Raw genomic sequence first — 57,671 nt, 5'->3', positions numbered from 1 at the left:
TGTTCTGCGAAGCGTTAAACTAAATTCATGATACAGCGCGTCTGAATTTTTTACAAGACTAAAATACTCGGTTGTTCAAAAAAAATATACTTTTACTGTGATTATAATGACTTAAGCCATCTACCACTTGTACACTTTCCGAAATTTGAGGTCAGTGGCCCTAGGATTTTGCCCCAAGTGTCCATAATATAGACACTTTGAGTGGCCCTCGACTGTGAAAGAACCCTCAAACTTGTAAAAATAATGAACTGTCCATCTTTTGAGTACTCTGGATCCTCATTTGAACCGAAATCCTTCGTTAAACGATGAAGGTTTTGGCCATCTGATCCTACTTTAAAGAGGTCAAAGCGATTATCTAACCAGCTTGAGAAAACAATTTCTGAAGCACTTGGGTGAAAACGTGGAGTGGCGTTGTACTTACCTACATAACTAATACGCTTAACATCTTTCTCTAGGCCATTTGGATCCATTGTATAGATCATCGGCTTTCCTGGGCGTCCAGATAGAAATGTTAGGATTGAGCCATCAGCACTAAGTGATGGGTCAACATCAGGTGCGTAGCTTTTCGTTAGGCGTGTAATTGCACGAGTCTTTAAGTTCATGCGATATAATTCGGCATTACCTTGATGTGAAAGAGTTAAAATGATTTCATCACCATTATTAGTAAAGATAGCACCAGAGTTTAGGCCCTTTCTTTTCGATAATATAGTCGACTTCTTTGTGGCCACATCATAGAGCATAAGGTTTACGTTCTTCTTTGCTCCCTTAATAGACTCATCAATAAGGCTGTAAACAATCTTTGAGCCGTCATGTGATACAGCAGGAGAAAGAACAACACCATTATGCCATGTTAGCCTCTTTGGATTTGCACCATCAAAGTCCATGATGAATAGCTCTTTCTTTCCATCAGGCATTTTATAATCAGAAACAAAAACGATCTTATCCTTAAAGATAGAAGGCTTACCAACAATGGCGCGGTAGATTTCATCAGATACTGCGTGAATGGCCTCTCGGTTATTAGCATCATATGGAATTGATTTCGAAATAAGTTCTTGCTCGGCCGCAATATTCCAAAGCTTATATGAAAGAGATGTTTGCGTTGCAGTTCTTACAATTTTAAAGCGAACTAAGAAATTAGTTTCCTTCGTCTTGTAATTCGTAAAGCGCACATTATCAAAAGAAGTCTGCGAGATACGGCGAGGTAGTACATTAAAGTAGTTCTGATAGAATTTAAAATCGTTTCGTACGATATTAATATAATTCTCAGACTGCTCAACCTCATTAGGAGTAAAGACTCCCTCAGAAAAAATCTTTTCTACAAGTAGGCTTTCTTTAACAACTTCGGCGTCCCCTACAGAGACAACAGTTAGTCCACCATCAGCAATAACGTTTAAACATATAAGTAGTAATACTAAATACTTCATAAAAACTCCTATATAGGAAAGGCAAGAACGAGTTCTCCGGCCACTAGCCTATTAGTAATTTCTTTTTTCGGACGAGGAAATGATCCAACAGCGCGAATTGATCCCACCGCTTTGCTATCATACTCCGCGTTCCCACTCGATTTTATAATTTTATATTCTAATAATTTTCCCTGCGAATTGATAAAGACCTGAACGTGACACGACAATTCAAGATTTGCCAGATATGCCGGAAGTCTCCAATGCTTGCGAACAGCTTCCATCACAGAAATAACATAATTATCAAAGTCCCCTTGGGCCTGGGCACTGCCAGTTCCAGTATAAGAAGAGCCTTCACTTAATTTGTTTCCAGCAGCAATAATATTGCTATAGTCAGTTGTGTCCTCAGCAATTTTTTGTTTTTGCTTAGGTTTTGCCTTTCTCTTTGTATCTGTTTTGACATCACGATTAGCAAATTTTGAAAGCATATCCTTTAAAGACTTCTGTTTAGTAGCCTTCTCAAGAATGGCCTTGTCACTTCCACCTGTATCCTTGGCCTTCTTCTTTACCACCTCAACTTGCTCTTGTGGTGGAGGAGTCATTTTCTTAAGCTCTTGATAAGTCATCTTAGGCATGGCCACAACATCAACTTTGATGGCCTTACCAATAACGCGAACCTTATCGAGGTTGGCCCTCTTTGGGTCGAAAGGAGTCCCAAGCTTAAAGATCGATAGAAGATACAGTCCCAAAATTAGGACAGCATGCGCTCCTAATGAAATAGAAATGTATTTGTTAAAACTCTTTTCGATACTACTTATCCTCTAGCTCTGTAACCAGAGCAATATCATTTATATTATTTGATTTTAAATAAGACATTAATTTTGCAACTTTACCGTACTCTAGCTGATAGTCAGCTCTTAGAAATAGAGTCTGCGACTTCGTTTCTTTTAGCTTACTTGAAACAACAGCGATAAGTTCACTTAGGAGGATTTTATCCTTCCCCACATAGAACTCTTCAGAATTAGTGAAACTAAGAACAACTTGCGAAGAGCTTAAGCTCATCACATTGACTTCCTTAGTCTTTGGTAAAGTCAGTTCAATCCCATTTAACATCAAGGGCGCTGTAATCATGAAGATAACAAGTAGAACTAACATAACATCAACAAGTGGTGTTACGTTAATCTCTGATACCGGTCCGTCTCCATTACCACCAGAATTCATACCCATTACTAACCCCTAAATTATGATTTTGAAGAAATATATCTTTCAACTTCATTGATAAATTGATTACCAAAGATATGAAGTTGTTCTCTAAGTTTATTTCTTCTTTGTCCAAATTTATTAAAATACCAAGTTGCAGGAATTGCGGCCACTAGACCTACGGCAGTTGCAACAAGTGCTTCGGCAATCCCAGGAGCAACAGTCTCAAGCGTTGCACCACCACTGGCAAGGCCAGAGAATGAATCAATAATCCCCCAAACTGTTCCAAATAAACCAACGAATGGTGTAATCGAACCAATTGAGGCAAGAGTTGTTAGTCCATTACTCATTTGCTGATCAACTTCTACTGCTTCATTTGATAAGGCACGCTCCATTGATTGATTAGCAATTGAAGAATAATGTTCTTTAATTAGTCCATAGTCTTCACCTAGTGCAATCTCTGTTTTCTTAAGTTCACGGTAACCAGAAAGAAATAATTTCTTTAACGGACTATCTTCAATCGTTTGAGCATCATGATATGCTTCTTCAAGAGAGGCCACACCACTAAAGAAGTTTTTAAACTCGCGATTGGCCTTTTCTGTTTTATTAAAAAGTGATCTCTTTTGGAAAATAATCGTCCATGAAAGCACTGATGCTAAGATTAAAAGAAGTAAGTCTAATTTAACGACAATACTTGAGTCTAAGAGGATTTGGAAAATATCTAAATTATGACCTTCCACTATACTTCTCCTTGCTTTTTTAAAATATATGAATATGCGGATGTAACAATTAATAAACTAATAGCTGGAACCAAAAGGTTTCCTAACTTTGAAAAAAATATTGAGTAATATGTACCCCATAATGGATCGTGACCCAAGAAGGCAAAAAGAGGTACAAAAACAACTGAAATAAAAATCATCCCTTTAAGTACTGAGTAATTAAATAGATAGAGATGAGTATATGCTAAGAAGAATAGAAACATATGACCTATTTCTAAACTCGTATTTCTTGGAAATAAAACAAAAAGAGAAAGATATAAGAGAGAGCCTTCGGTTAAAATATGAAATCCCTTCCCTACACGTCTCGACTTTAAAAAGATTTTTGAATTCAAGAATTCAAAAAAGAAGAATGCAAAAATAAGTACATTGTGAACGATTAGTTGCCAAAAACTAAATTGCACGTTTTCCATATGAGAAGGTCGACTAAAGAAAATAAATACAATGAGTGTACCCAGCGAAATTAAATAAGTTGGGACATTAACACTATTGTACCAATCAAAAGACAGCTGGCCTTTAATATCTCTAAACTTCATATCTGAAAAGAAATAGATTGAAACGAGGTAACCTAAAATTCTTGCGGTAACTAGCACTTGCCAAGAGAAGTCGTATAGCCAATTCTCTACAATGATCAGCTTGTGCCCTAGTCTAAAGTGGAAGAACGTAATAATTGAGACAAGAATAAAGTAAATAATCCAGTATATTATTGTCGATGTGGCGTACTTTGCCAGATAAATAGATTTTTCTTTGGCGAATAACTTCATACTAATTCGTCGTTGGGTTTATCCAATTAAGCTGTAGTTCAGGCGCTGGATAAATCTTTGAATAATTCTTATAAAGTAAATTCCCTTTCGTTAAAGAATCAATCTTCTCTAGTAAGTGATAATAGTTTTTCCAGTACTTTGGATTATTCTTTAAAATAGTATCCATTTTCTTAGTTGTTTTAAACTGATCCTTGAAAGTAAAACCAGTATTAAAAACCACATCACTAAAACGAGTTAAAACCTTATGAAATTCTTCCTTTGGGAATTGTTTCTTATAAAAATTATTATTCATTAATTTTAAAAGTGTTTCATCATCAAATTTTTTAATAAATTGCTGATCCTCTAACCTCAATAAGTCTTCAAATAAAAGAAGTGAGATTTGTAACTTCGATAAGTCCATTGCTCTAATAAATGGAACACTAATCACAAATAGGTAGTGATTAGTCGATAGTGGAAAGCCGAAGTGAGTTACATTTGGTGAGTTCAAATATAAAATATCAAACTTGATACCAAAGTATCCGACTTCTTTTAAAAACTTAGCGTAATATTCACGAACACCAAAATCAGGCTTATGAAAGTCCCATTTTAGTATCCCTACATTCTTAACAAGCCAATACTGAGTCATGATATGCCAGAAATCTTTCCCGGCCGGCGTGTTGTAGAATGCTTTTTTTACAGCATCAACATCAACTTGTTTCTTTTTCGCTTGTTTAGCCTTTTCTTTTGCGGCCTTCTCAAGTCCGTCCTTCTTTAGAACTTTTTGAATTTTATTAAAATTCACAAATTCATTCTCAACCGGAAGGTTTTCTTGAGCATAAGAGCTAAAGATATTAAAGATAAGGAGAAGTGATAAGAAGTACTTCATTACTTACTCTCCCCTTTAATGAGAAGATCCTGTAGTCTTCCCCAATAGTGAATCTCAGTCACACCAATTTCAATTTGGTCAAAGAAGCGACGATACATATCTTGCCAACAACCATCTGGTTTTCTTTGAGAGAGAACATTCGTACTCATAAAACCTTTATAATTTGAGTACTCAACTTGATAGAACTCAGAGATTGGTGAACTTAAGACGTAGAAAGGTTGTCCACATTCAAAGGTAGACAGCACTCGAGAGAATTTTGAAGGGTTTTGGTGTAGCTGAGAATAAACAGACTGCACGTAGTAAATCGTCTTCTTCTGAGCATTACGAGACTGGGCCTTTTGTTGAGCAAAGACCGGTAGAAGAAGAAAAAATACTAGAAATATTCTCATTATACTTTCCATCTAAACTGTATTGTTTCCCACTCGTGACATTGCGGACAACGCCAAAAAATCTCATCAGAGTTGTACCCACATTCACGACAATAGTGCTTTGTAAGAGTTTGGTGCATATTCTCTAGAAGATCTTTCGTTTGTGAAACGGCCTCTTCTTTCTTACCTAACTCAATTAATATTTTAATATACTCAGATTTTAAGGCTTCTGAAGTGGCATTAGAGTTCTTATCCCACTCACTTAGTAATTCGTAAGCTTTGTGCAATTGATGCTGCTGCTTAAAAAGTCTAATCTTTGTAAGAATGATTGATTCGTTAGAAAGTAATTCTTCATCTTTCATTTCTAAGAAGTATTCAATTAAAAGATTTAATCTCTTAAAATACTTCTCTTTTTCTTCTTCACTGCCCTTAAATCCCTCTTCAAGTGATTCAAATGCAAAAGAAGCATACATTGGCTGCTCTTTTAAAAGTTCAACGAGATAGAATTTCGCTTCATCAACATTACCTTCGTGAAGAAGAATTCTAAGTTTTAGAATCTTTGCTGATACAGAAGGTGCAAAACGAAAACCGTCTTCAAGATCTTCAATGGCCTTAGAAAGCTGACCATTTTCAAAGAACTTCTTGGCCTTTTGAACAAGAATATGTGAAATCGTCTCAGACTGATTCTCATGCCCTACTTTTGAAAGCATGATGCGATAATTATAGGCTTGATCCCAATCACCAATATCTTCATAGATACGACAAAGTGATTGAATAACATCATATTCATCACGATTGATTTTTAAGACATCTTTATAAGTTTCAATGGCCTTATCAACAAAACCACCCTTATCGAAATCGATAGCTAACTCTTTAAGAGCACGAATGCGGTGAGATTCTGAAATATTATCTCTTGCAATAAGTGAACGGTGGATACTGATGGCCTTTTCTATTTCACCATTACTTCTGAATAGTCCACCTAGAGCAAAGTATGTATCAATTGTTTCTCTGTTAATATCAACGGCACTTAAGAATTCTTTAATCGCAAGATCACGATTTCCTGAGATTAGGTATTGAGTTGCATTTAAGAATACTTTCGACTGAGCTTCAAAGATCGAGTTACGATATCGTTTAGAAAGTTTTACACCTGTGTCTTTCTCACTGAAGTAGTGATAGATCAGAATTAGTGTAAATACGAATGCTACAACTGCTAGTATATGATCTTGTAGCCAATTTAAGTATATATGCATTATGCCTCTATTATTTGTACATTAAAGTCGTCGAGCTGTTAGCTTTTACAAAATTCTTAACTGCTCCTTTAACATCTTCTAAGTCTTCAATGATTGAGAAGAAGTTCGCCTTCTTCTTAATCTTCATTTCTGAAAGGTTTAAGTCCCCTTCAAGCTCTAGCTTCGCATGAAGCTCGCGAGCACATGGCCAAAGCCCAACAAGTTCATCAACAAGTCCAAGCTTCTTTGCTTGTGCACCTGAAAAGACTTGCCCTTGAGCAACATCGTTAATTGAACCTTTAATCTTCTCACTACGCTCAGCTGCAACATCATCAATAAATTGCTTGTGAACATCTTTTGTCATCTCTTCCATTAGCGCAGCTTCTTCTTTAGTCATTGGACGATTTGGTTGTCCAATGTCTTTATAGCGTCCGGCCTTAATTGTTTGTGGGTTAACCATGGCGAATTTGTATAATTCAGAAAGGTCAACAAATTGCATGATCACACCAATTGAACCTGTAAGTGTTCCTGGAGATGAACAAATCTTCTCTGTTGCCGCACCAATATAGTAACCACCACTTGCAGCGATTGATGAGAATGATGCATAGATTGGCTTTGGATTCTTTGTTACTTCAGTGTAACTTCCCGCCCCTCTAATTCTTAAAATTTCTTGATAAATCTCTTGAGTTGGAGCAACTGCTCCACCTGGTGAGTTAACTCTTAAGATAATTCCCTTAACTGCTTCATCCGCTTCTGCGCGGTGAAGAAGTTGAATTGTTTTCTTAGCGTCCATGATGACACCTTCAACTTCAATTAGGGCAATCTTATCTTTAGACTTCTTACTCGACGAAGCAATATCGTTATTTCCTTTGAAAATTGTCACGGTATAAGCAGAAAATAATATTAGTACAACGAAGAAAACTGCAACCATTGCCATAAGGCCTATGACCGCACGATCTTTTGATTTTGTATTCGACAAAGCATCCTCCCTGAGCTTATAAATCTACCCTTCTATCTTCCCAAAAATATTGGATTTCGTAAACTTTTTAACATGTTACAAACTTGCCGATTAAAGTAAATTTGTCCCTATCCGAAAAGATATAGGAATAAAACCGCAAATGCGAAGTGAGGGATATATGAAAGGTTTCAGCGTTAAAACAATTGCCATAATTACTCTAGTAATTCAGTCTAGCTTTGTTTTTGCTGAGAAGTATGAAGCTCCTTCATTTTATCAAGAAGCGAAAAAACCAATTTCATTTAAAAAGAAAGTAGTCCACCATAAGACTCAAGAATCTTGGGAAGACTCATATCAAGTTGAAGACGACTCTAAGTCAGAGAAGTCAAAGCGTCTTCCATCTTCTAAAAATACAAATGTTAAGTATTGGGATTACGAAAATAAGAAGTAATCTTATTTCCAAAGATTTAGATCTTTTTCTAGCTCACTCTTAAGCTGGCCACAGGCCGCTAAGATATCACTCCCCTTTGTCGTACGAATTGTTGTCGTGATTCCACCATTATCAAGTTGATTCTTAAACCAGTTGATACGGCTAACACTTGGGCGTTTAAAATTCGATTCAGGGTACTCATTAAAAGGAATCAGATTCACTTTAGATACTTTCTTAGGAAGAAGTTTTAAAAGTGCTTCAACATCTTCGGCGCGATCATTGTACTGGTCAATGAGAAGATATTCATAAGTAATATAGCGATGGGCCTTAAGTGGAATTTCCTTAATCGCCGTTAGAAGCCTGTCCAGATCATAGGCCTTATTAATTGGCATAAGTTCTGTACGAATCTCATTGTGAGCAGCATGCAGAGAAATAGCAATATTCACAGATGGGAATTCTTCTAGCTTCTTAATTGCTGGAACTAATCCCGATGTTGAAATCGTTACTCGCCTCTGAGAAAGGCCTAAGGCCTTTTCATCAACCATAAGTTCAGTTGCTGCCTTAACTTGTTCAAAGTTATGAAGAGGTTCTCCTTGGCCCATAAAGACAACATTTGATAGTCGTTCTTCTGGCCCAACTTTTTCTCTTAGAAATTTTGTAACGGCCAGAAATTGGCCTATAATTTCCCCGGCCTCAAGGTGGCGCATCAGCCCCATTGTTCCGGTATGACAGAAAGTACAACCGATTGCACACCCTACTTGCGAAGAAACACAAAGAGTTTTTCGATTTGAGCGAGCAGGAATCATAACCGTTTCAACAGTTTTTCCATCTCTCATGGCAACAAGAAATTTTCTCGTTCCATCTTTTGAAAGGCCATTCCATACAATTTTAGGAAGTGTAAAATCGAAGTTCTCTTCTAATAGCTCTTTGAGACTCTTAGAAATATTTGACCACCCCTCAGGAGTGTACTCGTGTTTTTCATAGACCCATTGAAGAATTTGATTTGCCACAAAAGGCTTCTGGCCATTCTCTACGAGGAATGATTTCAAAGACTTAGGTGAAAGCGAGTAAAAAAGCTGCTTTTGCATATGATTCTCCAATATTAGGTGACATTTATATGGTCAGGGACTAAATATTACAAGCTCCTCTGTAGAATTTTTGCTATTTAGCCTATTCTTTGATCTATTAAACCTAAATTACAACAAAATCTGCTGATGTCAGAATCATTAGGAACAAATATGAGAAAGCTTGGCCTATTAATCACATCCCTACTGCTACTTCAAGGATCTGTCTTGGCCGCAAATAATATGGCCAATCTTATTTACAAAGTTCCCTCTAAAAACAAAATACTTTCCACAAAGGGAGAGCTTAGCTGTCCTGACTGTAGGCTTGGTACACGATTTAGCGTAACAGTATGGAATATGTACAAAGGAAAAGAGCCTTCTTGGGCAAGAGATTATCTAGAGCTAGCAAGCGAGAGTGAAATCATCCTTGGTCAAGAGTTTCTACTTCAAGGAGAAATGCAGGAGATACTTTCAAGCGGCCAGCGAGAAAGTGTACTAGCAACTTCATTTTATAATACAGATGGAAAAGCAACCGGTGTCTTTACTAGCTCGACGGTAAATGCTGTCACAAAGCAGGCATTTCAAAGCAGTGATCGAGAGCCCATTGTAAATACGCCAAAGCTTTCTGTTTTAACTCAATATCCAGCAGATAATGGACAAAATATTACTTTTGTTAATATCCACGCACTCAATTTCGTCGGTATTCAACCTTTTACAATTCAAATAGCAACGCTTCTTAAAGCTGTAAAAAATATCAAAGGCCCAGTTATCTTTGCGGGTGATTTTAATACTAATGCTCCAACAAAAACTCTCATCATGAATATGCTATTTAAAAAAGAGGGTTTCAAACAGGCCCGTTATACTGGAGCAGATGATCGCATGACATTCTTAGGTCAGCCGCTAGACCATATTTGGTATCGTGGACTAAATCTCGTGGAAGCAAGAGTTCTTGGAGAGGTTGAAGGATCTGATCACGCTCCTCTTCAGGCAGAGTTCGAGCTAATTGATTAGGTATTAGCTTTGACAGTTTAGCTTATAAAAAGAAAAATTCAGCTGCATTTCTTTGCACATTCGTTCTCTCTTATAGATAATTAAAGATATTAAAAAATTAGTTTCAAACAAAAGGATTTGTTATGAAAAAGCTTATGATAAGCTTAGCAGTTGTTTTACTGGCAACACCATCTTTTGCACAAGAAAAGCTCATTCACAAAATTCCAAGTTCAGATAAGATCATTCAAGTAAAGCAAGGCCTTTCATGTGATGATTGTCCTTTTCCTAATGAATTCACGATCACTGCGTGGAATATGTACAAAGGAAAGAATGAAACCTGGCGCGAAGACTTTGAAGAACTTATGAATGAGAGCGATATTCTTCTCGGACAAGAGTTTAGTTTTAAAGGAAAAATGAAGGAGCGTCTCTTTACTCCAGAAGATGAAGAAATTATTTTGGCCACTTCATTTATCAGCTGGGGAAAGTACAACACAGGAGTTACTAATATTTCAAAGTATCCTGCAATAGCAATTACGCCTCTTAGGAGTAAGGTAAGAGAACCATTTATCCGCACACCAAAGCTATCTCTAGCAAGTCAGTACAAGCTTGAAGATGGCCGCAGTATTACCTTTATTAATATTCATGCTATTAATTTTGTCAGAAAGAAATCTCTAAAAAAACAAATCACTCAAGTTGTAAACTATATAAGAACAACAAATGGACCAGTTGTTTTTGCTGGTGACTTTAATACGAACTCAAAGTCTAAGATTAAGATGATGAGAGATATTTTAAAGAGAGAAGGCCTTAAGGAAGCAATCTACACAGGCCGTGATGATCGTATGAAATGGCTTGGTAATAAACTTGATTATATTTGGTATCGTGACCTAGAACTAATTGAAGCTAGAGTTCGTGGAGATATCGAAGGATCAGATCACAAGCCTTTACAAGCTAGCTTTAGAATTCCTATCGAATAAAACTCGATAGGAATCCCTTCTTTGTTCTTTCTGGATTTTCTAAGACATTTCCATGCTCAACAAAAGACTCAAGTAAACCACCAATTTTCTTAGTTGTTTCTAAAACCTTATTGAAGCAATCTGGAGAAATTAAGCATACTCTATCTTGCTTTAGACGATCACTTAGATCATAAGCAAATTTTGTCAGCTCTTCTTCATCAAAGAAACCACTTAAATAGCCGTCAGAAGTTATTTCCATTCTTGGACCCAGCTCGACCTCACTAAAGTCAACTGATGACTTTGCCGTGAAGATCGAACGAATAAAGAAGAGACTGTGCTCTTCACTATAGACATAACTTACATATAAAACTTTATCACTTGCACCCATCTCTACTCCGAAATTATCCCAAAATCTAATGAAATACTTCCCTTAGGCATGAAGCTCAATTCAATCTCATGTGGCGTATTATTTATCTCAACATGGTTTTGATCGATCATCTTTTGGAAAACGTATTCCGATGGATATTTAATATTAAGTTTTTGCTTATAACTTGAAGGATTAAAAAAGCTAATGCGCTTTACCTTATCGTATTTAAGATCAGAAGAAGCAATGGCCCTTTCTTGCCACTTATAGCGAACTTCTCCGCTTTGAGAAATATCACAACCAATATAGCCAATACTCTTCGTTACTTTATTCCAGAACGTATTAAGTTCATCGTCACTACACTCTTGAAAATCATTTGAGTTAAAGATAAGCAGTCGCCCCTCACCCATTGTGACAGTATTAATCTCAGTTAGGAAACGGATCTTCTCGACACTTAATTCATTTTCCAAGTAGAAAGACTCAAGTCTTCTTCTTAAATTCTTTTCAAGGTAAGCAATATCGATAAGAACCTTACCGCCACTCATAAAGAGCTTTAGGACCTTACCTAGAAGCTCAGCATTAATCTCTTTTCCATTGAAGTAGAAGAACTGAAATGGACTTTCAACATAGTCTTCCCAATGAAATTCATTAATATCGCTATAGCTATAATTCCAACTGAATTGACTCTTACAAAAGTCGATAAAACCAGAAAAAGCGATAAGCTCCTTACTTTTAAAGTCCTTCACATTGTGAAAAATATTAACTGCATTTGAAGTTTTAAAAATATAGTCGTTATCCGCGAGAATCGTCTTATCATTATAGAATTCATCTAAACGAGAAGAGTTAATAACCTGCTTCTTTAAATCAGAATAAATCCCATTCTTATTGCGATTAGGAAGAAGAATAGAAGATGGAAGAATTCCATTGTCTAAACTCTTAAGGGCATCATCAATGATCTTTGTGTCACTCACTTGATCAAGCATACGATTCTCAATTGAGTTCATCGAGCCTTCTAAGAAAGAGAAGTTCTTTACACCTTGCCAATTCTTTTCCATCGAATGCTTAACAATATCGATATAGATGCGAGAAATCGTTTCATTATACTCTATAATAAACTCATGCTCTTGCTCGGCCGTAATCTTCTCAAGCTTAAGCTCACCCTTTTTCATTTCAACAAAGCGACTAAAACCACTTTGGAACGCTACCGAACGATCAAAGATATAAGAATGAAAGTGGCCATGAGAGTAGTGACCGCAGTTGGCCCCCCACAAAGGTGCTTTAATTCCACTTTCTTGAAAGTATGAGTTTAGTTCTGAACAAAAACGAGTAAAGCCTTTATAAACTCGAGGATCATAGAAGCTATAGAAATTATGAATTGTTCCATCACTGTCTGCACTTGCACGGTTTAGGCCGTACTGATCACAGCTAGCAGTTCTAGCTAAAAGATATGGAATACCACCATTTGGTAGATATGGTACCGGTGAAACAGGTAAGAGAAAGATAATCTCCTTATCCAACTCTTTACAAATATCATATAGGCGCTTGAAGTCCGTCTCAGGTTTTTGCTTTGCAAAATCAATCTTATCGCCGGTATCCGTATGGAAGCTCCAATTTATCGGTACGATAATCTTATCTGTTAAAGACGTTTGTTCAATTTTAGATTTCCAAAGAGAAGCTGAAGTTTTCCAGTAGAAAAACCAATTCTCCCCTGGAAATACCGTGTCCTCATCCTTGACTACAGGTGTTGTAAGCATCAATCGACTCCTTAAAAAAATTGTAGGTCATGTAAAACACTTTGACAATTTCAAGTACTTACAATTTTTATCTTCTCACTAAATATAGTCTATTGGCTAAAAACATCTGTGGCATTATTGCCATAGGATGTAAGACACGGTAAGTTATTTTGATTAAAAAATGACAGAGGGGACAGAGTATGTGGTATTTCACAGAAGAAGAAAAACAAATCCAAAAAATGTGTCGTGATTTTGCAAGACAAGAGCTTGCTCCTGTAGCGGAAAAGCATGATACAGAAGAAAGTTTCAACATGGATGCTTTCAAAAAAATGGGTGAAATTGGAGTTCTTGGAATTACTGCTGATCCTGAGTATGGTGGTGCTGGAATGGGTGCCCTTGCTGCAACAATCGTTATGGAAGAATTTGGAAAAGCATGTGCTTCTTCAACTCTTTCTTACCTTGCCCACTCTATCCTTTGTGTTAACAATATTGAAAATAACGCTTCTAAAGAACAAAAAGAAAAATACCTACCAAAACTAATTACTGGTGAGCATATCGGTTGTATGGGTATGTCTGAGCCAGAATACGGATCAGATGCAGTTGGTATTCAAACAAAAGCAGAGAAAAAAGACGACCACTACCTTCTAAATGGAACGAAGATGTGGATCACTAATGCACAATACGCAGATATCGCTTACGTCTATACTAGAACAGGAAAAGAGAGAAAGAACCTTTCAACTTTTATCCTTGAAAAAGACAAAGGTCACTTTGACTTTGGTAGCCCAATCCACAAGATGGGTATGCGTGCTTCACCAACTGGTGAGCTTATCTTTGACAACGCAAAAGTAGGTCTTGAGCAACTTGTTGGTAACGAAGGTGACTCAATTTACCATATGATGAAAAACCTTGAGATCGAAAGAATCACAATTGCTGGTATCTCTCTAGGTATCGCGCAAGCTTGTGTTGATCAATGTATTAAGTATGCAAATGAAAGATCACAATTTGGAAAAACAATTGGTGAGTACCAAATGATCCAAAAGATGATCGCTGAAATGGCAACTGAAACAGAAATGATGAGAAACTTCCTTTACAACGTAGCTTACCGTTACGACCAAGGAGAGAAAGGGCCAGTTGTTGCTGCTCAAGTTAAGCTTGCTATTCCAAAAATGGCAACGAAGATCGCTCTCGATGCTATCCAACTACATGGTGGATACGGTTACTCAAGAGAGTTCCCAGTTGAGCGTATGATGAGAGATAATAAACTTAATGAAATTGGTGCTGGAACTAATGAAGTTATGATTATGATTATTGCCAAAAATTTACTAAAGGCAGCTCAAGTCTAAATAGAAATTCAAATTAAGAAATAAAAAAGCAGCTCCTAGAGCTGCTTTTTTTTTATTATGCTACTTTTAAATCTGGTCTCGTTTCGACAGAGCCGTATAAATCCTGGGCCCAGTTATGGACAAGGTTTTCGATCTCAGTCTTCTCATCTTTTTCTTTCGTGATACGAGTACGTACGAACTTAACAAACTCACGCCAGCTATCATCTTTACCAGCAATGATTTTACTCTTTCTCATCTCATCACGCTCAACAGAATCGAACTCAATTTGCATAAGATCACGGGCCTTAGTTCCATCTGGTGCAAAAAGGTCTAAGTAATACATTCTCTCAGACTCTTCCATAGCAAAAAGTAATGAAACTTTCTTTCCAAGGTCGTAATTAGCAAGCGCTTCTTTTAAGAACTTAGAAGGTAGCTCACTTACAAGCTCAGAAGGGAAATTCTTCTGGCTCAGCTCTGTAAACTCTTCAACATTAATATTCTGCTTAAGCGTATTGAAAATACTCTTTTCCACCGCCGCAGAAACATTTGGAAGAATATCGAATAATTTCTCAACGAATGGAAGTTTGGACTTCGATTCAACATATTGAGAAAGGACTTCTTTAATACGTGCTTGGTTATCTCTAACCTCTTGCTCTTTAATGATAACTGAAGACATTAGAATTTGATCAACAGTTTCCGTGTCACAACTTGAAAGAACTTCAGCTACAAAGCTTTCACTTAGAGCATTTAGAACAAGTGAAACAATGTACGGATCTTTTTCATAGATCTGATTAATCATTTCAGCATTAAGCTTAAGAAGTAAATCGTAAGTATTAGGGTCTTCAATGACAGAAGGAAGAATAACACTTTGTACGATTTGATTACTAATATAGTCATTTGCTAAAGATAGCTCACTTGCATTAAGCGGTTTATTAAGGAGATCTCTCCACTTCGCCTTTTCTGGCTCACTTAGCATCTTAAATACATCTGTTAATGCACTATTATCAATTTGTTGAACAAGTGCTCTAAGGGCCGCATGTCCACTCTTTGTATCTTGTGCAATCCATTTCTTAACCAGAAGAATTGCTTCTTGAGGAGTGTTATCTGCAAAAACCTTAAATCTTTCAATACCATTAAGAGAGTGTACGCCACCAAGGCCATCTCCACCGCCACCACCAGCGGCCAACATCTCTCCAGCTCCCCCATCATCGTCTGATTCAGAACTATCACTTTGCATTGTAAAATTACCACCTGCTTGAGCAGCACTATTAAGTTCAAAAAACTTAGAAATAAGACGATTTCCAACAAATCCAATCAGTAGAACACCAAGAACGATTGCAATAATATTTGAAACGCTACTTAATGCCTTTAGGAAATCACTTTTAGAAATCACATCTTCTTTTTGAGGTACATTAATCGTATAAGAAAATTTAAAGTTAGGAGTAATATCATTTACACCAAGCTTGATTGACTTAATCAGTCCTTCAATTCTAACTCTTTCATCCTTAGCAATATCGTTAGGAAGACGAACAGAAATATTAATTTCAGAGATATTTTTGAAAATATCAATAGAAGTATTATACTTCCACATCTGTTCAATCATACTAGGCTTGGCCTTAGATGCATCTCTTAGTTTTTTAATTTGATCAACTAGCTTCTCTTTTTCCTTAGAGAAGTCTTCTTTCATTTTATTAATCTTATCTTTAGAGTTATCCCCCATTGTCAGTAAGATCTTACCAGAAGGAGAAAAGTCATTAAAATCATCGATAAGTGGAGCTTCCATACCTAAACGAGAGAAAACAATACTCTCACCGTAGTCAGTTTCTGGAACATCATTAGTAAATTTAATTTCAGCGTCAGATTTTGTTTTACCATCTTCAGCTGCATTAGCTTGATCAGAATCGTCTGCAAGATCTAATTCCTTACCACCTTTTCCATTAACACCTCCGGCACCACCTTGAGGCGAAGGATTCAATGGAATACTGAAGTTAGGAGTTTCAGGAGTATTCGTTACGATTTCAACATCAACAAAGAAATGCTCATGGCCAAGAATAACTTCCGTCCCTCTTTGTAACTTATCATGAACTTTCATTTCTAGTTCATTCTTTTGCCACTCAAGACTTGGCAGGACATTCATCTTTGGATTTGAAATGGCCGCAGAAGAAAGTAGTAGTAATGAGATAAACGCCAACTTCTTCATTATTTACCTCCTTCATTCTTAGAAACATTAAATTTCTTCTCTAAGTAAATCTTCATTTTATAAGCTTCTCTATTTTTAGGATTAATCCCAAATGCCTTACGATAAAAAGCAAGAGAGTTTTTAAAATCTTTCTTTAAGTATGAAATTGAACCTTTCATTTCATGGATAATTGAGAAATGAGGAAATTTTGCTTCTAGCTTTTCTAGTTTAGCGAAAGCAAGATCAAAGTTCTTCCCTCTCATTAGTCTTAGAACATCGAATAGATCACCTACAAGGAAATCAAAGTCCTGTGCTAATTCAATATCTTTTTCAACTTTTAAGTTCGCGCTAATATCAATATCTGATTTTGCTAGCATTGGAACAGATAAACTATATGGCTCAAAACCAGGCTTAAAGACTTCAATTTGAACTGGCCCATTTGCACCGTAATTGGTCTGCATTGTTTCGACATCAGTTTCATACGGAGTCTTTCCAAGAGAAACTCTTTTACCATTTTTATCAATAACGTATACGTCACAATCACTAGGATCGGACTTAACATTAAACTTAGCAGCAAATACAGATGTAGATAGTAATAATAGTAATAAGTACTTCATTAAAAAATTATTTATAGATATTGGCTAATACCTACAAATACCCCCATTTTAATTCCAGTTGTTTTAATTCCTGTTGCACGACTAACTGCCGCTTCAGCTTTAATTGTTCTATTTTTACCCCAACGCCAACCAGCGCCTAGGTTTACCCCTAAATCAAAGAAAATATCTGAGTATTTAGCAGAATCAGTATTATAAATAACGTAACCAGGGCCTACAAAAGCACCCCAGTAATACTTACTTGTTGGTGTGATCGTTAGATTTTGGCCATTACTTGTGTATGTGTACTTCGTACCAATATCGCCAAAGTACCAATTCATTCCAACAACAGTTGAGTAAACACCCGTCCCCTCTGCTGACATCATTGGAAGAACACCACTAATATAGTAACTTTTCTTTAACTCTGATTTGAATTCCCAATTTACCTGAATTGAAATTGCAGATACCGCAGCAGCTGCTGCATCGGCAGTCTCATCACCTGTTGAAGTACCATCAGTATTTTGAAGAGTACTTTCATTAGGAGTTACAGAGTAATTCATCATCCCTAGTGAGATACTAGCAGAGTTATAAAATGTTTCGTTTGCAAAGAGACTTGAACTTAGTAGCCCAAGAATCAATAGCTTTTTAAAGGCCACCTACAGTCCCTTTTGAAACATGCCATCGAACGCCGTCGATATCATTTACATTCAAAGTTATTTTTAGTTTTGACTGATGATCTGCTCTAAAGTTCTTAACATAGAGAGAAGTATAAAGATCTGGTAAGCGTGACTCCATCACCTTACAAATATCATTCAGACGCATCTTTCTTCCATGCCAACTAATATTTGACTGAAAGTCACCATCCGAGAAGTTAAAGCTAGAGAAAACACCAGTAATTTGTAACCCGTTTTTCCCTCTAGAGAACTCAACTGCACAATGAGACTCTTCTGTCTTCATATTTAAAACACCGTATAGTAGCTCAACAAAGTCTCTTAGTAGCATCTTTGCTTCATTATTATTTGAGTAAAGAATGCAATCATCAGCATATTGAAAATCTGATAATGTCAGATTGTTATTAATCCAGCTAAGTCTCTTACCAAACACTTCATCTTCAATCAGATTATATGCATCTAGCTTTTTTGACTCCATCAGTGCCGTTCTCTTTTGAGAGACCTTATTCATAACATCAACAGGAATTTTGTAAATCCAACCATAGCGGTAACCTGTCGACTCATCCATCGATGTGTGAATGATATAGTCATTTAGAATATCGTTACAATTCTTGAAAAGATTACTTGTATCAGCAAGTCCCTTCTCTTTACGAAATGTTTTCTTAAAGAAAGCATCCCAATTTCCACCTTTAAGGTTTACATTATTAAACATTTTTCTGAATTCAGAATTAACTTTGATTACTTGGTCGTTTTCATCGATCACAACTAGAGCAATACCTGGAAGGTTCTTAAAGACCTTAGTCTTTTTAACTGTTTTATCTAATTCAACCTTTTGGTTTGTGTTATCTGCCACATCAAAGAACTTCATTTAATACCTCACGATTTCTAAACTGTAGAAAATCTTTTTCATCAATATTTTTATATTTAACTTTTAAAACTAAATTCGTTTTCTTAGCGCTACGAGTGAGCCTAATTGCAACAAGATTCTTAAGTCCACGTCTACCAAAGATATCACTTTGCATATTACTTACCGACGTTCTGATATTTCCAATGTCACAAAGCTGAATCGTCATAAAACTAGGTGTTACATAGAGCTTCACCCCAGTAATATCCCCTACAACTCTCTTTAAAAGCTTCATTTCATCAATTAATAACTTTTGAACAAGATATGCATTGATTAACTCTTTCTCTAAACAATTTTGTAAGATCTTAATCTCAACATTCTTGATTTTTAGGGCCTTTAAGCATTGATCCTTAAAAGACTTACTAAAAATTGAAAAATCTTTAACCTGTTGCCTTTGATTATCACCAAAATAAATTAGTGTTTCCTCTTGAATAGGCTTTACCTCAGGTACCGAAGAAGAAAATAGGCTTTCAATTTTGTCCTTAAAATCCATAGTAATTATTCCTAATTATAAACTAGCCTTACGCCAAAGATCTGGTGAGAAGTATCAAAAGCTGACGTTGCCGCTGAAGCGAGATTTACAACTTCAACATATCCACCAAGACCAAAATTTTTATATAAATTCACTGAGAAATCTAACACGTACTTATCACCATCTAATGGCGTTGAATCCCCTGTCGTACTTAAGTCAGAAGAACCAATAAGAGCCTTCTTATAGAAGCCTTCAATAACAGTCTTCTTTGCAAAATGCTCACTGATATACTTAAAACCAAAACCAAACCAAAAGATATTATTAGAGAATCCGGTGATTCCCGTCCCTCTATCTTTAATATTGGCAAAGCTTATGCTTTCATATTCAGCATCAACTGAAGCAAAAAATGAATCACCGATTAGAAGCTTATTATAAGCACCGTAAGCAGACATACGAGGAGAGATTCCATAAGGATTTTCACTAAGAATATTTGAAAATGAACCACCAACAGAGAAGTACTCTTGCCACTCCTCTACCTTGTAATTACTTAGATACGTAATATTCACACTTGTAAGATTGGTTCTTGTATCAACGACTTCACTTGTATTAAGTGTATTTGAAGCTAATGTTGTCTCTTTTAAGTAACCAATTGCATAGAAGCTATCTGGAATTAGCGTAAGTGTTGATGCCTCAACCTTTTCAGGCTTAGCATTCATTCTGAGGTCTAGATCAGGAGATTTGAAGTTACTAATTTTAACTTTCTCTTCTTTCTTTTTGGCCTTCTTCTTTTCTTTTTTCTTTTTATTAATCTTTTTGATATCTCCAGCAACGATAATCTCCTCGACAACAGGAGACTCATCAACAGAAAAAATGCTTACAGCATTCGTATCATTAACTCGTGGAGAATTGAGAGAATTGATTGCTGAAACAATCTCATTCTTTAACTTCTTCTTTGCTTTCTTTTTCTTAGGATCTTCCTTAGATGGCTTCAGGCTTGATGAACCGTCACCATAGAATAGTTCATAAAGTAGCTTTCTTACTTCTAAATGGAATCTCTTCCTAGGAACATTATCTTTAAAAACTTGTGTTACCGTCTTTCCATTTTGAACATCCAAAATTTTAAAGTCCAGAACATATGAATTATTACGGTTTTTCTTAGTCGAAAGATCAAGTGCGAAAGTATTTTGATAAATTGCTGCTGCACTATCTCCCATTAAAATTTCAAATGAAGAAGTTCCAAGCACAATTTCCATTGCTGACTTACGAATTAAGGCAAGATCTCGCCTATCAATTCCCTTTGCCTGCGTCACTTTAATCATCATATAAGGAGTAATCTCCTCTTCCTGAGCAGCGTCCTTACCTTCAACTTGAACGGCCTTAGCGTCCTGTGCAATTGAAGAAAATGAGAGAAAAAATGTAAGAATATAAATGTAAAACGTATTCATCACATAAATATTCTAAGTTAATTAAATACTAAATAATACAGGGCAAAATTCTCTTAAAACACCTGAATTTATTGAGAATTTCATAAAGATTTTGTTAAGATTTAAACAAAAATTAAGTTTGCATTACCTAACTATATATTAGTTGGTAATACAAACTTAATATTATTAGAAATCATCTTGTGAAACACGACATCTAGCTGCACCACTAAAGTCGTCGTAAGCATAAATAATTGTATCGAGTGGGAAGTCTTCCCCTCCAACAATTTTCGATAAGGTATTACAAGTACAATTATCACAGCTCTTAATAAACATAATGCTATCATCTTCATTGTGCATATTTGTTAAATCACAACTAAAGCCAGGAAATAATGGTGCAATATCCTCAGGAGCATCGGCCAACCAGTGTGGGAATGCAAAGAATGGATAATCACTATTTGTGTCGTCTGCATTAATTAAGTAGTAATCGTTTAAGTTAATAAGCTCTTTAGCTCTACTTCTGTTAGCACCACTTTTTCTAATTGTACGAGTTGCACCCTCACAATTTTCAATCGCTTCAGACTTTGTAATGAAAGTTGGCGAGCCAGATCCTTCAGGTAGAGCAAATTTATCGATAATAAACCCTCGCGAGTAATCGTAAATTGCAGTCTCATCAGGAACGACTACTTCTTTCGTCGAGAAACCATTAGGCATCGAAATATACTGCTTACCAGATGAAGTTTCTCTAACTGCAACAACTCTTAAGTAATAGAATCGATTCTGTAGAAGTCCAGTAATCTCAACATTCGGAGTCATTCCCGCTGTTTCAACAAAAGTTAAACCAGTTGAGTTGTAAAGGTCACTTAAACTACTTTCAAACTCACTATAGTAAACACGATAAGAAATGATTGGACCCCAGTCATTATTGATTGGTGCAAAGTCAACCCATTCTAAATAAACTCTTCCCGTATCATCTGTTTCAACATTAAAAATTTCATTTGTCATTGCATTTGAACGATTCGGTTCAATAAATCCTTTGACATAAATTGGCAGTGTTGAAACTGATGCCCTCTTACTATCGTAGTATTTTAAAATGGCGTAGTTTTCACTTTCATCTACGTACTGCCCAAGGTATGTATCATCAAAAGTGAATGTCACTCTCATTGTACAAGTACTCGTTGTATTTGCGTTAAATCCCCATTCCTCTTCAGGAAGGGCACCACCTTCATCATCACCAAAGAAACAAGGTCGATTTAATTCAACCTGAATAAATCCTTGATTGTAAATTGTATGAAAGTCCCCTGCTGGAATCGTTGCACTTTGATTACCTACGAATTCCCTATACTCTTTTAGAAAACTTGCTTTCTCATCACTTGGATTATTTAAATTAATATTCTTAATCAAAGATCCACTTGGATAAGCTGAAAGAATCGGGTGAGCTGGATTCGTGTAAGTTCCAATATCAATAAAGTATGCATTTGGGATAGTTCCACCTGAACCATCACTAATATTATTTGTGATTAAATTCCCGGCAGCTACTTTGGCCGGATCGACTGCTGTAAATTGAATTCTAAATGATTCTGCATAATACTGATCTGTACCAATATCATAAGAAACAATACCATAGCGAGTTGTTATCGGTAATTCCGCGATACTGGCCTTATGTTTTACATCAGCAAAACAAGAAGCGCCGGGAGCTAAGGTTGCTCCACAATTAACAGACTCAAGAGAGTATCCCACACCGGCCCCATTATTATCGTGGATGGCACCTAGAAGTGATGTCTTTAAGTTAAATTTCACATTATTTACAGTAGTCGTTCCTTCATTTGTAAAAACAAGGCGAGTTTTTGCATAAACATTTGAACCTCTAACGGCTTCAACACCAACAGTTGTTGCAGCATCATAACCATTCATCACAAGGTTGTGATTCGTTTGTGCTGGGTCTAGTGTTTCAGTATGAGAAGAAGTTAACTCATCGTATTCAACTGTATACTTTTGAGACTTCAATGAAAGTCTACCTGTATTTGCTGGAACAGCTTCAGCAACCACTAGAATACGTAGTGATTTAATGTTGTCCGTGTAAGCATAAGTATCGCGATCAACTAGAGTTTGAGAACCATCTCTATATTGAACTTCTAATTCAGTCTGAAATGTTCCTTGTGTTGCAGGTGCAAAACTTAATTCAATATTTGCCAGAGATGCTTGCCCAACAGTTCCAGGCATTGTTGTAACAGCAAATTCACTATCACCATTTAACATTTGAACCAACGAAGAAGCTTGTCTTTCTCCAGCATTATAAAGCTGAAATGGAAGAGCTACAGTCTCTCCTGCATAGAAAGTTCCTGCATAATAAACATAATCATAAGTTGTATCACGATATGGAGCAATTCTATTGATAGACTTTGTCGGAGCATAGGAGATTGGCTCAGCTGCCGTTCCCTTTGCAAGATCACGATACATTGCAGGGATAGTATAACTTCCAAAGCTTTGTCCCCATTCTCCTGCTTGTGGTGAATGAGAAGGAATATTAACTTGTTGACGCCATAGAATTGCACTAATCATTGGCTGGGCGCCTTCTGGGACAAGTGCAGCTGATCTTCTAGAATTGATAGCAATCGGATAAGCTTGAGTTGTATAAAATCCACCATGGCCATCTAAGTCAGGAGTGTATCCAGTTGCAGCGTCAGCAATACCATCTCCATCAAAATAGTCAAAAATGAAGAAGTCTTGAATCATCATCCCACTAGTATATTCTCTAAGCGCATGCGAACCATTTAGAGGTGCAGAAAAATGACGTTGCCATCTACGATCATTTGTATTGTAGTAACTATCTTCTCGTTTATCATTTGATAACTTTTCCAATTCAATTGTTAGGCTACAAACTTCTCCAGGAGAAAGAAGTGAAGGAGCATTTGTACCAGCAGGAGTTGAAGCCGGTCCCGTCATTCCACCAAAGTCCATAAAGTCATAACAGTCTTTATCAACACCTGCGACAAGTGCTGAACTTGGGTTATCAACAATTTCACCACCAAATAATGGCATTCCTGGACTAGGTGCAAAAAACGGAACACCTGGATAAAAACCTGGTGCACTAAAATCAATATATGTGATACCACCAGTACCAACATTTTCTAATTTTAAATGGAAATAACGTGTTTCATTGGCCGTAACAGGTGCGAAAGTAATCCCTTCGGTCATTGTAAAATCAGAGAAAGCTAGGAAACCTTTTCTAACAAGAAGGCCGCGCATCTTCATTTCTATTTCACGATCAGTACGAGGAGACATATCATCATTATAAGTTGTCCCATCTTTGTATTTGATTCTGAAAATTTTATAACGTTCTGGATATGCATTAAGTACATCATACATTGCTGAGTTTTCTTCATTCTCTGCCGCTGTACTATCTGGATTTGTTGATACAATTGGGTTTAGATCAAATAAGATATCACATTGCCCATTATATGGATTCAGGAATCCACATCCTGAATTTTTAACATTTTGGTAGTAGTTATTAATATTATAACTTGTTTCAGTAATAACATTTGCAGTAGGTTGTGCACCATCTGTAACACTTACAACTTCTCCAAAAGTTGAACCACTATTATTAACTCTGATTCTAAGTCTTTCTTTGTAGTTTGAGTTTGCAATAAGAGAGATACGTCCTAAGTCATAGTCAAATAAATCATTATCAGCAGTATCTAAATTATTATATACTCCATTTTTATATTCAATTACATCAAAGCTTAGTTTTGCAGCGGCCAAGTAATTAGCATCTTCAACAACGTAATTATTCTCATCTGAGTCTAGGTCATTTTTAATAACGACATTATCTTTCCAAGTCGAATCATAACGAACATTAAAACGATAATTATTAAAATTTCCATCAGCTTCAAACTGAACACTAGGATGAAAAGTAACGTTAAAGAAACAAGAACCACCTGGATCAGCAATCGTTCTACCAGCAACTTGTTTTAATGCTGTATTTGTAATTCTTCCATCTTCACCACGAACATAGTTAAAATCATTTACATCAATAAAACACTTACTAGTATCAAAGAATTTAAAAGGAATTGTTGTCAGCGGTAGATCACTTGCACTACTTGTTAAATCACCTGCAGGATCTCGACAGACAAGATTATCACCACCAGTACTATCATCTCTTAAACAACGTGCAACAAGTGTATTTGAAGCATTTCTTACGTCAACACTTAGAACAATCGATTCTTTATATCCCTTATTTGAAACTTTTAATGTTTGCGTATCGATATTCCCAACAACGAGATCATCGAAACTTAAGTTGGGAAGACCACCGATTTGGATATCACCTTCGATTCGAATTGACTTGGCATCAAAGTAAACGTTAAGAGCATTAATACCACCCTCAGGATCACGGCCATAGTCAAATCTTATATTTGAGTTGTAATCAACATCAACATTTCCATCTGGTGCACCAACACCATAGTTCTTTGCCTCAAATTCAACAACAAGTTCACAAGTTTCATTTTGTAAGAGTACAGTTCCACATGTATTTGAAACGATGCTGATCGCATTTGACGTCGTGTTATCTAGCTTTGTCATTGTAATATTGCGGGCCCTTAACTCACCCGTATTAACAACAACAAGTCTTTGAAAAAATACTTTTGGTTCTGTTCTTTCAACAACACCGAATGAATAATTAATCGTCTCCTCTTCAAATACTAATGATGCAGGAGTACCTGTTAAGAATTTTAGCTGTGTTGATTGAGAGAAATTATCAATAAGGGTCTTATAATTAAATTGAAGATCTTGCGTGTGGATTCCTGAAGTACGTGCTTCATATCTCAACTTATAATAACAAGTTGCTTTAGAGGCAATAATAAGGCCACAATCTCCACCAAAACCAGGGCTTTCTGATTCCCCTGCTTCATCAGGAAAGAATTTAACACCTGCAGATGAAGCTTGATCAATAAGTAATTGAGCATCACTTAGGTTATATCCAGTATTATTCTTAACTCTAATAAGAATTTCGTCACCAAGACCGCCTAGAAGGAATTCACCACGATCGAGATTTCCAACGACTGAAAATTCTACCGTGCCATCGACTCCATCATTTAAGATTTCAGCAGTCTCCTCCGCCTTCTCGACAGGGGTACACGAGATTATTGTAAAAAAGAATAAGATCAACCAAACGTACTTCTTCATTTATTCTACCTTATTTTATTGATAAGACTCATCTTCGATGCGTACTACACATCTAACTGCTGAATACTCAGTTCTCATCTGTTCGTAATCGTTTCTAGCATTAAACTTTGCTGAGTAACGTCCACTACTCTTTGTATTCGATTCTCCAAAATTCAGCATATAGATAGGAGTGTCTCGAGAAAGACTCCATCTTACATAGTCAACCGCCGTTCCATCATTATCAAGAGAAGACTTTAACGCTCCACCGTTAGTACTTGAATATGTGGCATATGTATCAGTTGCCGGATCAACTGATTCAATAAAGTCATAGAAATACTCTCTACTTGCAGGAGAAATATATGCATTACGACTGATTCTAGTTTCAGACATCCCATCTGAGAAAATTTGACTATCACCAACAGGGAAATTTGGAATATCCATTGTCGATGGATCAAGACTAAAGTCCGTTACAAAAGTATCAAGAGAAATCGACATATTATCTAAACTCTCTGAACACAGACTTCCCTGACACTCTAGTGGTAAGCCTAGGATAGGGTTAAAGTAGCGACCACGACGTGGATCTGTTGAGATATCCTGTGCACGATCAATAACGTCCTGGTCCCACTTAAGGGCCATCGTATCGTTAATTGATAGCTTCGGTGCAAAGTTATCTTGCCCAAAGTCTAAGAAGAAACCATCACCATTTCTTAAGTAACTAACACTTCCTGGGTCAATTGAATTTACAGACTCAGCAACACCTGTATTCACATTTCCGAAGATATCAAAGATAGGTGTAAAGGCACCATTTACAAGGTAATTACCACCTCTTGCACCACCTGGTTCAACAAATGAACAACGGCCAGTATCTGTATCAGACATAACCCAAGAAATTAATGTATTAATATAGTAAGCACCATTTGGAGCCTCAACTGAGTTTGAAGCAAGACCTGCTCCAAGCATTAGCTTTTCACTATCAAAACCACAAAAGATTTGTTCTGATGAAATTTCGGCCTTATTTCCAATAATATCTTGGACACCAAAGCGAGATGTACAAGCTTGAGTCGTAAATTGCGTCCCACCGTTATCATAGAAGCTTGAACCAGTAATGAATGGTACACGACGTGGCGTCGTTACAGTCCCTTCATAATTAACTGGCATATTAATCATTAAACGATCTCCTGATCTTTGCTGATTAGTAGCCGCTCCACTAATAACGTCTCTATCATAGACGTTACATGAATTATCAAAATTCACACCACTTGTTACAGGAGCATCATTTCTTGTTCCTGTCTCAACTTCTGCAACGGCCGCTTCATCAAAGTCTTTAGGATAACGACTTGCCGTAATCCCTTCCCCGCGACGCATAAGTCTCTTTTCTCTTACAGGCCCAATTTGCTTAAATTCATTTGCATCGTCATCATATGTTCCAATCTTTACTTCATATGAATTACAAACACGATTGGCCTGAGTTTGGCTAAGCCCCGTAAGAGGAGGAAGCTTTGAATCATTCGAAGAGAAAACACGTGATAATTTTGTATTTCCACGGTAGCGTGGTGATGCATCAACATTAGTATAAGCAGGACTAGGAGTTGCATTAATCCCAGAATCAAATAGCTTATTATTAGTAAGGATATCATTCATCGACATATCTAGAATGTCGACGTCATCTACTCCATGAGAAAGTGTTGAAAGATTATTAACAGCGATCCATCTTGGCTTTAGCTTATCACCGTCAGTTGAATCCGAAACAGGAATATTAATCATACAACGAGATGGCCCAAGATAGTTTTTATTTCTTAGGTTATTACCATCAGCAAGGGCAGCACCACCGGCTCCTCTATAGTAACCATGACTAATACGGTCTTCATAACTCTTAACTGCATTTCTTGAATAGTAAACTGCCGCAAATTCACTTTGCACATTATAAGAAGCATAACTTCCATTTCCAGCATACGGGTTAAAGAAATTTGTCGCAATATTGGCCGGATCAGTACAATCAGTAAAGTCACCACTAAGTCCAGGAGAGATGAAGTTTCTACGGTCAGCAGTATCAGGATCGCCACATGCAGTGCTTGTAATTGCAATTGAAGCAGAATCTTCACCAAAACAATCACCGACACGAAGTTGGCTACGATCAGTATAAGACTCTCCAGTATTAGGGTGATTAGCACCAGAAGTGTACCCCGGAGGGTTTCCATTAAAGCACCCCTTAAATCCAGAGCCTAGATCATTAGAACCTGTAAAATTAGGAATTGTTCCGGAGTAATTACTTCTTTCATAAGCGTAATCCCCTCTTGTGAAATTACAACCTAATTCAAAACGGTCAATTAGCATACTTGGGCCAAAGTCATAAACTGTTGAGCCTTTAATCCATGGAGATGTTAGACCTCTGGCCCCAACTCCATTCCAAGAACAAGTATATTTCTGACTAATATCTTTTGAGTGAACTTTTCCAAGTTCACGACATTGTTGGCGATTGGCCATTAGCCTATGAACAAGGGCCATATTTTCAGGAGGAAGAACAACCTTAATAATATGCTGAGGATTAGTTGTTTCTCTTTCATACTCGAGCTCAACTCCTCTAAAAACAGGAACTACTTTATAGTAGTAAACACGAGCGTGATTAAAGTCATCTCCGGCCTGAATATGCTTTACCGAGTAGTCAGTAAACATAACGGCACGATATGTTTCAAGAACTTCATTAGTACGACTTCTTTCCGTATAATCAGCTGGGTGGATTAAACCTTTATTCGTCAGAGTTTGGTAATCGAAGTCACCACTTGTAATATCTTTCCAAGTGATTTTATTATCATCAGAACGGTATACACGATATCCAATTTTATGATCTTTCTTCTGCATACCAGTCTCATAGGCATCAATGAAAGTTTGCATTGAAAGCGTTCCACTTGTAAAAGTCACATCTTTCCATGCAATACGAATAATACCAGAGTTTGAATATTGATGAAGAGAGTTAGTTGTTACTCCATCTTTAGACCCATAAACACCACTGAATTGTGTACTACCATTTGCAACACCAAATTGATCTTCAAAACCAGTTGTAGGTGAAAGTGTTGAAGGATCAACTTCAACTTCAATTGGTTGACCACTAGCATTTAATGTTTCTAAAATATAATCTTTATTACGATCAGGTCCCGTTGGCGTAACCATACCATTTGCTTTTGGACCAATAGCAAAAATATCAACCCATTCCTCAAATCTTGGCTTAGGTACTTCAATCTTACACTCACCTAGTCCAGTGTTGATATCTGCATAAATCGGAGATGGACCGTCAATATAAGGAAGAACACCAAATTGATAAATTTTTCCAGGAACAAGAGATGGAATTGTATACGTATAAGTTGTCGCAACAATATTATCAACTCGAGTGTAGGCTGGGTCATTTGCTAGGGCATCTGTATACTTAAATACTTTCCCATCTTTTTCCTTATAGAAAACAGCATACTTGTCATAAATACCACCAGTCGGAGCATCCCAACCAACAGTAATATAATCGGCACCCGTATTACATGCATTAATAACACCAGGAAATTGCTCTACTGTTGGAACCTTAACAATTGGTGTAATACATTTTACGATCGCATTTTCAACATCATTTAGAGAAAAGTTATTTCCAGAAACACTAGGAACGGCCGCAAAACAATACTCTTTATCAGCAACAGTATCCCCAGCTCCAAAGAAATTTCCTTGGATTCGCACACTTGTATACGAGCCAAATCCAGCATAATCTCCTGGATTATCATCTAGTCTGATAAGTCCATCACATGAAGCTTTCCCACTTGAATTTGCAACATTAAAGTTTAGAAGTGTCGGACTTGTATCACTTTCACCCTCATAGCAGTAAATATCAAATCCGTTTAAGAAACCAGTTTCAATAACGGGTGGATCAAAATTAATTGTAATTTGATTAAGGTTGTTAATATCTTGTGGACTCTGAATTCCTAAAATACCAGAAAATGCAGCTAGCTTTGGTATGGCACGATAGAAAACTGGCTTTCCAATAATTCTCTCACCATCACCACAAGTTAGAGTACGACAAGCAATTGCAAATGTTAGGTAGTAATCATATTCCTCTAAACTACCTACTCTTTTTGAAAACTCATCGGCATCAGCTGTGCGGTAATCACCAGCTAAGTTTAATGGGTCGATAATTGAAGCATCAATTTCTTCAGGAATTCTTGCTCTTACAAGATCAACATCTTCCTCTGCTTCACCGATTTTATAATTATAAATTCTATAATTTTCAAATGGCCCTACCGCAGGAGTCCAAGTTAAATCGATTGAAGTTAGACCTAAATTTTTGTCTGGAGTGGACGCTCTAAGAGAGAGAGTATCCCAATCAAAAAGTCCACCTGAACCTAAAGTCGTAACAGAAGCAATTTTATTATTTTCTTCAAAACGATAGCCTTGTGTATCTTGATAAACTCCATAACTCTTATGAATTGATCTAACTCTGAAATAATACTGCTTACCTGGCATTAATCCTGTAACTTGTCTTTCTCTTTCAGTTGTGCCACCAGTTGATGCCGTGATATCACCAGGCTTTAGATCTCTTTGAATTGCTGGGTGTGTATTATTGAATAAGTCAGAAATTGTTCCATCATCAGCAGCGATATAAGCAACTTCATATGCAATTGGATCATTTGGCATTGGATTATAAGTTGACCCTAAAGTCACTGCCGGAACCCATTTTACAAGGACAGTATTTTGTCCAGCAGCACCAACAAGTGGTTCGACACTTGATACCCCTGCGAAGTCGGCCGTGTAATTTGAAAATGTTCTGGCCGATAAAGTTGCATCATTCTCACTTTGACTACCAGTACTACCGTCACGTACACCAACAGAGAATGTATATTCAGTATTTACATTTAAATTACGTACCGTAAAACGATACATCCCTTCGTCATTTACAGACAAAGAGTCCGCCTTAACTTCAATAGGAATTGTCGCGTCATTTACTTTAATAAGATATGTTAGCTCTGAAGCCGGCCCAGTAGCAGGAAAGAAGTAAACTTCAACCTTATTATTTGAAATTGGTATAACTTTAGAAATACCTGCAAATTGAAAAGTCTGCCTTCCACTCTCTGCATTTTTTGCATTTTCGAGATTAGCGTCTTCTACTTTTCCAACACAACTGGCAAGTAATAATAAACTAAGTACAATTGATAAAAATTTCATAAATTACTCAACCACCAGTGTTTGAATACTATTGTTAAATTCAGAGTATTTGTCTTCTTGGTACAGATAAGTAAGGGCACCAAAGTAATATGTTCCTGCAGGAATGAAAGGAATCGTAATTCCAAGTGCATTCTCTTCTGCCTCAAATCTTAAGTAGTCATTGTCGCCATTAACAGCATCACTGAAACTGAATGTTCCAGTAGTTGTCTTCATAAAGACAACATATCGGTCGTATACACCCTCTTCAGGTGGAGTCCATGAAATGGCCGCCGAATTATTTGAACTATCAAAGTACAGAGAGCTAATTCCAGTAAAGTCTTCATATGTAGGAGTCATAACTTGTGGAACAATACAACTCACAACTTCAGAGTCACGATTTGGCGTAACAACATCTCCAACGTAAACGAATGGTAAAAGAGCGAAGCAGTACTCTTCCGTCGAGTTAATATCGATCCCTCTAATTGAAACTTCCGTACCATTAGTAAAATCAAGAGTTGATGGATTTAATGACGTAGGGTTATTTCCATCTGGAAAGTTAATGAATGTATCAATAAATGGTTCCCCCGAACTTCTTCCTTTGACCTCAATTAACATTCCATCGATAACACCACTTGCTAGATCAACTGGCTCATAGCTTAAGTAGATTTCATTAAGTGCCCAGTGATAGCGTGGATTATTAATTTCTGTAATCCCAGAAAAGCTTACAAGCGGTGGGCTTGTGCGATAAACATTTGGAGAATTATAAATAATAGACTTACCTGGTGAACATAGAGAGTCTAGACACATAATAAGATATACTTCATATGAAGTATAAGGCTCTAGCTCAACAAGTTTTGACTTGCTATCTTCATATGTAACTTGCTTACAAAAGTAGGCAGGATCAGTCGTTTCCTGGCCATTACAAATATCGTCGCGACTATTCTTGTAAGTCGACCACGCCTCACCTGTTCCATTTTCTTTATAGTAAATTCGATAATGATCAATGGCACCAATACCTGTTGCCCAACTTAAATCAAGAGAAGTTTTACCAGTACTATTACTTGGAGTCGTCACTTCAAAAGAGTCTAGGTCAACTTGAATATCACCGACACTATCACTTAGTGTCGTTGCACTTAAGTAGCTATTATTCTTCTCATAAAAGTAACTTGGATCAGAACTATACTTACTAAAACCGTGGTGAATACCTCTTACTCTTACATAGTAAGTTGTTCCAGGAAGAAGACCGTTAACTTGTTGAGAAATCTTCTTTCCATCAACATAGTTCACAATACGAGTTGGTGCTGTAAATGATGTATCATCAAAAGCAACTGGAGTTGCTGTATCAGAGTTAATTAAGACAACTTCATATTTTGAAACATCTGAGTCTTCAGGAATATAACCACCTGTACGCTCTGCTGCCGGCCACTCAATTAATAATGAGTTCTTAGAAGCTCCACCAGATAGATTTTTAATACTACCAATTCCAGTAAAGTTTGCTGTCTGATTCGAATACGTCGTCACAGATTTAAAGGCATCGTTTACAGACTGTTGCCCCTTATCGTCCTTTGCCTGAACGTTGAAAACATATTGTTCATTGATATTTAGGCCAGTTACTGTATAGCGAAGAAATCCACGATAATCAGGAACAAGAGTTCGCCCTGGAACAGTGATTGGAGCGATAGCACCATCGTAATTGATGATATATGTTACTTTTAACGGGTCTAGATTAGACGGCGGGAAGTAAATTTCAACCTTATCATGTGCTATTGGAAAAGCATCTTGAATCCCAGTGTAGTTAATGACAGTCTCCCCATCATTAATCCCCTTTGTTAATTCAGAATTTGCATCCTCTACCTTACCAACACAGCTAAAAAGTAAAAAACAACTTAAAATCATTAAAAATTTATTCATCTCAATACCAAACATTGTGAAATTATTGCACGTAACTCATAGCGTCACTTCGTTAATAATAGAATAAAAATATAACTATTTTAAGTTCTTAAAATTAAAGGAAAATTATTCCGAACAGTGATTATTGGTAAAATCATTAACTTTTCAATCTTGAGGACCGATGCCAACCATAGTTGCCTCTACATAGACGAGTAAAATGCTCTAAGTACTTTAATATACGATGGGAAAAAAGTGACCATATCGTAGAGAGTTAACCTAAGTAGTTAAAAATAGTAAAATTTTGTTATGAATATTTACAAAGGTGAATAAATGAATATTTTTTCTTTAATTGGACTAATAATATCGGCCGGTGTTCTCTTTGCTGGGCTAAGAATGTCTTCGAGTAACTTAGGCCTCTTCGTTGATGGGCCATCCCTCTTTATTGTTATAGGTGGAACTTTCGCTGCTACTTCCGTAGCTTTCCAACTAAATAAGATTGGTGCTCTTTTTAAAATTTTCCTTAAGCAATTTCTTGGTGGAAAAATGGTCAATTCGGCCGAAGTTATCAAAGAGATCATGCAAATATGTGAAGCTTACCGTTCAGGGGAAGCTGCAGAGAACCTACCAGGTAAAGCAAGTGATGAGTTCCTAAAGGAAGGACTTGAGTTAATCGCAGACGGATTCCTTCAAAAAGAAAAGATTATCGAAATTCTCGAACAACGTGCAGTTAATATGCATGCTATTCGTAGTGAAGATACAAGAAAGATTAAGACTCTTGGTAAATTCCCTCCGGCATTTGGAATGATGGGGACAACAATTGGGATGATCGTACTTCTTGCCAACCTTGGTGGAGCCGATGCCATGAAAATGATTGGGCCGGCCATGGGTGTATGTCTTATTACAACACTATATGGAGTAATCATTGCCAACTTAGGATTCATTCCAATCGCTGAGAACTTAGAAGATATCCAAATTCAAATGGAAACTAAGGACAATATCATCATCGAAGGAATTAAGCATATCCTAGACAAGTCTAACCCTGTTCTTGTGGCAGAAGAGCTAAACTCATTCCTTTTACCAACTGAAAGACTAGACTGGAAATCAGCGAGTTAATAATGGCAGTTAAGAAAAAAGTAGTAAAACAAGATAGCGGGGGCGGTGAAGGCGATTGGATGACATCATATGCAGATATGATGACCCTAATTGCATGTTTCTTCATTCTGATGATGGCCTTTGCTAATTACGATCCAGTGGGGTTTAACAAGAAAGCAAAGGACCTCTCAACTTCCTTTCAAAAGGACAAGTATAAAAGTTCAGAAACAGAATTATCAGAGCTAACAGAAGAAATATCAAAGCACCCTGAACTTGAAAAAAATAGTAAAATATCACTCGTTGATAATGAGCTAATTATTTCATTTTCAAGTAGTATCCTCTTCCCTGAAGGGAGTACTAAGTTAAGTAAGAGCAGTATTCAATCTCTTGATACAATGATTGATATTATCAGAACAAAGAACCCTAACTATCGTATTATGATTGAAGGACATACTGACTCTGATGAAAGAAGTATTGCTCCAGGGATCGAAGGCCCGTGGCAATTAGGAGCAGTTAGAGCTGCAAAAGTTCTTTCTCGCTTTGAGTACTTTGGTTTTCCTCCAACGACACTTGCTGCTACAACAAAGGGTGACTCTGAACCTCTTATTACGAAAGAAGAGCTAGAAAAGTTAAAAGAAAAAAATAAAAAGAAAGTTTTCTTTAACCCAAATAGAAGAGTTATTATTAAAGTTGTAGAACCTAAAGATCCAAAATCTAAAATCAAATTTGGATTCGGGATATATTTTAATGACAAGAAATAAGCTTAAAGACTTTATAAAATTTATCGTTGTATTTGTCGTATTCTTAGGAGTAACGATTCCAACTTATCTTTTTCTAGTTCCTTCAGTGGCACAAGAAAGAATAAATAAGATAGATTACGACAAGTGCATCCAACAAGATAAGCAGACAGAGTATCAGTCGTGCCTTAGACGCGATATCACACAAATTATCTCTGTTGCAAGGCCAATTGACGTTACTACAATTGAAGAGTTTATCTATTCTCTCTACGAGCGTGACTTAAAAAACAGCTCAACTAATGAAGAACAAAGTATCGCTGCTCTACTCTATCTTGAGAATATGGCTATTTACTTTAACAGTATGAGAGAAATTTCGATTGCTAGAAATAATATTACATTCCTGGATGTATTCTTTATTGGCAAGACACGAGAAGATCTTTCGAAACGCTATAAGGAATTTATGAGTACGATCGATGTCATGGACTTCAGGGCCCTACCGAGCGACATTACTTATCGAAAGGATATGGCCATGAATCTTCTTTCAAAATTTGAGAACAATTAGAACTCCATATTATTTGAACGCCACTCATCTGACTCAACAGCACCCTTTTGGTTAGTAAGTACTCTAGCGTTCACCGGCTTATTTCCTTTAAATTGAACAACATGACGTGTAGCACTTGCTGGTGCACGCGTCTTTAGACCAGCACTATCAACTTCGGCCATCATCTTACGTCCCATACGAGTGATCGTTTCAGTACTTGCTCTGTTGTGTGCATCGAGACGTTTTTGGTATTCATTTTCGATTTGTGCAAGTTGAGTCTTGTACTCTAGCTCAGACATCTTTAAGTTCTTAAGCTTATCAATTTCAAGGTTGGCCTTGGCGAGATCAACTTTGCTTTTTGCAATAATGGCATTCAATGAATCCACGTGGGCAACTTTACTTTTTAATGTTTCCTTTGAAATTTCTTGGATCTTCTTGTCTGCCATATATTTCATCGAATTCATCTGAAGATCTGCAATCTCTTTAGTTAAAGAAACATTCGCCTCTTTTAACTGAGCAACTTCAGATGACTTCTTATATTGTCCAACACCCATAAGAACTGCACAGAGTGCAAGTGCTACATTTGTAAGATTCAAAGAAGAGCTCCCCTTTTTGGCCTTCTTCTTATTCTTGCTAGCAACACGAACTTTCTTTGCTTTTCCGTTGCTGATGACATTTTTGTGAGTTGGTCTAAATTCTTGTAGTGTTTTCATATTCAAATTATAAAAGTTATCGGGATAGAAACGAAGAATTTCAGTAGTGAAGTTATAAAATCAGATACTTAGCTTAGAAGTGACTAAGATTTTAGCGACAGAATTCTGTGGCACGACACTTAAAATCCAGCGAAGCTCGCTGCAAATTGCTTTGCTAATGGATACAGAATTAAGTGCATGATAGTGATCACGGCCATTGAGGCAATCAAGAGCATGTAGGGAAACGAATTCGTTAACTCAACTTCTTCTACATTGGCCTTATCAGAATGGGCCAAATTGATATCGTGTCTCATTGTATTCTCCTTGCTAGCGCCTAGGAAGGGAGTTTCACCCTTTGTACTATTGTATCGCACAAATTCATTAAATAAAACCTAGTTAATGGATATACCTTCTAACATACTGTAATTACGTTTAAGAATTCAAGCACCTCACACTGAATTTCATAAAATTTAACCATTTATGATTTATTTGGTACTGTAGGTGGATTTTATAATGAATTAAATGACTTAAAGAACTTACTTAAGAACTCAAAAGGATATAGATATGAATGAGATGCAAAAAGAGATCGTTGAAGGACTAAAGCGTTTTCGCCTTGAAAAAATCGAGCCACATATGGAGCACGATGACTTTGAAGGTAAGTTTCGCATGGAAATCTTCAATGAGCTTGGAGAGCTTGGCTTCACAGGAATGACTGTTTCAGAAGAATATGGAGGTCTAAATCTTCCTGTTCAAGATTATAGTTATGCATTAGAAGAAATTGCAAAATCTTCAGTTGCTTATGCTGTGACAATCTCAGTTTCATCAATGGTTCAATCTATCCTCGATACATTTGGGAACGAAGAACAAAAGCAAAAATACCTTCCTGAATTAACTAGTGGTCAGGCAATTGGTGCTTTCGCACTTTCTGAATCAGGCGCTGGTTCAGATGCAGCAGGACTTAAAACGACTGCAAAGAAAGTTGATGGTGGATATATTCTAAATGGTTCAAAACTTTGGATCACTTCAGGTGGTATTGCTAAAACATATATCGTCATGGCAAGAACTGGTGGCGAAGGAGCAAAAGGTGTTTCTGCATTTATCGTAGAAGATGGAATGGAAGGATTCTCATACGGTAAAAAAGAAAGAAAGATGGGATGGAATATCTCACCTACTCGCGAACTTCTTTTTGAAAACTGCTTTGTTCCAGAGGCGAACCTTCTTCAAAAAGAAGGAGAAGGATTTAAAGTTGCAATGAGTGGCCTTGATAAGGGACGTATTGCCATTGGTTCAATCTCTGTAGGTTGTGCAACTCGTGCACTTGATGAAGCAATTAAATACTCACTAGAGAGACAACAATTTAAGCAACCAATCTTTGACTTCCAAGGACTGCAATTCATGATGGCCGATATGGCCTGTGATGTAGAGGCCGCAAGACTACTTGTTCAAGCTGCTGCTAAGTCAATTGATGATGGAGCCTCTAATCAAAAACTTGCTTCAATGGCAAAGATGCGTGCAAGTGATACAGCAATGAAAGTAACAACAGACGCTGTTCAAATTCTTGGTGGTGTTGGTTATACAAAAGAATATCCTGTTGAAAGATTTATGAGAGATGCAAAAGTTCTTCAAATTGTAGAAGGAACAAATCAAATTCAAAAAGTTGTCATTTCTCGCCTTCTTAAAAAGGAATACGGAGCCTAATGAAAATTTCAATTAACTCCTTTATTCAAGAACAAGACAAGTCAGAGCAAGTCTCAGTGGAAATTGAAAAATTTCAAACGAACCCTCGCTTTGAATTTGTGACAAAATTAAGTGAAGAATATTATCCACAACAATGTGTTGATATATTTAATAAATATAGTGACCGTCGTGACTTTATCCAAGTTGGTATTGGCGGAAGTGCACTTGGCCCAGAGATGCTTGTAAGCGCACTTAAAAAAGATATGAAACGCCGTTTTTATTTCTTTAATAATATTGATCCAGATGACACGAACCAATTATTAGAAAGTATTGATTTAAAAAATTCTCTAATCTATGTGGTTTCAAAGTCTGGAGGAACGGCAGAGACTCTTGCTTCATTTGCAATCCTTGCTAATGAATTGGCTAAGAGTGGAATTAAAGAAGAAGATTTTAAGAACTACTTTGTCTTTGCAAGTGACCCTGAAACCTCTCAACTGAGAGAGCTTGGAGATGAACTTGGTATTACAACACTAGATATTCCAACAAATATTGGTGGCCGTTTTAGTGTCCTGACTCCTGTAGGCCTTCTCCCTGCCCTTTTTGCAGGGATTGATATTCACGCTCTTTGTAAGAGCGGACTTGAATATGGGCATTCACTAAAAGAGTCACAAGAGTTTAAAGAAGTAACCAGCACTTTCTTAAATCATCAAGAGCAAGGCTACGATCAAACAGTCATCATGCCTTACTCGAGTAAGATGAAGAACTTTGCATATTGGTTCGTCCAACTATGGGCCGAGAGTCTTGGTAAGAAGAAAGAAGATGGTTCACGAATTGGAATGACTCCAATTCCTTCATATGGTGCAACTGATCAACATTCACAAATGCAGCTATTCATGGAAGGGCCACTTAATAAAGTGATGCTACTTATCCATGTTAAAGAGTTCGAAAACGATTTTAGATTAAGTAATTCATTCAATCATCCGAAATTACAAAAACTCGGAAAGTACACACTGAAGAACTTAATGGACTCGGAATTCTATGGAACTCAGAAAGCTTTAGAAGAACAAAAAGTTCCACATATTACTTTTGAAATAGAAAAGCTAAACGAACAAGGTTTGGCCAAGTTGATTGTATTCTTCGAGTACTTGACAGCTATCACAGGTTATTGCCTAAATATTGATCCTTTTAACCAACCTGGAGTTGAGGCCGGAAAAATATATAGCTTTGAATGGCTCGATAACCTATGAGAAATACTCGATTTAGACAGATAGAAATGTTTTCCAATCTTGATTAAAATCGGGGCGCTAGTTAAAATCTACAGGGAAAACAATCTATTATAAAGTACTGAAAGGACGAATATGAGTGATGACGCTACTCTAGTATTAACTGACATTAAAGCTGCCCTAGCATCAGCGAATAAAGAAGCCGAAGATAAGCCTGCGGCCCTTCTTGTTGTTGGTGGTGATTTAAACGGTACTCTTTTCGATTTAAAAGAAGAAGAGATTACAGTTGGTCGAAGTGCAAAGTGTGATATTCCACTTGAATTTAATGGAATCTCAAGAGAGCACTTTAAACTAGTTTCATCAGCAGATGGATATCAGGTAGTTGATCTTGGTTCTAGAAATGGAACTTTCTTAAATAACAGTAAAGTTGAGGCCCCTACTGAATTACAAAAAGGTGACATCATTAAGATGGGTGCAATGGCACTAAAATACCTTCCAAAAGGTGATCCAGAAAGACTTACATATGATAAGCTTCAACTAGAAGCTAATACTGATGGACTAACTGCTTGCTACAACAAGTCTTTCTTCAATAAGAAACTTGATATTGAAGTAAAGAAGTCAAAAGTAACAGGTACTCCACTTTCTCTTATTGTTTTCGATCTAGATCACTTTAAGAAACTTAATGATAATTACGGACATGATGCTGGTGACTACGTTTTAAAAGAACTAGCAGAAGTTATCCGTTCAAATGGAATTAGAGAAACAGATATCTTTGCTCGCTACGGTGGAGAAGAATTTGTTGTCCTACTTCCAAAGACAAATATTAAACAATCATACGAAATCGCTGAGCGCCTAAGAAAGGCCGTTGAGACTCACGATTTCATTTACGACGATAATAAGTTACCGGTAACTGCATCGATTGGTGTTTCAGACTACAGACAGGGAGTTAGTAGTGGGACAGACCTATTTAAAAGGGCCGACTCTGCAGTATACAAGTCCAAGGAAGGTGGAAGAAACCAGGTTAATTTCTATCGCGACTAGTTCGTACAATGGAAATATCAGAAAATACACAAAATAGAATTAACCTTCTTCCCGAACACTTAATTGATCAAATCAAGGCCGGTGAGGTTGTTGAACGCCCGGCCAATGTTCTTAAAGAATTACTAGAAAATTCAATTGATGCAAACTCAACTAAAGTTCGAGTTACTATTATCAATGCAGGACTTGACCTCATTGCAATTGAAGACAATGGCGACGGAATGTTCTTTGACGAACTCCCCTACGCCTTCTGCCGTCACGCAACTTCTAAAATAAATAATTTTGAAGATATTTATCGCCTCAATACTTTTGGCTTCCGTGGAGAAGCTCTAGCTTCCATCTCTTCGGTTGCACGTATCTCTTGCCACTCTGCCCCTCGCTCTAATCCAGAAGAAGGTGCAAAGTATGTCATTCACGGTGCGCGAACAGTTGAGCATTCAAAGTATTCAACACATAAGTGTGGGACTTCGACTTATGTCAAAGACCTCTTCTTCAATACGCCAGTTCGTTTAAAATTTGTGAAGTCCGGTCAAAGTGAGAAGAATGCACTTAAACGTGTTATCAATTCTTTCTTAATTAATTACCCACAAGTTGAATTCTCTATCACTTGGGATGATCAAGACCCAGATATTTACCGAGCTCAAGAACATACAGTTAATCGTGTTGGTGAAATTTTTAAGAAGAAGTCTCGTAAAAATAGACCTGAGATACTTCAGTCCTATGGTGAGTATCTTGGTTCAAGTTGTCAGTTCTATATTTCAAAAGATGCCTCTAAAGGTTATAGCGGTAAGCAACAGTTTCTCTTTGTAAACAACCGCCTTTTTACTGATAAGAAGATCCATCAAATTATTATTCGAAATATGGAAAAGTTTTGGCCTCAGGGCCTAACAGGTGACTACATCATGCAATTTAAGGTTCCCGAAAATGAAATTGATGTAAACGTTCACCCTAATAAAACCATTATTAAATTTTTAAAGAGTAATGAGATTTTCTCTCTAACGAGTGCAACAGCAAAGAAACTCATTTCAGAGAATCAAGATCATATTACAGAAAATCACTCATTGGAGATGAATGAGGAAGAAGCGAATTTTAATTCTCTTTCAAGTGCCCTCTTCAACCAAGGTGCAGATAATATCGTTGCCGACAATTTTGGTGGTGGATTGAATCTTCAAAGATTTCAAAATGAACTCAATCAATCAACGGACTTTCATGGCCAGAGTTCTCTGTTTGGAGAAAATGCTAGTGGCCAACAAAGTGAGCTTACGATTTCGGCCTTAGGAGAGAATGTCTTTCTCTTTAATCACGTTGAAAGAGGTCCATACTTCGTGGATGCACAGGTCTTCTTAGACGAAGCTTGTGAACAAATTGATATTGATAATATGACTCCTCTGTTAATTTCTGAGCCTATCTCAAAAGATATCTCAGATATGGAAAATCTTGCGCAATATATGACAATGGGAATTGAGATCGAGCGTCTTGATGGACACACATGTGTTCTAAGATCTGTCTCTCATGTATTTGAAGACCTTCCTTACGCAAAGATTGCGACTAATATTATTAACGGAAGTGAACTGCTTGAAGATTTAGAGCTTCAAGTGAATGAGGTCAGAAAACTCCTTTCATTTACTTCATTCTACGATCTTGTTGAGAAGAAAATTGCAAAGAAAATCTCACCAAAGAAATTGAGAAAATTATTAAAATGACAAAGAAATTGATTCTTATATTAGGGCCTACGGCCTCCGGAAAGACAGGCATTAGCATTGAGCTTGCCAAGCGAATTGGTTTGGAAAAATGTCACGTTATCAATTTCGATAGTGTCCTCTTTTATAATGAATTAAATATTGGAAGTGCTAAACCTGACGAGAAAGAAATGGACGGTGTTACCCATCACCTCGTTAGTATCTCCCCTATTACGAATGAACTTAATGCATCCGATTTTGTGGAGCTAGCAAAGAATAAAATCAATGAGCTACATGCAAGAGGAATTATTCCTATTCTTGTTGGAGGAAGTGCCTTCTACCTTAGAAGTTTAATTCGTGGCATGTACGAGTCGGAATCAACAGATGAGGCCATTCAACAAGAGGCCCGTGCGCTCTATGAGAAAGAAGGTATGGAGCCAATTGTCGACTACCTTAAGACTCACGATCCTGAATCTCTTGAGAACCTTCATGAGAACGACCACTATCGTCGCACTCGTGCCTACGAGTATCACCGCATGACGGGCAAGAAGATCTCTGAGCAAAAGAAGCAGGCCGATGACCAAGGAGCCTATGACTTTTCAACAAATATTCACGGTTGGGAAACTCTAAATATCTGCCTTGATTTACCAAAAGAAGAACATTGGGAAATTATTTTAAAACGCACAAAGCAGATGCTCTCTCAAGGTTTATTAGATGAAGTCAAAGAGATCATGGGAGATAGTAAGCATCATGCTGAACTTAAGGCCTTAAAGACCATTGGCTACAAAGAAAGCATCCAATTCTTAAATGGTGAGATCACATCTGAAGAGGAATTAATCGAGAAGATTTATTTTGCAACTCGCCGACTTGCGAAGTCTCAAAAAACCTTCCTAAAGAAAGTGACTCCTTTATCTCGCTTTCACCCATTAAGTCAGCGAAATGACATCTATAACCTTGTCGAAGACTTCATTCTTGAATAAAGTAGATTAAAGAATTAAATCGAGGCTAAATTTTGAAAAAGATGAAAATAATTATTATTTCTGATGGAACAGGTTCAACAGCAAAAGCGATTAGTCGCGCGGCCATGACACAATTCCCAGAAAGCGAAGTCTTCTATACAGGTTTTAAAAATGTTCGCACAAAGGAACAAATTAAATCAATTTTTGACGAAGCAGCTATTCATCACGACCTCGTAATTTATACAATCGTTTCAGCAGAACTTAGAGAATATACAAAAGAAATCTCAATGCAAAAGCATGTGCGCTCCCTTGATCTAATGGGGCCAGTTTTAACGACTTTCTCTAATTACTTTCATCAAGAACCTAAGAGTGAGCCAGGTCTTCTACACGCTGTGAACTCAGAATACTTTGACCGTGTTGCGGCCATGGAGTTTACGCTTAACCACGATGATGGAAGGAATGTTGAAACTCTCCACCTAGCAGATGTTATTCTTGTGGGGATTTCTCGTACATCAAAAACACCTCTTTCAGTGTACCTATCTCAACACGGAATCAAGGTTGTAAATATCCCTATTATCAATGGACAAGATCTTCCAAAAGAACTCTTTGAAATAGACCAAAGAAAAATCTTTGCCCTAACGATTGACCCTGAAGCACTTTATTCAATTCGTAAAAACCGTTTAAATAAACTTGGCGCAACTGAGCACACAGGTGATTATGCGGACACGAATAAAGTAATCGAGGAACTCGAATGGGCCAATGAGATCTTTGGCAAGAATAAGAGATGGCCGGTATTTGATGTTACTGACCGCGCCCTAGAAGAGACGGCCACAGATATCATGAAACTGCTTCAAATGAGAAAGAATAATATTTTCAAGCAGTTAATGAGTGAGTCTGACGAATAAATTCCATGATAATTAGTTAAATTTCAAATTTTATAGGAAATTTACTTAACTTAATACCCAATCGTTCCGATTAACTAAATAACATTATCAATTTAGTAACTACGGGGTTCGTTGTGTCTAAGGTCTTATTTTCTGGAAAAATCAAAGTTAAAGGTGCTGGAGCTGATGTAGTTTATAAATTCGATACTCAAGAGCCTACCTTTGATGAAGTGATGATGAATAATTTTTCTCACCTTAATTTTTCAGAGAATGAAAAAAGAGTTCTGACTGCTAAAAACAGAAAAGACATCTTCAAGTTTGAAAACTTAAATACAAAAGAAATCGAAAGATATTCAAATGACCTTCTCTCTCTTATTAAAAGAGTTAAAAGCGATAGAATCCAAATTGAAACATCAAATGCCGGTGCCTTTATTTGCTTGGCCCTTATTTATTCAGGTAAGATTCCTTCTCACCTCGATGTTCACTTCAAGCTTCATGGAGCACCATTAAGATTATTTCCGAGAAGTTTAGCAAAGAATAAAATTCCAAGACACAATATTTCAATTTCACTTTGTAACACTGATAGCTGGGTTCAAGAATTTCGCTCTCTTCAAAAGAAACCAAAGTTCATTGAACTAAGTCATATTTCTCCTCAAGCAGACCTCGATCTGGTTGGTTAAGAGTTCATTTCATTGACATTTTGCGCCACCTCTTCAATCATTTAAGAAGTGAAGAAAATAATTTTTGCCATTCTTTTAACGCTTTCAAGTTTTGCCGAGTATCCGTACTTCAAATTTGATTCATCAAAACTAAAGCTAAGTGATTATAGCTATCGTCGCTATGTACGTCCGCAGCTTCGTTCAATCAAGAATGACTTCTACTATATCGTAAAAAGAATCACCTACACATCTCAAGACTTTATCAACTTAAGAGAGAACACATTAAAACTCGTTCTTCAATTTGATGGTGCATATAGTGATTGCAAGAAAAATCAAAAGACCTGCTATCAACACATAAAGGAAGTCATTCCGCTTATTCAAGCAATTGAGCGAAATATCAAAAAGCTACGAGAAGACTTTATTTCTCTACCAAGTAAGCAGTACGGAAATGTTGATGATTATATCAACCTTATCTCTCTTCTTGATAATATCGATAACCTCAACCTAAGGATTCAGTCTTATATTCAACTTCTTCACCTTACAGAGGGTACTAATTTCTCGACTTCTACTCCTCATATTGAAAAGTATAAGAATTACGTTGGTAAGATGTATAACTATTCAAATGATGCCTTCATCTACATTATTCCAAATGAGTTAAAGCCATCTTTTGAACAATTTCTTGATAACTTCCTCTCACCTCTGGAATTAAAGATGATTCCAGAACTCGATAGACGCTGGTTTATCGATCGCCTTGGTGATCTCAATATGCAATGGAATGTTTTTCACATGGACCTAGAAAAGGGCCAAACAGGATTTCCAAGAGAGTATGTTCGTAACGTTAAGGTTATGCACGCTCGTTGGAATAGTATTTTAAAATTGATGTTTTACTAGCCTACATATAAGAAAAGGCTCCTTACGGAGCCTCTCTTTATATAAGAAATTTAAATCAAATTAGATTTTAGAACCTCTACTGTACTTCGTCTGAGTTTTCTTTCTTCTCTTCTCAGCCGCTTGTAGCTTTTCTTTATTTCTAATAGAAGGCTTCTTATACTCTTGTCTCTTTCTGTATTCTCTAATAACACCGAAAGCTTCGCAGTATCTCTTGAATTTCTTAAGAGCTCTTTCCGCACTTAATCTTTCATCGATCTCGATTTTGATTGAGTAATCTTTAGACATAACATTCACCTCCTTCTATTTTTTTTTCTCAACGCCTTTAACGACGCATTTGCGAGATTTATTAGCACGTTACTACATGCAAATTTTGTCTAGCTTTAATTGGTATGTTAAATTACACGACGGCCCCACAGTGTGTCAATGGCCAATAACGAATAGGTAATATATGCAACAAGGCTTATTTAACGCAAAAGACAACAAAGTTACTCCCCTGGCCCATCAGGTTAGACCTGAGAATAGACAGGATTATGAAGGCTTTGACGCGCTTGCTAGGCGCTTTCCCTTTCTTAGAGGTGAAAGTATTCCTTCTCTTATTATCTGGGGACCTCCAGGAAGTGGAAAGACGACTCTGGCAAAGGTCTTAGGTAATGAAATTCATGCAAATTTCTATGAATTCAGCGCCGTTTTATCAGGTGTTGCAGACCTAAAGAAGCTTATTCAAAAGGCCCAGGAAGAGGCCCGCGACTTCCAAAGAAAGTCCATTATCTTTATTGATGAAATACACCGCTTTAATAAGGCCCAACAAGATGCTCTACTTCCTCACGTTGAGCAAGGTAGTTTTATTCTAATTGGTGCAACAACTGAAAATCCACGTCGCTCAGTGAATCGAGCTCTTCTGTCGCGCATGAAGATCATTGAGCTTAAGTCATTTACAACAGATAAGATTCGCTCACTTATAAAGAGAACGATCAGTAAGCTTGAAAAGGATCTATCGCAAGAGTATCTCGAACTTATTTGCGACTACGCAAATGGTGATGCAAGAATCGCTCTTGGTAGTTTAGAAGTTATCTTCTCTCTTCTTGAGCAAGAAGACGAAATTGATTTTGAAACTGTTAAAAATATCATCAAAGAGAACTCTCGTAATTTTGATGCTGGTGGAGATCGTCACTATGATGTGATTTCTGCCTTTATTAAAAGTATGCGCGGAAGTGACCCTAACTCGGCCATTCTTTGGTTAGCTGTTATGCTTGATGGTGGCGAGGACCCTGTCTTTATTGCCAGACGACTTGTTATCTTTGCCAGTGAAGATGTTGGTAATGCTGATCTAAATGCACTGACAGTAGCAACGAATGCCCTTCATGTTGTGCAAAATATTGGAATGCCTGAAGCAAGAATCACACTCGCTCAAGCGACGACTTATCTTGCCAGTACAGTTAAGAGTAATGCTGCTTATAATGCTATAAACGAGGCCCTAGCCTACGTTGAAAACTCACAGACGATTGAGGTTCCTGAGCATTTAAAGAATTTTCCAGATAAGTTTCACAAGGTAAAGTATCAGTACCCGCATAGTTTTGAGGGCTCATTTGTAAGACAGCAATATGCTCCAAAAGGAACACCAAAATTCTATCAACCTAAAGAGATAGGTGTTGAGAATAATATTAAAAAGCGCTTATCAGAATTATGGGGTGATTAATCCCAACGAGAATAAACAACAAAAGCGTCTGTTTGTAGATCTTTTGTCACAAAGAAGAATCCCATATTCGATTCAACATAGCAGCTCATTGAATAGTCTTGTCCAGGAACAAGCTCTACACAACGGCTCTTAGCACGCCCTGATGGTGTTTTAGAGAAGTTAATTGTGTTATGACTATTACATCCATTAAGCTCAAGAGTCGTTCTAATGATAGCAATTGCTTCATCTAGAGGTCTTCCCTCGAAATCAATATCTGCATCAACCTCATCTGTATTAACTTTAAAGGCACGGCTATCGACATTAAGATCATATGTTAGCTTCTTAATACAATTAAGAGTTGTCTTAGTGTAAGCAAATGCACTTGAAGATATAAGCAATGATGCAAGTAAGATGTATTTCATATTAAGTTAGCCTAATAGTGTTGTTATTTTCTTTGGTGACTTATACAAAAACGCACTAAATAAATCCAGATTTTTCGGAACTTTTGTCAAAGTTTCATTAAGAGCAATGCGTCTAATAGCTGAAAATAGATTCTGTGTCAGATTTTATTAGAAAAACTTAAGATTCCTATTAGCCAATTTAATAATTATGTCATATAAAAGTTTCACACACACAAACACCAAAGGGGATTTGATGAAAATCGCAATCGTTCTATCAACACTACTTTTCGCTCTTACGAGTAATGCTGCAGAATTAGACAACTACTACCCAAAAGAAACAAAAGATGTTCTTTCTAGAGGTGGAGAAGAACTAAAGAGTTACCTTTTTGAAGTTCTAAACTCAACTCACCAAAAGACAAACTCTCAAGACGTACTTGGTTGCGACTCTAAAAACAAAGGTCGTTGTTATGGCCAAAGAAGCCTTGGATACAAAGGTGCTAGAAAAGTTCTTTTCGGAAAAATCCACTTAAAAGAAGATGATAAAGGTTACTACATTAAAGATGTATACTGCCAAAAGACACTAAGAAGATACCAAACTCGTTCAATGGGTCCAGGGCAAATCCCTAACTCAAACGTTCTTAACTGTGAGCACACTTGGCCACAATCTAAATTTACTGGTCGTTTTGATAAAGGACTTCAAAAGTCTGACCTACACCACCTATACCCAACTGATTCAAAAGCAAACTCTGTAAGAGGTAACTACGAATTTGATAATGTAGATGGTTTCCCAGTAGATTACGAAGATTGTACAGCTTCTCAAACTCAAGGTAACGGTGCTTTCGAGCCACCAGCAGATCACAAAGGAAATGTTGCAAGAGCACTTTTCTACTTCTCTGTAAGATACGATATCTCAATCTCAAGCAACCAAGAAAGAGTTCTTAGAGAGTGGGACAAGCTTGATCCAGTTGATGCTGAAGAAAGAGAAAGAAACGAAATTATCTATTCTGTACAAAATAACAGAAACCCATTTATTGATATCGCTAACCTAGCTGATAAGATCAATAACTTCTAATAATTGACTAATCCATTTCAGTACTAATATTGGCCTTCTGTTAAGAAGGCCTTTCTATTTGATTTTTTATTTTGCAAAACCTTTTATCTTTGAGATGCTTTTATGTACAGGAACATTATCAAGGATTAGATTTTGAAATTAAGACTCTTAGTAGTGGCATTATTGGCCCTAACGACCACTGCCGGATATTATCCGGAATCATTTAAAGCAGATATCGCAAATGATCTCTTAAAGAATGAAAACCTAAGAACAGAACTACAGAAAATTACCAGCCAAAATCACACAAAAAATTCATACTCTCAGGCCAAGCGCTACCTATTTAATGAATTACATTTAAGATACGATGAAAGTGACCAACCTTATGTAAAAGGCGTTTACTGTAATAAAGTATTCAACGAAAGAACTCCAAATATTGGACCGATTGGTAATGGAAGAATTCCTAACCACCAAATTGTAAACTGTGAGCACACTTGGCCTCAGTCGAAATTTACAGGTGGTTTTAGCTCAAAGCTACAAAAGGGTGATTTACACCACCTCTTCCCAACTGACTCTAAAGCAAATAGCGTACGTAGCTCAAATGACTTTGGTGATATTAAAAGTGGAAAGAGTGCGACAAGAGATTGCTTTGCTTCTCACTCAGATGGACACTACTTTGAGCCACCTACAGAGCACAAAGGTAACGTTGCTCGTGCAATGTTCTATTTTGCGACACGCTATGGAGCAAAGATTAATAGTAGAATGGAAAGCTACCTAAGAAGATGGCATGCGGAAGATCCAGTAGATAGCGAAGAGATCGAACGCAATGATAAAATCGAGAGGATTCAAGGAAATAGAAATCCTTTTATCGACTTTCCTGAGCTAGTTTCAGATATCAAAGACTTCTAATATATTTTCAACTTTTTGGCGGCCTTGTAAATTGAGGCCGTCAATAAATACCGTCGTCACCGCAGCATTCGCTAAAGTCACAAGCAAACCTAAAAATACTAAAAACTTAATCATAGGAACCTCCTATTTGGCTTCTTAATATATTTTAAACACTTAATTAAAGTTCTCACAAATTCTAATTGATTAAGATTTCATGAAGATAGAATTTTAAAGAAAATAGGAGTATAAAAAACTATGTTTCAAATAATTCGAAAATTACTTAGTCAGAAGGGATTCAACGCTAAAGCAAAGCAGGCCTTTTCAAATTACTACCGTTTTGCAAAAGAATCACAATCATATCTAACATACTGTAAAGAAATGCATGGAATTGACTGTTTCATGCAAAATAACCTTTCAAAGAAGCAATTCTCGGCCCTAACATCCCACTTTAAGCCTCATCAGAAAGTTCTCGATATTGGCTGTGGTACAGGTCAGTTAACATCTTACTTTGCCAAAAAGTACAAGCTAAAGGCCAAGGGATTTGATTTAGTTGAAAGTGATCATGAGTATAAAGAAGCAAATTATGAAACAACATGGCTGGGAGAAAACGAGTTTGACCTTGTGATCTCACTAGATGGCTTCTATATGCTAAATGACCTTTATCGCACTCTAAATAAGGTTATGGACAGCCTAAAGCCAAAGGGAAGATTCATCCTCACCTATACTTCTGAGAGGCCATTTCACAAGACTCGACTTGGTAAGGCCTTAGCTAATAAGTATAAGGATAAATTTGAAGTTCAGGATTTCACTCAAGATGATCTTATTTTTAATAATAAGGCCAAGGAGCTGCTAGAAAAGCTGGCCCCTGATTTTATCGCTGAAGGAAATTCAAACCTATATCGTACTAAGTTCAACGAGATTAATAAGAATGTTGAGTCACACAAGGCCAAGAAGATGTATCGAAGCCTTGTTACTATTTATAAGTAGTTAGAAATTTAGTTTGTTGGCCAACTGTTTTCTTTGTTAAGCTTTTGTGAACTTGTTTTACTTCAATATCGATGAAATCTATAGTTCATAGTTATGAAGAAGCTAGTACTGATATCCTTTGCCCTTATCCTAACCTTTAAAACTTTTGCTGCTGAAGTCTCAGGTATTGCCGTTTCTAGTCACGTTAATGAGTTCTCAGTTGTGGACTCAAAATATGCGAGGGAAATCTTTCTAGGCCTACCTGTTAAGAATACCTATGCCGATCTCGTCCATGGCCTTGTCTTTCGCTACCACAAGTATTTCTTTTGTGTTCGAGAACCAAGTCATAAATTTCATTGTCACCTTTACTTGAATGGTCTCGGAAGCGGACAATTGTCTGCCTTTGACAAGGATACGGATTTTGGAAAAGGCACTATTAGTGAATTTCTTGGAACCTCAAAGGCCAATGGAAAATCAACTATTAGCTACGATAATAATACCTTAAGAATCAAATTTGATTCCCATCTAGCGAAACGCTTCTGGGATAAGCTCGATCTTATCGCCGAGAGCTATCACACAATTGGAAATAAAAAATACGAGGTAAGAAAAGGAAAGCACCTTAATTGCTACGTTGAAAAGAATGAGAAAAAAGATATCTACCAATGCCAATTTAACGTTACGATCAAGACAAATAGGCCAAAGATTGAAATTGATAAAGAGTTGAATTAGAACGAAATAGGAATTAAAAAAGGCTACCATCGGTAGCCTTTCTTATTATGAAAATTTAAAACTTCTTAGAATAATTGTGCCCAATCAGTAGTCTGAAGAGTGTTGATTACGTGTCTAAGGAATTTAGAACCAATCTCACCATCAATTAGTCTGTGGTCATATGTATGAGTTGCATACATCATCTGACGAATTGCGATTGCATCATCTTCAGTAACAATTGGACGCTTCTTCATTGTACCAACACAGAAGATACCAAGTTGTGGTTGAAGGATAACTGGAGTTGCTGCAAGAATTCCAAATGATCCGTTATTTGTGAAAGTATAAGTTCCACCTGACATATCATCCATTGTAAGCTTCTTAGCTCTTGCCTTTTGAACAAGCTCATCAAGCTTTCTTGCCATACCTCTAATATTTAAGTTATCAGCACCTTTGATTACTGGAACCACTAGACCATTACCAGGAACAGCTACAGCACATCCAAGGTTGATATCTTTCTTCATATGAATCTCATCTCCAACAATTGAAGAGTTAACCATTGGGAACTCTTTAAGTGCTTGAACAAGAGCATAAAGAATAAAGTGAGTATAAGTTAGAGAGAAACCTTCTTCTTTTTTGAATTGGTTCTTAAACCCTTCTCTAAACTTAAATAGGTTCGTCATATCAACTTCATCAATTGAATTAACGTGTGGTGAAGTCATTTTAGAAGCGATCATATTCTTAGCAATCGCTTTTCTCATATTATCCATTTTGATAACTTCAACACGTCCGCTTGTTGCAGATGGAACTGAAGCTGCTGCAGGAGCAGGTGCTGCTTTTGGAGCCGGAGCTGCCGCTGGCGCAGGTGCCGCTGCTGGAGCTGAAGTTGTTGCAGCAGGAGCTGCCCCTCTATTATTTAGGTAGTTCATGAAGTCAGCTTTGTTAACACGTCCGCCTGCTCCACTACCTTTAAGGTGTGCTAATTCATTAACATCAACTCCGTGCTTTTGAGCAAGAGTTCTAACAAGTGGTGTGTAGAAACGACGTCCTGCTGGAACTGAAGCTGCTGCTACAGGAGCTGCTGCAACTGCCGCTGGTGCTGCCGCTGCTGGAGCGCTTGCTACTGCTGCTGTCGTAGTCGCTGCTGCACCAAATGCTTTAGAAGTATCTGTTTCGATAGCTGCGATTTTAATCCCAACATCAATTGTCTCACCTTCTTCAAAAAGAATTTGTTCAACACGACCTGCATATGGTGATGGAATTTCTGATTCAACTTTATCAGTCGAGATCTCAAGAAGAATTTCATCGATTTCAATCATATCACCTGGCTGCTTGTGCCACTTAGTAATTGTACCGTTAGTGATTGACTCTCCCATTTGTGGCATAACAACATCTTCAAGAGTATCTGAAGAAGAAGCTACTGCTGCAGGAGCTGGTGCTGCCTCAGGAGTTGGAGGAAGTGTTTCAGCAGCAGGTGCCGCTGGAGCTGCCGATACAGCTGCGTTTGCATCATCATCGATTGCTGCGATTTTTACACCAACATCAATAGTCTCACCTTCTTCAAAAAGAATCTCAACGATCTTTCCAGAGAATGGCGATGGAATTTCTGATTCAACTTTATCAGTCGAGATCTCTAGTAGGATCTCATCGATTTCAATCGTGTCACCAACTTGCTTGTGCCACTTTGTAATCGTTCCGTTTGTAATAGACTCACCCATTTGTGGCATTACGATATCATTTTTCATATTCAGTCCTTATATATAAATTAAAAGTTTATTGATCTACCTTTAGCGTTTAACACAGACTCAGCTAGGAATTCACCTAAAGTTGGGTGTGGGTGAATTGTTGCGAACATTTCTTCATCAACACCTTCCATTTGTCTGAACAGTACATACTCGTGAATAAGTTCAGTTGCATGAGTACCGACAATATGTGCACCAAGCATTTCTCCATCTTCACCCATAAGAGTTTTAACAAACCCTTCTGTTTCGTTAGATGCCATGGCCTTACCATTTGCAGTAAATGGAACCTTACCAACTGAGTATTTAATACCTTGCTCTTTAAGAGCTCTTTCTGTGTAACCAACAGATGCAACTTGTGGCTGACAGTAAGTACAACCAGCAACATTCATCTTATCTAGTGGGTGTGGATGAAGACCTGCAATTGCTTCTGCTGCAATAATACCTTCGTGAGAAGCTGCGTGCGCTAGAAGTGGTGGCCCAGCAAGGTCACCAATTGCGTAAATATTAGGTACATTTGTTTGGTAAGTATTATTTACGGCAACAAATCCACGATCTGTTTGAACACCAACAGTCTCAAGCCCGATACCGTCGATATTTCCTGTCATACCAACAGCGATTAGACCCATATCAAACTTATGCTCAACAGTCTTTCCACCTTTTACTTCAGTGATTGTTACGTCATTACCATTGTTCTTAGCTGAAACTTTTTCAACACCAAGAGACATTTTAATCCCGTATTTCTTATATGCTTTTTCTACAACTTTAGATGACTCTTCATCTTCAATTGGAAGTAAGTGCTTTTGAAGTTCAAAGATATGAACATCAACACCAAACGCATTCCAGAAGTAAGCAAACTCAACACCAATTGCACCTGCTCCGATGATCCCAATTGACTTTGGAAGCTCTTCCATTTTAATCGCTTCCCAAGCACCAATTAGTCTCTTCCCATCATGCTCAAGTCCAGGGAATGAGCGGTAGTGAGCACCAGTTGCAAGGATGATATTTGTTCCTTCAATTGTTTCAGTGTGACCACGAGATGAAGTAACTTCAACTTGTGTATTTGTGCGAAGTTTTCCGTATCCTTCAAAAACTTCAATTTTATTTTTCTTCATTAGGTAAGCAACACCACCAGAAATCTTAGCAGAGATTCCCTTTGCACGCTTAACTGCTTGGCCACCGTTTAAACCTTTAAGTTCAACATCAATACCAAGATCTTTCATATCAGCAAGCTCGTGTACACTGTGAGCTGCTTTAAGAACCGCTTTAGTTGGAATACATCCACGGTTAAGACAAACACCGCCAAGCTCTTTACTTTCTACGATAGCAGTCTTCTTTCCAAGTTGGGCTGCACGAATAGCGGCGACATATCCACCAGGCCCAGAACCAATAACAATAACATCAAATTTCTTCATAAAAATATTTCCTCAAACTATTGACCATAAGGCCCATAATCAGTAATAAAAGTTAAGATTTAAGGTTCTTCAACGTACTAAAATTATTTAAAATTGGCATGACACGTTGCTACGATTCGTTAATATTTACAAATCGTTGTAACTGCCCTCTATAAGCCAACTTAAAGGGATTATCATTAATTTTACACAGAGCGAAATTAAAAATATCAATAAGTATTTCCCAGAAGGCCTTATAGCACTCGATCTAGAGACCTCTGGACTCTCCCCTTTAGTTGACGAAATCATTGAAATTGCGGCTATTAAAGTCATCGGGAACAAAATCGAAACTTTTGAAACCCTTGTAAAACCTAAAAATCCAATTCCAGAATTCACAACAAAAATCCATGGTATCACTGATGAGATGGTTAAAGACTCTCCTTCAATTGAAGAGGTCTTACCAAAATTTCTTGAGTTCTGTGGAACTCACACTCTCGTGGCCCATAATGCAAAATTTGATATAGGCTTTATCGTCTTTGCCATGCATCAACTTAAGATGGAATTACATAAAGCTAAAGTTTATTGCTCATGCAAGCTTTCTCGTAAATATGTCAAAGGAAGCGAGAACCATAAACTAAGTTCATTGTGTAAACATTTTGATATTCCACTTGAGAACCACCATCGTGCACTAGACGACACAGTCGCGTGTCTGCGAGTTTTTGCTAAAACTCTCGATGAAGTAAAGTCGAATCGTCAGCTCAAAGAAGGTGAAATCTTAAATATTCAAGATTTCAGAAAGGCCAATATTGCAGAAGCTCCTGAAACGATTCAAAAACTTCAGCAACATATTGCTAAACAAGAAGTGATTGATATCAAGTATAAGGGTGGAACTTACAAAGGTAAGTTTAGACCAATAAAACCTGTTGCCTTACTTCCCATGCCAGCGGGAGATGTTCTCTACGCTCACTGCCTACTTACAGATATCTACAAGTCTTTTGCCATTAAAAAGATTCAAGAAATCCGTGAGCATGTTGAAAATGACTCAAAGTAGTTATATAAAGACGCCATGTTAGCAGGAAAATCAATCTCATATAAAATCCAATTTGTAGTGATCTTCATCATTCACATCGCCTTACTCTATTGGATTTACTGGTTACTTCAAAACACAGGTGTTCTTTCAACGGTTAGTGTAATGCTTCACTTTACAGGAATTGCACTTTACGGTGCCCTACTTATTCGTGGTTGTGCAGCTTGGGCCAAATGGCATCATTTAAACGACATTAAGAAGTACGAAGAAGCACAAAGAAATCAAGAAGATCAAGATCAAAAATGAGAAAAGGACTTCGCAGCACAGATGAAGTCAATGCTCGCTTTGGTCTTAATTTAGAACCATCTCGTTACGAAGTATTTATTCCAGATCATATAAATGAAATCATTCAGAAAGAAGGTCTAGACGGCATCCACGCCAAACAATTTCTTCCTTCGCATGAAGAGGACTCTGATACAGGGCTTGAAGACCCTATCGGTGACCAAGAAAAGTATGTCGCTCCTCAACTTATTCATCGCTACGATAATCGCGCCCTCTTTACACCGACGACAATTTGTCCGGTAATTTGCCGCTACTGTTTTAGAAAGAACGAATTAAGTGACAAGCATGAAATCTTTAAGGCCGACTTTGAAAAAGTTATGACTTACCTTAAGGCCCATCCAGAAATTAATGAAGTCATCTTCTCTGGAGGTGATCCATTCATGCTTGCAGCTTCAAAGATCGATTTCTACTTAAGTGAGTTTAGTAAATTAGAGCATATTAAATTCATTCGCTTTCATACGAGAACTCCGGCCTCTCTTCCAAATTATATTGGTAATGAAGTGATTGAAGTTCTAAACAATTACAAAAAAGTTTTTAACGATATCAATATTGTTATTCACATTAATCACGCAGATGAAATCACAAGTGATGTACGTGATTGTCTTGCAAGACTTGGAAGCAATTTTTCTCTGCTTTCACAATCAGTACTGTTAAAAGGCGTAAATGATAGTGTAGATGATTTAGTAAAACTGATTTATGCACTACATGAACTTGGGGTGAGACCTTACTATCTCCACCACCCTGATCAGGCAAAGGGTGCCATGCACTTTTATCTCTCACAAGAAGCAGGCCGTGAGATTTACCGCAAGCTACGCCGCCAAATTCCAGGCTGGTTACTGCCTCAGTATATTCTTGATTCACCAGATGGCTCTGGAAAGCGCAACTTATAACTTAAATAGAGTTTTAATTAACTTAGAGTTTTTTTAAAATTCGCAATATGGCAAAATTAAAAAGAACTCTCAATACATTTCAAGTTTCTTTGTATGGTATTGGTACAATTTTAGGAGCAGGAATTTATTCGCTAATTGGAAAGATTACTGCAACCTCGGGAGTCCTGGCCCCAGTTTCATTTATAATCTCTGCACTCATCGCTTCTTTAACAGCAGTATCATACTCACAACTAGTAAAGCTCCATCCAAAAAGTGCAGGAGAAGCAGAGTACGTTTACCAAGGGTTTAAAAACCTGAGTCTATCAAATATCGTCGGCTGGTTAGTGGCCTTTACTGGCGTTGTTAGTGCATCGACATTAACTAAGGCATTTATTGGTTATTTCAAAGTAATTATAAACCTCCCCGATTCTCTCATTGCCGCCCTTGTCATTCTAATAATCACCCTTCTCGCCATCAAAGGAATCAAGGAATCAATCAATCTAGTTATTGTCTTTACTCTTATCGAAGTTACTGGACTTATTTTAGTTTGCTTAGTGGCATGGCCTGAGCTTGTTGAAAATGACTTCATGATTCCAGTAATGCTAGAAAGTCTTTCTTGGAATCAATCTCAGTCAATCGTTACTGGAGCTTTTATTGCATTCTATGCCTTTATTGGTTTTGAAGACATGGTAAACCTTGCTGAAGAAACGACCGTTGCAGGAGTCACTATTAGTCGCTCCATATATATTGCATTATTCACTTCAACAATTCTCTACATCTTGGTGGCCGTTGTTGCAATCTCAAGTATTCCCTTAAATAAATTAAACACTAGCTCTGCTCCAATCAAAGATATGTATGTTCATCATGGAGGCAATCCCCTCGTTATTAGTCTGATAGGAGTTTTTGCGATATTCAACGGGATTATGGCCCAAGTGATTATGGGTTCTCGAATACTCTATGGCCTTCGCCACCCCTATAAGTGGATGAGCTTTCTATCTGTGGTTAATGAAAGAACAAAAACTCCTATCTATGCAACACTTGTCATCGCTGTCGTCATCACCTTACTCATAAGTTTTTTTGAATTAAAGTCGCTGGCCATGGCCACAAGCTTTATCATTCTAATAGTCTTCACTTTTGTTAATACTTCTCTCATTTTCATTCGAATAAAGAATAAACAGGTCAAAATTAAATATCTTTGGAGTCCGATTTTGGCCGTCGTAGTAAATATATTATTTCTTATTAGTTAATTGTACGGGGGTAATTTGATTGTAAAATTAAGTATTTAAACTTTTTCTTAGATTTTTTTATTCCATAAGTATTGACAACTTTTTCTCTCAGCAATATATTTCTTCTCACTCAAATAAGCGCGTGTAACTCAGTTGGTAGAGTGTCACCTTGCCATGGTGGATGTCGCAAGTTCGAATCTTGTCACGCGCTCCATTCTTTAATTCAAATTAAGATCCTATATATTTATCGAAGATACGCAGCGCTAACGCTTGCTAATCTTGCTGAATGCTTGCGCATTCAGTATCACGCGCTCCATTCTTTAATTCAAATTAAGATCCTATATATTTATCGAAGATACGCAGAGCTAACGCTTGCTAATCTTGCTGAATGCTTGCGCATTCAGTATCACGCGCTCCATTCTTTAATTCAAATTAAGATCCTAT

52 protein-coding genes and 1 tRNA gene are annotated in these 57,671 nt (G+C 37.1%); 25 read left to right on the top strand and 28 right to left on the bottom strand.

The annotated features are described in order from the left end of the window. Nucleotides 1-101 precede the first annotated feature (101 nt). The 9 genes from ABMA79_RS00995 to sppA form a co-directional block, all read right to left on the bottom strand. Complete coding sequence (locus ABMA79_RS00995) at nucleotides 102-1,424, bottom strand: TolB family protein (protein WP_392912242.1); 1,323 nt, start codon at nucleotides 1,422-1,424, stop codon at nucleotides 102-104. Nucleotides 1,425-1,432: 8 nt separating this feature from the next. Beyond that, complete coding sequence (locus ABMA79_RS00990) at nucleotides 1,433-2,149, bottom strand: TonB family protein (protein WP_392857220.1); 717 nt, start codon at nucleotides 2,147-2,149, stop codon at nucleotides 1,433-1,435. A 61-nt stretch (nucleotides 2,150-2,210) separates the two neighbouring features. Further along, nucleotides 2,211-2,627, bottom strand: a complete 417-nt coding sequence (locus ABMA79_RS00985) for a biopolymer transporter ExbD (RefSeq protein ID WP_392857222.1) — start codon at nucleotides 2,625-2,627, stop codon at nucleotides 2,211-2,213. A gap of 14 nt (nucleotides 2,628-2,641) precedes the next feature. Next, nucleotides 2,642-3,340 (bottom strand): MotA/TolQ/ExbB proton channel family protein, encoded by a 699-nt coding sequence (locus ABMA79_RS00980; protein WP_392857223.1) that lies wholly within the window; start codon nucleotides 3,338-3,340, stop codon nucleotides 2,642-2,644. Next, nucleotides 3,340-4,140: a hypothetical protein gene (locus ABMA79_RS00975; protein WP_392857225.1), complete on the bottom strand. Its 801-nt coding sequence runs from the start codon at nucleotides 4,138-4,140 to the stop codon at nucleotides 3,340-3,342. Before ABMA79_RS00975 ends, ABMA79_RS00980 begins: the two co-directional genes overlap by 1 nt. A 1-nt stretch (nucleotide 4,141) precedes the next feature. Continuing rightward, nucleotides 4,142-5,005, bottom strand: a complete 864-nt coding sequence (locus tag ABMA79_RS00970) for a hypothetical protein (protein WP_392857227.1) — start codon at nucleotides 5,003-5,005, stop codon at nucleotides 4,142-4,144. Then, nucleotides 5,005-5,394: an SH3 domain-containing protein gene (locus ABMA79_RS00965; RefSeq protein WP_392857229.1), complete on the bottom strand. Its 390-nt coding sequence runs from the start codon at nucleotides 5,392-5,394 to the stop codon at nucleotides 5,005-5,007. Before ABMA79_RS00965 ends, ABMA79_RS00970 begins: the two co-directional genes overlap by 1 nt. Beyond that, nucleotides 5,394-6,623: a hypothetical protein gene (locus tag ABMA79_RS00960; protein ID WP_392857231.1), complete on the bottom strand. Its 1,230-nt coding sequence runs from the start codon at nucleotides 6,621-6,623 to the stop codon at nucleotides 5,394-5,396. The genes ABMA79_RS00965 and ABMA79_RS00960 overlap by 1 nt, the downstream gene beginning before the upstream one ends. 10 nt (nucleotides 6,624-6,633) lie before the next feature. Next, nucleotides 6,634-7,581 carry a signal peptide peptidase SppA gene (sppA, locus tag ABMA79_RS00955; RefSeq protein ID WP_393089515.1) on the bottom strand — a complete coding sequence of 316 codons (948 nt, stop codon included), beginning with the start codon at nucleotides 7,579-7,581 and terminating at the stop codon, nucleotides 6,634-6,636. 157 nt (nucleotides 7,582-7,738) lie between these two features. On the opposite strand from sppA, the gene ABMA79_RS00950 reads away from it, so the two are divergent. Further along, a complete protein-coding gene (locus ABMA79_RS00950; protein ID WP_392857236.1) occupies nucleotides 7,739-8,008 on the top strand; it encodes a hypothetical protein in 270 nt (89 codons plus the stop codon). Nucleotides 8,009-8,010: 2 nt separating this feature from the next. Here ABMA79_RS00950 and rlmN read toward each other — a convergent pair whose 3' ends face one another. Then, a complete protein-coding gene (gene rlmN / locus ABMA79_RS00945) occupies nucleotides 8,011-9,075 on the bottom strand; it encodes a 23S rRNA (adenine(2503)-C(2))-methyltransferase RlmN (protein ID WP_392857239.1) in 1,065 nt (354 codons plus the stop codon). A gap of 126 nt (nucleotides 9,076-9,201) precedes the next feature. Between rlmN and ABMA79_RS00940 the strand changes: the two genes are divergently transcribed. Then, nucleotides 9,202-10,062 (top strand): endonuclease/exonuclease/phosphatase family protein, encoded by an 861-nt coding sequence (locus ABMA79_RS00940; protein WP_393089512.1) that lies wholly within the window; start codon nucleotides 9,202-9,204, stop codon nucleotides 10,060-10,062. Between the two features lie 122 nt (nucleotides 10,063-10,184). After that, complete coding sequence (locus tag ABMA79_RS00935) at nucleotides 10,185-11,015, top strand: endonuclease/exonuclease/phosphatase family protein (RefSeq protein WP_393089509.1); 831 nt, start codon at nucleotides 10,185-10,187, stop codon at nucleotides 11,013-11,015. Here the strand turns inward: ABMA79_RS00935 and ABMA79_RS00930 are convergent. Next, nucleotides 11,005-11,382, bottom strand: a complete 378-nt coding sequence (locus tag ABMA79_RS00930; RefSeq protein ID WP_393089507.1) for a hypothetical protein — start codon at nucleotides 11,380-11,382, stop codon at nucleotides 11,005-11,007. The two genes, ABMA79_RS00935 and ABMA79_RS00930, sit on opposite strands and share 11 nt — an antisense overlap. Before the next feature lie 2 nt (nucleotides 11,383-11,384). After that, nucleotides 11,385-13,112, bottom strand: a complete 1,728-nt coding sequence (locus ABMA79_RS00925; RefSeq protein WP_393089504.1) for a hypothetical protein — start codon at nucleotides 13,110-13,112, stop codon at nucleotides 11,385-11,387. Nucleotides 13,113-13,291: 179 nt separating this feature from the next. On the opposite strand from ABMA79_RS00925, the gene ABMA79_RS00920 reads away from it, so the two are divergent. Then, nucleotides 13,292-14,434: an acyl-CoA dehydrogenase family protein gene (locus ABMA79_RS00920; RefSeq protein WP_392857249.1), complete on the top strand. Its 1,143-nt coding sequence runs from the start codon at nucleotides 13,292-13,294 to the stop codon at nucleotides 14,432-14,434. Nucleotides 14,435-14,489: 55 nt separating this feature from the next. On the opposite strand, the gene ABMA79_RS00915 is transcribed toward ABMA79_RS00920, so the two are convergent. The 9 genes from ABMA79_RS00915 to ABMA79_RS00875 form a co-directional block, all read right to left on the bottom strand. After that, nucleotides 14,490-16,613, bottom strand: a complete 2,124-nt coding sequence (locus ABMA79_RS00915; RefSeq protein ID WP_393089501.1) for a hypothetical protein — start codon at nucleotides 16,611-16,613, stop codon at nucleotides 14,490-14,492. Continuing rightward, nucleotides 16,613-17,209 carry a tetratricopeptide repeat protein gene (locus ABMA79_RS00910; protein WP_392857253.1) on the bottom strand — a complete coding sequence of 199 codons (597 nt, stop codon included), beginning with the start codon at nucleotides 17,207-17,209 and terminating at the stop codon, nucleotides 16,613-16,615. The genes ABMA79_RS00915 and ABMA79_RS00910 overlap by 1 nt, the downstream gene beginning before the upstream one ends. A gap of 11 nt (nucleotides 17,210-17,220) precedes the next feature. Beyond that, complete coding sequence (locus ABMA79_RS00905) at nucleotides 17,221-17,841, bottom strand: hypothetical protein (RefSeq protein ID WP_392857255.1); 621 nt, start codon at nucleotides 17,839-17,841, stop codon at nucleotides 17,221-17,223. Then, nucleotides 17,831-18,724, bottom strand: coding sequence for a hypothetical protein (locus ABMA79_RS00900; RefSeq protein ID WP_393056565.1), 894 nt, complete (start codon nucleotides 18,722-18,724; stop codon nucleotides 17,831-17,833). Before ABMA79_RS00900 ends, ABMA79_RS00905 begins: the two co-directional genes overlap by 11 nt. Next, the gene (locus tag ABMA79_RS00895; protein ID WP_393089498.1) at nucleotides 18,711-19,253 is read right to left on the bottom strand and encodes a hypothetical protein; all 543 of its coding nucleotides are present in this window, start codon (nucleotides 19,251-19,253) and stop codon (nucleotides 18,711-18,713) included. The genes ABMA79_RS00900 and ABMA79_RS00895 overlap by 14 nt, the downstream gene beginning before the upstream one ends. Nucleotides 19,254-19,264: 11 nt before the next feature. Next, nucleotides 19,265-20,677: a hypothetical protein gene (locus ABMA79_RS00890; RefSeq protein ID WP_393089496.1), complete on the bottom strand. Its 1,413-nt coding sequence runs from the start codon at nucleotides 20,675-20,677 to the stop codon at nucleotides 19,265-19,267. 165 nt (nucleotides 20,678-20,842) lie between these two features. Next, a complete protein-coding gene (locus ABMA79_RS00885) occupies nucleotides 20,843-25,834 on the bottom strand; it encodes a fibronectin type III domain-containing protein (protein ID WP_393089493.1) in 4,992 nt (1,663 codons plus the stop codon). Nucleotides 25,835-25,849: 15 nt separating this feature from the next. After that, nucleotides 25,850-31,009 (bottom strand): fibronectin type III domain-containing protein, encoded by a 5,160-nt coding sequence (locus ABMA79_RS00880; protein WP_393089490.1) that lies wholly within the window; start codon nucleotides 31,007-31,009, stop codon nucleotides 25,850-25,852. 3 nt (nucleotides 31,010-31,012) lie between these two features. Next, the gene (locus ABMA79_RS00875) at nucleotides 31,013-32,899 is read right to left on the bottom strand and encodes a hypothetical protein (RefSeq protein WP_393089488.1); all 1,887 of its coding nucleotides are present in this window, start codon (nucleotides 32,897-32,899) and stop codon (nucleotides 31,013-31,015) included. A gap of 309 nt (nucleotides 32,900-33,208) precedes the next feature. Between ABMA79_RS00875 and ABMA79_RS00870 the strand changes: the two genes are divergently transcribed. Genes ABMA79_RS00870 through ABMA79_RS00860 form a run of 3 tightly spaced genes read left to right on the top strand, consistent with a single transcriptional unit; the run spans nucleotide 33,209 to nucleotide 35,269 of the window. Next, the gene (locus ABMA79_RS00870; RefSeq protein WP_392857269.1) at nucleotides 33,209-33,991 is read left to right on the top strand and encodes a motility protein A; all 783 of its coding nucleotides are present in this window, start codon (nucleotides 33,209-33,211) and stop codon (nucleotides 33,989-33,991) included. 2 nt (nucleotides 33,992-33,993) lie between these two features. Continuing rightward, entirely contained in the window at nucleotides 33,994-34,731 is a 738-nt protein-coding gene (locus tag ABMA79_RS00865) for a flagellar motor protein MotB (RefSeq protein WP_393089485.1), read from the top strand. Beyond that, nucleotides 34,718-35,269 (top strand): hypothetical protein, encoded by a 552-nt coding sequence (locus ABMA79_RS00860; protein WP_392857273.1) that lies wholly within the window; start codon nucleotides 34,718-34,720, stop codon nucleotides 35,267-35,269. The genes ABMA79_RS00865 and ABMA79_RS00860 overlap by 14 nt, the downstream gene beginning before the upstream one ends. Here the strand turns inward: ABMA79_RS00860 and ABMA79_RS00855 are convergent. Beyond that, the gene (locus tag ABMA79_RS00855) at nucleotides 35,266-35,961 is read right to left on the bottom strand and encodes a hypothetical protein (protein WP_393056573.1); all 696 of its coding nucleotides are present in this window, start codon (nucleotides 35,959-35,961) and stop codon (nucleotides 35,266-35,268) included. The two genes, ABMA79_RS00860 and ABMA79_RS00855, sit on opposite strands and share 4 nt — an antisense overlap. A 119-nt stretch (nucleotides 35,962-36,080) precedes the next feature. After that, nucleotides 36,081-36,254, bottom strand: a complete 174-nt coding sequence (locus ABMA79_RS00850; RefSeq protein ID WP_021266092.1) for a hypothetical protein — start codon at nucleotides 36,252-36,254, stop codon at nucleotides 36,081-36,083. Between the two features lie 250 nt (nucleotides 36,255-36,504). Between ABMA79_RS00850 and ABMA79_RS00845 the strand changes: the two genes are divergently transcribed. The 8 genes from ABMA79_RS00845 to ABMA79_RS00810 all read left to right on the top strand — a co-directional run bounded on the left by ABMA79_RS00845 (nucleotide 36,505) and on the right by ABMA79_RS00810 (nucleotide 44,950). Next, entirely contained in the window at nucleotides 36,505-37,638 is a 1,134-nt protein-coding gene (locus tag ABMA79_RS00845; protein WP_392857276.1) for an acyl-CoA dehydrogenase family protein, read from the top strand. Then, complete coding sequence (locus ABMA79_RS00840) at nucleotides 37,638-38,864, top strand: hypothetical protein (RefSeq protein ID WP_393089482.1); 1,227 nt, start codon at nucleotides 37,638-37,640, stop codon at nucleotides 38,862-38,864. The genes ABMA79_RS00845 and ABMA79_RS00840 overlap by 1 nt, the downstream gene beginning before the upstream one ends. Before the next feature lie 111 nt (nucleotides 38,865-38,975). Beyond that, a complete protein-coding gene (locus ABMA79_RS00835) occupies nucleotides 38,976-39,881 on the top strand; it encodes a diguanylate cyclase (RefSeq protein ID WP_392857279.1) in 906 nt (301 codons plus the stop codon). Nucleotides 39,882-39,889: 8 nt separating this feature from the next. Then, nucleotides 39,890-41,581 carry a DNA mismatch repair endonuclease MutL gene (mutL, locus tag ABMA79_RS00830; RefSeq protein ID WP_393089479.1) on the top strand — a complete coding sequence of 564 codons (1,692 nt, stop codon included), beginning with the start codon at nucleotides 39,890-39,892 and terminating at the stop codon, nucleotides 41,579-41,581. Next, on the top strand, nucleotides 41,578-42,537 hold the full coding sequence (miaA, locus tag ABMA79_RS00825; RefSeq protein ID WP_393089476.1) for a tRNA (adenosine(37)-N6)-dimethylallyltransferase MiaA: 960 nt from the start codon (nucleotides 41,578-41,580) through the stop codon (nucleotides 42,535-42,537). The genes mutL and miaA overlap by 4 nt, the downstream gene beginning before the upstream one ends. A 41-nt stretch (nucleotides 42,538-42,578) precedes the next feature. Next, the gene (locus tag ABMA79_RS00820; protein WP_040314013.1) at nucleotides 42,579-43,421 is read left to right on the top strand and encodes a pyruvate, water dikinase regulatory protein; all 843 of its coding nucleotides are present in this window, start codon (nucleotides 42,579-42,581) and stop codon (nucleotides 43,419-43,421) included. A 113-nt stretch (nucleotides 43,422-43,534) separates the two neighbouring features. Further along, a complete protein-coding gene (locus tag ABMA79_RS00815) occupies nucleotides 43,535-44,080 on the top strand; it encodes a hypothetical protein (RefSeq protein ID WP_393089474.1) in 546 nt (181 codons plus the stop codon). A gap of 48 nt (nucleotides 44,081-44,128) precedes the next feature. Then, nucleotides 44,129-44,950, top strand: a complete 822-nt coding sequence (locus ABMA79_RS00810; protein WP_393089471.1) for a hypothetical protein — start codon at nucleotides 44,129-44,131, stop codon at nucleotides 44,948-44,950. A 60-nt stretch (nucleotides 44,951-45,010) separates the two neighbouring features. Here the strand turns inward: ABMA79_RS00810 and rpsU are convergent, their stop codons facing one another. Further along, nucleotides 45,011-45,235: a 30S ribosomal protein S21 gene (gene rpsU / locus ABMA79_RS00805; protein ID WP_021266202.1), complete on the bottom strand. Its 225-nt coding sequence runs from the start codon at nucleotides 45,233-45,235 to the stop codon at nucleotides 45,011-45,013. Between the two features lie 163 nt (nucleotides 45,236-45,398). Here rpsU and ABMA79_RS00800 point away from each other — a divergent pair, with 163 nt between their 5' ends. After that, nucleotides 45,399-46,646: a replication-associated recombination protein A gene (locus ABMA79_RS00800; protein ID WP_393089468.1), complete on the top strand. Its 1,248-nt coding sequence runs from the start codon at nucleotides 45,399-45,401 to the stop codon at nucleotides 46,644-46,646. Here ABMA79_RS00800 and ABMA79_RS00795 read toward each other — a convergent pair. After that, the gene (locus tag ABMA79_RS00795) at nucleotides 46,643-47,047 is read right to left on the bottom strand and encodes a hypothetical protein (protein WP_392857291.1); all 405 of its coding nucleotides are present in this window, start codon (nucleotides 47,045-47,047) and stop codon (nucleotides 46,643-46,645) included. The two genes, ABMA79_RS00800 and ABMA79_RS00795, sit on opposite strands and share 4 nt — an antisense overlap. Before the next feature lie 232 nt (nucleotides 47,048-47,279). Here ABMA79_RS00795 and ABMA79_RS00790 point away from each other — a divergent pair, with 232 nt between their 5' ends. Together ABMA79_RS00790 and ABMA79_RS00785 are read left to right on the top strand one after the other, a co-directional pair. Further along, the gene (locus ABMA79_RS00790) at nucleotides 47,280-48,098 is read left to right on the top strand and encodes an endonuclease I family protein (RefSeq protein ID WP_392857293.1); all 819 of its coding nucleotides are present in this window, start codon (nucleotides 47,280-47,282) and stop codon (nucleotides 48,096-48,098) included. Nucleotides 48,099-48,230: 132 nt separating this feature from the next. Beyond that, nucleotides 48,231-48,983, top strand: coding sequence for an endonuclease I family protein (locus ABMA79_RS00785; RefSeq protein ID WP_393089465.1), 753 nt, complete (start codon nucleotides 48,231-48,233; stop codon nucleotides 48,981-48,983). Here the strand turns inward: ABMA79_RS00785 and ABMA79_RS00780 are convergent. Beyond that, on the bottom strand, nucleotides 48,963-49,097 hold the full coding sequence (locus ABMA79_RS00780; protein ID WP_021265781.1) for a hypothetical protein: 135 nt from the start codon (nucleotides 49,095-49,097) through the stop codon (nucleotides 48,963-48,965). The two genes, ABMA79_RS00785 and ABMA79_RS00780, sit on opposite strands and share 21 nt — an antisense overlap. A 120-nt stretch (nucleotides 49,098-49,217) precedes the next feature. Between ABMA79_RS00780 and ABMA79_RS00775 the strand changes: the two genes are divergently transcribed. Together ABMA79_RS00775 and ABMA79_RS00770 are read left to right on the top strand one after the other, a co-directional pair. Next, complete coding sequence (locus ABMA79_RS00775; RefSeq protein WP_393056591.1) at nucleotides 49,218-49,949, top strand: SAM-dependent methyltransferase; 732 nt, start codon at nucleotides 49,218-49,220, stop codon at nucleotides 49,947-49,949. Nucleotides 49,950-50,042: 93 nt separating this feature from the next. Further along, entirely contained in the window at nucleotides 50,043-50,657 is a 615-nt protein-coding gene (locus tag ABMA79_RS00770; protein ID WP_393089462.1) for a hypothetical protein, read from the top strand. A 65-nt stretch (nucleotides 50,658-50,722) separates the two neighbouring features. Here the strand turns inward: ABMA79_RS00770 and sucB are convergent, their stop codons facing one another. Then, complete coding sequence (gene sucB, locus ABMA79_RS00765; RefSeq protein WP_393056595.1) at nucleotides 50,723-52,378, bottom strand: 2-oxoglutarate dehydrogenase, E2 component, dihydrolipoamide succinyltransferase; 1,656 nt, start codon at nucleotides 52,376-52,378, stop codon at nucleotides 50,723-50,725. A gap of 20 nt (nucleotides 52,379-52,398) precedes the next feature. Next, entirely contained in the window at nucleotides 52,399-53,787 is a 1,389-nt protein-coding gene (gene lpdA, locus ABMA79_RS00760; protein WP_392857307.1) for a dihydrolipoyl dehydrogenase, read from the bottom strand. Nucleotides 53,788-53,929: 142 nt separating this feature from the next. Between lpdA and ABMA79_RS00755 the strand changes: the two genes are divergently transcribed. From ABMA79_RS00755 to ABMA79_RS00735, 5 genes are all read left to right on the top strand, one after another. Further along, nucleotides 53,930-54,814 carry an exonuclease domain-containing protein gene (locus ABMA79_RS00755; protein ID WP_392990050.1) on the top strand — a complete coding sequence of 295 codons (885 nt, stop codon included), beginning with the start codon at nucleotides 53,930-53,932 and terminating at the stop codon, nucleotides 54,812-54,814. Between the two features lie 15 nt (nucleotides 54,815-54,829). Continuing rightward, nucleotides 54,830-55,096 carry a hypothetical protein gene (locus tag ABMA79_RS00750; RefSeq protein WP_393056596.1) on the top strand — a complete coding sequence of 89 codons (267 nt, stop codon included), beginning with the start codon at nucleotides 54,830-54,832 and terminating at the stop codon, nucleotides 55,094-55,096. Continuing rightward, nucleotides 55,093-56,022: a KamA family radical SAM protein gene (locus ABMA79_RS00745; protein WP_393089460.1), complete on the top strand. Its 930-nt coding sequence runs from the start codon at nucleotides 55,093-55,095 to the stop codon at nucleotides 56,020-56,022. The genes ABMA79_RS00750 and ABMA79_RS00745 overlap by 4 nt, the downstream gene beginning before the upstream one ends. Nucleotides 56,023-56,069: 47 nt before the next feature. After that, nucleotides 56,070-57,248 (top strand): APC family permease, encoded by a 1,179-nt coding sequence (locus ABMA79_RS00740; RefSeq protein ID WP_393089457.1) that lies wholly within the window; start codon nucleotides 56,070-56,072, stop codon nucleotides 57,246-57,248. A 117-nt stretch (nucleotides 57,249-57,365) separates the two neighbouring features. Next, nucleotides 57,366-57,441: transfer RNA gene (locus ABMA79_RS00735), tRNA-Gly, on the top strand. Nucleotides 57,442-57,671: the final 230 nt, after the last annotated feature.

This window comes from Halobacteriovorax sp. HFRX-2_2 (genome assembly GCF_043196705.1).
In the GTDB taxonomy this organism is placed as follows: Bacteria; Bdellovibrionota; Bacteriovoracia; order Bacteriovoracales; family Bacteriovoracaceae; genus Halobacteriovorax_A.
Note: the sequence above shows the minus strand (reverse complement) of the source record. Positions and strands in the feature narration are given on the sequence as shown.

What these genes read in the sequence shown, in the direction of transcription:
- ABMA79_RS00995 (WP_392912242.1), bottom strand. Translation starts at nt 1,424, where the DNA reads ATGAAGTATTTAGTATTACTACTTATATGTTTAAACGTTATTGCTGAT.
- ABMA79_RS00985 (WP_392857222.1), bottom strand. Translation starts at nt 2,627, where the DNA reads ATGGGTATGAATTCTGGTGGTAATGGAGACGGACCGGTATCAGAGATT.
- ABMA79_RS00975 (WP_392857225.1), bottom strand. Translation starts at nt 4,140, where the DNA reads ATGAAGTTATTCGCCAAAGAAAAATCTATTTATCTGGCAAAGTACGCC.
- ABMA79_RS00970 (WP_392857227.1), bottom strand. Translation starts at nt 5,005, where the DNA reads ATGAAGTACTTCTTATCACTTCTCCTTATCTTTAATATCTTTAGCTCT.
- ABMA79_RS00965 (WP_392857229.1), bottom strand. Translation starts at nt 5,394, where the DNA reads ATGAGAATATTTCTAGTATTTTTTCTTCTTCTACCGGTCTTTGCTCAA.
- ABMA79_RS00960 (WP_392857231.1), bottom strand. Translation starts at nt 6,623, where the DNA reads ATGCATATATACTTAAATTGGCTACAAGATCATATACTAGCAGTTGTA.
- ABMA79_RS00950 (WP_392857236.1), top strand. Translation starts at nt 7,739, where the DNA reads ATGAAAGGTTTCAGCGTTAAAACAATTGCCATAATTACTCTAGTAATT.
- rlmN (WP_392857239.1), bottom strand. Translation starts at nt 9,075, where the DNA reads ATGCAAAAGCAGCTTTTTTACTCGCTTTCACCTAAGTCTTTGAAATCA.
- ABMA79_RS00940 (WP_393089512.1), top strand. Translation starts at nt 9,202, where the DNA reads ATGTCAGAATCATTAGGAACAAATATGAGAAAGCTTGGCCTATTAATC.
- ABMA79_RS00935 (WP_393089509.1), top strand. Translation starts at nt 10,185, where the DNA reads ATGAAAAAGCTTATGATAAGCTTAGCAGTTGTTTTACTGGCAACACCA.
- ABMA79_RS00930 (WP_393089507.1), bottom strand. Translation starts at nt 11,382, where the DNA reads ATGGGTGCAAGTGATAAAGTTTTATATGTAAGTTATGTCTATAGTGAA.
- ABMA79_RS00925 (WP_393089504.1), bottom strand. Translation starts at nt 13,112, where the DNA reads ATGCTTACAACACCTGTAGTCAAGGATGAGGACACGGTATTTCCAGGG.
- ABMA79_RS00920 (WP_392857249.1), top strand. Translation starts at nt 13,292, where the DNA reads ATGTGGTATTTCACAGAAGAAGAAAAACAAATCCAAAAAATGTGTCGT.
- ABMA79_RS00915 (WP_393089501.1), bottom strand. Translation starts at nt 16,613, where the DNA reads ATGAAGAAGTTGGCGTTTATCTCATTACTACTACTTTCTTCTGCGGCC.
- ABMA79_RS00910 (WP_392857253.1), bottom strand. Translation starts at nt 17,209, where the DNA reads ATGAAGTACTTATTACTATTATTACTATCTACATCTGTATTTGCTGCT.
- ABMA79_RS00900 (WP_393056565.1), bottom strand. Translation starts at nt 18,724, where the DNA reads ATGAAGTTCTTTGATGTGGCAGATAACACAAACCAAAAGGTTGAATTA.
- ABMA79_RS00895 (WP_393089498.1), bottom strand. Translation starts at nt 19,253, where the DNA reads ATGGATTTTAAGGACAAAATTGAAAGCCTATTTTCTTCTTCGGTACCT.
- ABMA79_RS00890 (WP_393089496.1), bottom strand. Translation starts at nt 20,677, where the DNA reads ATGAATACGTTTTACATTTATATTCTTACATTTTTTCTCTCATTTTCT.
- ABMA79_RS00885 (WP_393089493.1), bottom strand. Translation starts at nt 25,834, where the DNA reads ATGAAGAAGTACGTTTGGTTGATCTTATTCTTTTTTACAATAATCTCG.
- ABMA79_RS00880 (WP_393089490.1), bottom strand. Translation starts at nt 31,009, where the DNA reads ATGAAATTTTTATCAATTGTACTTAGTTTATTATTACTTGCCAGTTGT.
- ABMA79_RS00875 (WP_393089488.1), bottom strand. Translation starts at nt 32,899, where the DNA reads ATGAATAAATTTTTAATGATTTTAAGTTGTTTTTTACTTTTTAGCTGT.
- ABMA79_RS00870 (WP_392857269.1), top strand. Translation starts at nt 33,209, where the DNA reads ATGAATATTTTTTCTTTAATTGGACTAATAATATCGGCCGGTGTTCTC.
- ABMA79_RS00865 (WP_393089485.1), top strand. Translation starts at nt 33,994, where the DNA reads ATGGCAGTTAAGAAAAAAGTAGTAAAACAAGATAGCGGGGGCGGTGAA.
- ABMA79_RS00860 (WP_392857273.1), top strand. Translation starts at nt 34,718, where the DNA reads ATGACAAGAAATAAGCTTAAAGACTTTATAAAATTTATCGTTGTATTT.
- ABMA79_RS00855 (WP_393056573.1), bottom strand. Translation starts at nt 35,961, where the DNA reads ATGAAAACACTACAAGAATTTAGACCAACTCACAAAAATGTCATCAGC.
- ABMA79_RS00850 (WP_021266092.1), bottom strand. Translation starts at nt 36,254, where the DNA reads ATGAGACACGATATCAATTTGGCCCATTCTGATAAGGCCAATGTAGAA.
- ABMA79_RS00845 (WP_392857276.1), top strand. Translation starts at nt 36,505, where the DNA reads ATGAATGAGATGCAAAAAGAGATCGTTGAAGGACTAAAGCGTTTTCGC.
- ABMA79_RS00840 (WP_393089482.1), top strand. Translation starts at nt 37,638, where the DNA reads ATGAAAATTTCAATTAACTCCTTTATTCAAGAACAAGACAAGTCAGAG.
- ABMA79_RS00835 (WP_392857279.1), top strand. Translation starts at nt 38,976, where the DNA reads ATGAGTGATGACGCTACTCTAGTATTAACTGACATTAAAGCTGCCCTA.
- mutL (WP_393089479.1), top strand. Translation starts at nt 39,890, where the DNA reads ATGGAAATATCAGAAAATACACAAAATAGAATTAACCTTCTTCCCGAA.
- miaA (WP_393089476.1), top strand. Translation starts at nt 41,578, where the DNA reads ATGACAAAGAAATTGATTCTTATATTAGGGCCTACGGCCTCCGGAAAG.
- ABMA79_RS00820 (WP_040314013.1), top strand. Translation starts at nt 42,579, where the DNA reads ATGAAAATAATTATTATTTCTGATGGAACAGGTTCAACAGCAAAAGCG.
- rpsU (WP_021266202.1), bottom strand. Translation starts at nt 45,235, where the DNA reads ATGTCTAAAGATTACTCAATCAAAATCGAGATCGATGAAAGATTAAGT.
- ABMA79_RS00800 (WP_393089468.1), top strand. Translation starts at nt 45,399, where the DNA reads ATGCAACAAGGCTTATTTAACGCAAAAGACAACAAAGTTACTCCCCTG.
- ABMA79_RS00795 (WP_392857291.1), bottom strand. Translation starts at nt 47,047, where the DNA reads ATGAAATACATCTTACTTGCATCATTGCTTATATCTTCAAGTGCATTT.
- ABMA79_RS00790 (WP_392857293.1), top strand. Translation starts at nt 47,280, where the DNA reads ATGAAAATCGCAATCGTTCTATCAACACTACTTTTCGCTCTTACGAGT.
- ABMA79_RS00780 (WP_021265781.1), bottom strand. Translation starts at nt 49,097, where the DNA reads ATGATTAAGTTTTTAGTATTTTTAGGTTTGCTTGTGACTTTAGCGAAT.
- ABMA79_RS00775 (WP_393056591.1), top strand. Translation starts at nt 49,218, where the DNA reads ATGTTTCAAATAATTCGAAAATTACTTAGTCAGAAGGGATTCAACGCT.
- ABMA79_RS00770 (WP_393089462.1), top strand. Translation starts at nt 50,043, where the DNA reads ATGAAGAAGCTAGTACTGATATCCTTTGCCCTTATCCTAACCTTTAAA.
- sucB (WP_393056595.1), bottom strand. Translation starts at nt 52,378, where the DNA reads ATGAAAAATGATATCGTAATGCCACAAATGGGTGAGTCTATTACAAAC.
- lpdA (WP_392857307.1), bottom strand. Translation starts at nt 53,787, where the DNA reads ATGAAGAAATTTGATGTTATTGTTATTGGTTCTGGGCCTGGTGGATAT.
- ABMA79_RS00750 (WP_393056596.1), top strand. Translation starts at nt 54,830, where the DNA reads ATGTTAGCAGGAAAATCAATCTCATATAAAATCCAATTTGTAGTGATC.
- ABMA79_RS00745 (WP_393089460.1), top strand. Translation starts at nt 55,093, where the DNA reads ATGAGAAAAGGACTTCGCAGCACAGATGAAGTCAATGCTCGCTTTGGT.
- ABMA79_RS00740 (WP_393089457.1), top strand. Translation starts at nt 56,070, where the DNA reads ATGGCAAAATTAAAAAGAACTCTCAATACATTTCAAGTTTCTTTGTAT.